The sequence below is a fragment of the Rhodococcus gordoniae genome (assembly GCF_001646655.1).
In the GTDB taxonomy this organism is placed as follows: Bacteria; Actinomycetota; Actinomycetes; order Mycobacteriales; family Mycobacteriaceae; genus Rhodococcus; species Rhodococcus gordoniae.
On the sequence record NZ_LPZN01000034.1, the window covers coordinates 1 to 49,615 of the forward strand.

Annotated in this window: 52 protein-coding genes and 1 tRNA gene; 33 read left to right on the forward strand and 20 right to left on the reverse strand. The window is 68.0% G+C overall.

Annotation, left to right across the window (positions count from 1 at the left end):
• Window positions 1-792, reverse strand: a 792-nt coding sequence (locus A8G18_RS13910; protein WP_064064373.1) for a TIGR03557 family F420-dependent LLM class oxidoreductase, incomplete at its 3' end; no start/stop codon positions are given.
• 466 nt (window positions 793-1,258) lie between these two features.
• On the opposite strand from A8G18_RS13910, the gene A8G18_RS13915 reads away from it, so the two are divergent.
• The 10 genes from A8G18_RS13915 (at window position 1,259) to A8G18_RS13960 (ending at window position 12,151) form a co-directional block, all read left to right on the forward strand.
• Window positions 1,259-2,902: a Na+/H+ antiporter gene (locus A8G18_RS13915; protein ID WP_064064346.1), complete on the forward strand. Its 1,644-nt coding sequence runs from the start codon at window positions 1,259-1,261 to the stop codon at window positions 2,900-2,902.
• Between the two features lie 55 nt (window positions 2,903-2,957).
• Entirely contained in the window at window positions 2,958-4,172 is a 1,215-nt protein-coding gene (locus tag A8G18_RS13920) for a sensor histidine kinase (protein ID WP_064064347.1), read from the forward strand.
• Window positions 4,173-4,203: 31 nt separating this feature from the next.
• Window positions 4,204-4,986 (forward strand): LytR/AlgR family response regulator transcription factor, encoded by a 783-nt coding sequence (locus tag A8G18_RS13925; protein WP_064064348.1) that lies wholly within the window; start codon window positions 4,204-4,206, stop codon window positions 4,984-4,986.
• Complete coding sequence (locus A8G18_RS13930; protein WP_037224178.1) at window positions 4,983-5,357, forward strand: hypothetical protein; 375 nt, start codon at window positions 4,983-4,985, stop codon at window positions 5,355-5,357. The genes A8G18_RS13925 and A8G18_RS13930 overlap by 4 nt, the downstream gene beginning before the upstream one ends.
• A 7-nt stretch (window positions 5,358-5,364) precedes the next feature.
• The gene (locus tag A8G18_RS13935) at window positions 5,365-7,161 is read left to right on the forward strand and encodes a sodium/solute symporter (RefSeq protein WP_064064349.1); all 1,797 of its coding nucleotides are present in this window, start codon (window positions 5,365-5,367) and stop codon (window positions 7,159-7,161) included.
• A 124-nt stretch (window positions 7,162-7,285) separates the two neighbouring features.
• Complete coding sequence (locus tag A8G18_RS13940; RefSeq protein ID WP_064064350.1) at window positions 7,286-7,651, forward strand: DUF485 domain-containing protein; 366 nt, start codon at window positions 7,286-7,288, stop codon at window positions 7,649-7,651.
• Complete coding sequence (locus tag A8G18_RS13945) at window positions 7,648-9,282, forward strand: solute symporter family protein (protein ID WP_064064351.1); 1,635 nt, start codon at window positions 7,648-7,650, stop codon at window positions 9,280-9,282. Before A8G18_RS13940 ends, A8G18_RS13945 begins: the two co-directional genes overlap by 4 nt.
• Window positions 9,283-9,378: 96 nt before the next feature.
• Window positions 9,379-9,816, forward strand: a complete 438-nt coding sequence (locus tag A8G18_RS13950; protein ID WP_016933958.1) for a type II toxin-antitoxin system Rv0910 family toxin — start codon at window positions 9,379-9,381, stop codon at window positions 9,814-9,816.
• A gap of 115 nt (window positions 9,817-9,931) precedes the next feature.
• Entirely contained in the window at window positions 9,932-11,254 is a 1,323-nt protein-coding gene (locus A8G18_RS13955; RefSeq protein ID WP_016933959.1) for a diacylglycerol/lipid kinase family protein, read from the forward strand.
• Window positions 11,255-11,341: 87 nt separating this feature from the next.
• On the forward strand, window positions 11,342-12,151 hold the full coding sequence (locus tag A8G18_RS13960) for a class II glutamine amidotransferase (RefSeq protein ID WP_016933960.1): 810 nt from the start codon (window positions 11,342-11,344) through the stop codon (window positions 12,149-12,151).
• 26 nt (window positions 12,152-12,177) lie between these two features.
• Here A8G18_RS13960 and A8G18_RS13965 read toward each other — a convergent pair whose 3' ends face one another.
• On the reverse strand, window positions 12,178-12,984 hold the full coding sequence (locus tag A8G18_RS13965) for an MBL fold metallo-hydrolase (RefSeq protein ID WP_064064352.1): 807 nt from the start codon (window positions 12,982-12,984) through the stop codon (window positions 12,178-12,180).
• 36 nt (window positions 12,985-13,020) lie between these two features.
• Here A8G18_RS13965 and A8G18_RS13970 point away from each other — a divergent pair, with 36 nt between their 5' ends.
• A complete protein-coding gene (locus tag A8G18_RS13970; protein WP_064064353.1) occupies window positions 13,021-15,018 on the forward strand; it encodes a phage holin family protein in 1,998 nt (665 codons plus the stop codon).
• Between the two features lie 236 nt (window positions 15,019-15,254).
• On the opposite strand, the gene A8G18_RS23670 is transcribed toward A8G18_RS13970, so the two are convergent.
• Entirely contained in the window at window positions 15,255-15,401 is a 147-nt protein-coding gene (locus A8G18_RS23670; RefSeq protein ID WP_425337700.1) for a hypothetical protein, read from the reverse strand.
• Between the two features lie 260 nt (window positions 15,402-15,661).
• Here A8G18_RS23670 and A8G18_RS13980 point away from each other — a divergent pair, with 260 nt between their 5' ends.
• Window positions 15,662-17,377, forward strand: coding sequence for a SulP family inorganic anion transporter (locus A8G18_RS13980; protein ID WP_064064374.1), 1,716 nt, complete (start codon window positions 15,662-15,664; stop codon window positions 17,375-17,377).
• On the opposite strand, the gene A8G18_RS13985 is transcribed toward A8G18_RS13980, so the two are convergent.
• Entirely contained in the window at window positions 17,362-18,771 is a 1,410-nt protein-coding gene (locus A8G18_RS13985; RefSeq protein WP_064064355.1) for a hypothetical protein, read from the reverse strand. The two genes, A8G18_RS13980 and A8G18_RS13985, sit on opposite strands and share 16 nt — an antisense overlap.
• Before the next feature lie 196 nt (window positions 18,772-18,967).
• Here A8G18_RS13985 and A8G18_RS13990 point away from each other — a divergent pair, with 196 nt between their 5' ends.
• From A8G18_RS13990 to A8G18_RS14025, 9 genes are all read left to right on the forward strand, one after another.
• Window positions 18,968-19,417 (forward strand): DUF6325 family protein, encoded by a 450-nt coding sequence (locus tag A8G18_RS13990; RefSeq protein WP_006551605.1) that lies wholly within the window; start codon window positions 18,968-18,970, stop codon window positions 19,415-19,417.
• A 32-nt stretch (window positions 19,418-19,449) separates the two neighbouring features.
• Window positions 19,450-19,740 carry an SHOCT domain-containing protein gene (locus A8G18_RS13995; RefSeq protein ID WP_064064375.1) on the forward strand — a complete coding sequence of 97 codons (291 nt, stop codon included), beginning with the start codon at window positions 19,450-19,452 and terminating at the stop codon, window positions 19,738-19,740.
• A 126-nt stretch (window positions 19,741-19,866) separates the two neighbouring features.
• A complete protein-coding gene (locus A8G18_RS14000) occupies window positions 19,867-20,031 on the forward strand; it encodes a hypothetical protein (RefSeq protein WP_245207880.1) in 165 nt (54 codons plus the stop codon).
• 586 nt (window positions 20,032-20,617) lie between these two features.
• Window positions 20,618-20,818, forward strand: a complete 201-nt coding sequence (locus A8G18_RS14005; protein WP_064064357.1) for a cold-shock protein — start codon at window positions 20,618-20,620, stop codon at window positions 20,816-20,818.
• 32 nt (window positions 20,819-20,850) lie between these two features.
• Window positions 20,851-21,444, forward strand: coding sequence for a helix-turn-helix domain-containing protein (locus A8G18_RS14010; RefSeq protein WP_084421802.1), 594 nt, complete (start codon window positions 20,851-20,853; stop codon window positions 21,442-21,444).
• A 448-nt stretch (window positions 21,445-21,892) separates the two neighbouring features.
• Window positions 21,893-24,208 (forward strand): ATP-dependent DNA ligase, encoded by a 2,316-nt coding sequence (locus tag A8G18_RS14015; protein ID WP_064064359.1) that lies wholly within the window; start codon window positions 21,893-21,895, stop codon window positions 24,206-24,208.
• A 197-nt stretch (window positions 24,209-24,405) separates the two neighbouring features.
• Complete coding sequence (locus A8G18_RS14020) at window positions 24,406-24,678, forward strand: LuxR C-terminal-related transcriptional regulator (protein WP_016933095.1); 273 nt, start codon at window positions 24,406-24,408, stop codon at window positions 24,676-24,678.
• Window positions 24,675-24,836 carry a UDP-N-acetylglucosamine--N-acetylmuramyl-(pentapeptide) pyrophosphoryl-undecaprenol N-acetylglucosamine transferase gene (locus tag A8G18_RS22835; RefSeq protein ID WP_147290708.1) on the forward strand — a complete coding sequence of 54 codons (162 nt, stop codon included), beginning with the start codon at window positions 24,675-24,677 and terminating at the stop codon, window positions 24,834-24,836. Before A8G18_RS14020 ends, A8G18_RS22835 begins: the two co-directional genes overlap by 4 nt.
• A 10-nt stretch (window positions 24,837-24,846) precedes the next feature.
• Window positions 24,847-25,176, forward strand: coding sequence for a YnfA family protein (locus A8G18_RS14025; RefSeq protein ID WP_064064360.1), 330 nt, complete (start codon window positions 24,847-24,849; stop codon window positions 25,174-25,176).
• 42 nt (window positions 25,177-25,218) lie between these two features.
• On the opposite strand, the gene A8G18_RS14030 is transcribed toward A8G18_RS14025, so the two are convergent.
• The 3 genes from A8G18_RS14030 to A8G18_RS14040 all read right to left on the reverse strand — a co-directional run bounded on the left by A8G18_RS14030 (window position 25,219) and on the right by A8G18_RS14040 (window position 27,578).
• A complete protein-coding gene (locus tag A8G18_RS14030; RefSeq protein WP_064064361.1) occupies window positions 25,219-25,671 on the reverse strand; it encodes a hypothetical protein in 453 nt (150 codons plus the stop codon).
• A gap of 94 nt (window positions 25,672-25,765) precedes the next feature.
• The gene (locus A8G18_RS14035; protein WP_064064362.1) at window positions 25,766-26,587 is read right to left on the reverse strand and encodes an amidohydrolase family protein; all 822 of its coding nucleotides are present in this window, start codon (window positions 26,585-26,587) and stop codon (window positions 25,766-25,768) included.
• Between the two features lie 7 nt (window positions 26,588-26,594).
• Window positions 26,595-27,578, reverse strand: coding sequence for a helix-turn-helix transcriptional regulator (locus tag A8G18_RS14040; RefSeq protein WP_064064363.1), 984 nt, complete (start codon window positions 27,576-27,578; stop codon window positions 26,595-26,597).
• Between the two features lie 99 nt (window positions 27,579-27,677).
• On the opposite strand from A8G18_RS14040, the gene A8G18_RS14045 reads away from it, so the two are divergent.
• Window positions 27,678-28,049 (forward strand): VOC family protein, encoded by a 372-nt coding sequence (locus tag A8G18_RS14045; RefSeq protein WP_245207881.1) that lies wholly within the window; start codon window positions 27,678-27,680, stop codon window positions 28,047-28,049.
• A 19-nt stretch (window positions 28,050-28,068) separates the two neighbouring features.
• Here A8G18_RS14045 and A8G18_RS14050 read toward each other — a convergent pair whose 3' ends face one another.
• Window positions 28,069-28,884 carry a DUF5602 domain-containing protein gene (locus A8G18_RS14050; RefSeq protein ID WP_064064364.1) on the reverse strand — a complete coding sequence of 272 codons (816 nt, stop codon included), beginning with the start codon at window positions 28,882-28,884 and terminating at the stop codon, window positions 28,069-28,071.
• Window positions 28,885-29,108: 224 nt separating this feature from the next.
• Window positions 29,109-29,184 (reverse strand) — tRNA-Arg (locus A8G18_RS14055).
• Window positions 29,185-29,419: 235 nt separating this feature from the next.
• Here A8G18_RS14055 and A8G18_RS14060 point away from each other — a divergent pair.
• Complete coding sequence (locus A8G18_RS14060; protein WP_064064365.1) at window positions 29,420-30,235, forward strand: M23 family metallopeptidase; 816 nt, start codon at window positions 29,420-29,422, stop codon at window positions 30,233-30,235.
• A gap of 110 nt (window positions 30,236-30,345) precedes the next feature.
• Complete coding sequence (locus tag A8G18_RS14065) at window positions 30,346-31,854, forward strand: glutamate-cysteine ligase family protein (RefSeq protein WP_157100854.1); 1,509 nt, start codon at window positions 30,346-30,348, stop codon at window positions 31,852-31,854.
• Between the two features lie 6 nt (window positions 31,855-31,860).
• On the opposite strand, the gene A8G18_RS14070 is transcribed toward A8G18_RS14065, so the two are convergent.
• From A8G18_RS14070 to A8G18_RS14080, 3 genes are all read right to left on the reverse strand, one after another.
• Window positions 31,861-34,152, reverse strand: coding sequence for a M28 family peptidase (locus tag A8G18_RS14070; protein WP_064064367.1), 2,292 nt, complete (start codon window positions 34,150-34,152; stop codon window positions 31,861-31,863).
• A 73-nt stretch (window positions 34,153-34,225) separates the two neighbouring features.
• A complete protein-coding gene (locus tag A8G18_RS14075) occupies window positions 34,226-35,449 on the reverse strand; it encodes a globin domain-containing protein (protein ID WP_064064368.1) in 1,224 nt (407 codons plus the stop codon).
• A gap of 54 nt (window positions 35,450-35,503) precedes the next feature.
• Window positions 35,504-35,947 (reverse strand): RrF2 family transcriptional regulator, encoded by a 444-nt coding sequence (locus tag A8G18_RS14080; RefSeq protein WP_064064369.1) that lies wholly within the window; start codon window positions 35,945-35,947, stop codon window positions 35,504-35,506.
• A gap of 146 nt (window positions 35,948-36,093) precedes the next feature.
• Between A8G18_RS14080 and A8G18_RS14085 the strand changes: the two genes are divergently transcribed.
• The 3 genes from A8G18_RS14085 (at window position 36,094) to A8G18_RS14095 (ending at window position 39,053) form a co-directional block, all read left to right on the forward strand.
• Window positions 36,094-37,002, forward strand: coding sequence for a universal stress protein (locus A8G18_RS14085; protein WP_064064370.1), 909 nt, complete (start codon window positions 36,094-36,096; stop codon window positions 37,000-37,002).
• A 73-nt stretch (window positions 37,003-37,075) separates the two neighbouring features.
• Window positions 37,076-38,116, forward strand: a complete 1,041-nt coding sequence (locus tag A8G18_RS14090) for an LLM class F420-dependent oxidoreductase (RefSeq protein ID WP_016933393.1) — start codon at window positions 37,076-37,078, stop codon at window positions 38,114-38,116.
• Between the two features lie 25 nt (window positions 38,117-38,141).
• Window positions 38,142-39,053, forward strand: a complete 912-nt coding sequence (locus tag A8G18_RS14095) for a universal stress protein (RefSeq protein ID WP_026003122.1) — start codon at window positions 38,142-38,144, stop codon at window positions 39,051-39,053.
• Window positions 39,054-39,100: 47 nt separating this feature from the next.
• Here A8G18_RS14095 and A8G18_RS14100 read toward each other — a convergent pair whose 3' ends face one another.
• Together A8G18_RS14100 and A8G18_RS14105 are read right to left on the reverse strand one after the other, a co-directional pair.
• Window positions 39,101-39,364: a hypothetical protein gene (locus A8G18_RS14100; RefSeq protein ID WP_016933391.1), complete on the reverse strand. Its 264-nt coding sequence runs from the start codon at window positions 39,362-39,364 to the stop codon at window positions 39,101-39,103.
• A gap of 23 nt (window positions 39,365-39,387) precedes the next feature.
• On the reverse strand, window positions 39,388-40,311 hold the full coding sequence (locus tag A8G18_RS14105) for a nitroreductase family protein (RefSeq protein WP_026003121.1): 924 nt from the start codon (window positions 40,309-40,311) through the stop codon (window positions 39,388-39,390).
• Between the two features lie 182 nt (window positions 40,312-40,493).
• On the opposite strand from A8G18_RS14105, the gene A8G18_RS14110 reads away from it, so the two are divergent.
• Window positions 40,494-41,141, forward strand: a complete 648-nt coding sequence (locus A8G18_RS14110) for a response regulator transcription factor (protein WP_037222806.1) — start codon at window positions 40,494-40,496, stop codon at window positions 41,139-41,141.
• Between the two features lie 25 nt (window positions 41,142-41,166).
• Here A8G18_RS14110 and A8G18_RS14115 read toward each other — a convergent pair whose 3' ends face one another.
• The 3 genes from A8G18_RS14115 to A8G18_RS14125 form a co-directional block, all read right to left on the reverse strand.
• Window positions 41,167-42,825: a sensor histidine kinase gene (locus A8G18_RS14115; protein ID WP_016933387.1), complete on the reverse strand. Its 1,659-nt coding sequence runs from the start codon at window positions 42,823-42,825 to the stop codon at window positions 41,167-41,169.
• Complete coding sequence (locus A8G18_RS14120) at window positions 42,822-43,466, reverse strand: alpha/beta hydrolase family protein (protein WP_016933386.1); 645 nt, start codon at window positions 43,464-43,466, stop codon at window positions 42,822-42,824. The genes A8G18_RS14115 and A8G18_RS14120 overlap by 4 nt, the downstream gene beginning before the upstream one ends.
• A gap of 64 nt (window positions 43,467-43,530) precedes the next feature.
• Window positions 43,531-44,079, reverse strand: coding sequence for a hypothetical protein (locus tag A8G18_RS14125; protein WP_016933385.1), 549 nt, complete (start codon window positions 44,077-44,079; stop codon window positions 43,531-43,533).
• An 82-nt stretch (window positions 44,080-44,161) separates the two neighbouring features.
• Here A8G18_RS14125 and A8G18_RS14130 point away from each other — a divergent pair, with 82 nt between their 5' ends.
• Window positions 44,162-44,656, forward strand: coding sequence for a DUF2243 domain-containing protein (locus A8G18_RS14130; RefSeq protein WP_037222805.1), 495 nt, complete (start codon window positions 44,162-44,164; stop codon window positions 44,654-44,656).
• Between the two features lie 9 nt (window positions 44,657-44,665).
• Window positions 44,666-45,475, forward strand: a complete 810-nt coding sequence (locus A8G18_RS14135) for a cytochrome c oxidase assembly protein (protein ID WP_064064371.1) — start codon at window positions 44,666-44,668, stop codon at window positions 45,473-45,475.
• 152 nt (window positions 45,476-45,627) lie between these two features.
• On the opposite strand, the gene A8G18_RS14140 is transcribed toward A8G18_RS14135, so the two are convergent.
• Window positions 45,628-46,365 carry an AAA family ATPase gene (locus A8G18_RS14140; protein WP_064064372.1) on the reverse strand — a complete coding sequence of 246 codons (738 nt, stop codon included), beginning with the start codon at window positions 46,363-46,365 and terminating at the stop codon, window positions 45,628-45,630.
• 151 nt (window positions 46,366-46,516) lie between these two features.
• Complete coding sequence (locus tag A8G18_RS14145; RefSeq protein ID WP_016933256.1) at window positions 46,517-47,383, reverse strand: Fpg/Nei family DNA glycosylase; 867 nt, start codon at window positions 47,381-47,383, stop codon at window positions 46,517-46,519.
• Window positions 47,384-47,456: 73 nt separating this feature from the next.
• Here A8G18_RS14145 and A8G18_RS14150 point away from each other — a divergent pair, with 73 nt between their 5' ends.
• Genes A8G18_RS14150 through A8G18_RS14160 form a run of 3 tightly spaced genes read left to right on the forward strand, consistent with a single transcriptional unit; the run spans window position 47,457 to window position 49,104 of the window.
• On the forward strand, window positions 47,457-48,257 hold the full coding sequence (locus A8G18_RS14150) for a thymidylate synthase (RefSeq protein WP_016933257.1): 801 nt from the start codon (window positions 47,457-47,459) through the stop codon (window positions 48,255-48,257).
• Window positions 48,257-48,742 carry a dihydrofolate reductase gene (locus tag A8G18_RS14155; protein WP_016933258.1) on the forward strand — a complete coding sequence of 162 codons (486 nt, stop codon included), beginning with the start codon at window positions 48,257-48,259 and terminating at the stop codon, window positions 48,740-48,742. The genes A8G18_RS14150 and A8G18_RS14155 overlap by 1 nt, the downstream gene beginning before the upstream one ends.
• A gap of 35 nt (window positions 48,743-48,777) precedes the next feature.
• Entirely contained in the window at window positions 48,778-49,104 is a 327-nt protein-coding gene (locus A8G18_RS14160; RefSeq protein WP_016933259.1) for a cupin domain-containing protein, read from the forward strand.
• Between the two features lie 6 nt (window positions 49,105-49,110).
• Here the strand turns inward: A8G18_RS14160 and A8G18_RS14165 are convergent.
• Window positions 49,111-49,615, reverse strand: a 505-nt coding sequence (locus A8G18_RS14165) for a carboxylesterase family protein (RefSeq protein ID WP_157100855.1), incomplete at its 5' end; no start/stop codon positions are given.

The window sequence follows — 49,615 nt, forward strand, 5'->3', positions numbered from 1 at the left end:
GTCGTGGTCTCCGACTTCGACTGCGTGCGACTCGAATTCCTCCGGTGTCGCGAGATCGGCCATCAGCTCCGGCGGTAGGGCGTTGGTCGACCACTGCTCGCGGGCGATCGCCTCGGCCCGATCACGGGTGCTCGCCCAACTCAGATGCACCTGCAGCACGGTCCGTCCGGTTCCACCGCCGTCGCGGTAGGCGTCGAGGATGCGGCGCAGGTCGTCGAGCGGGGCGTTCACGGTGACGAGGCCGTCGACCCGGCCGGCGAATCGGCGGGCCGTCTCGGGAGTCAGTGCGGGGAGCAGGATTTCGGGAGGGACCGGTGGTCGGTCCCAGACGCGTCCGCGGTCGACCTTCACAGCGCCGTCGTGGTCGACGATCTCGCCCGCGTGCAGACGCCGGACGATGTCGAGGTTCTCGCCCAGGATCTGCTGACGTTCTTCCTTGGACGGCCAGGGAGTCCCGGACATGCGTTCGTTGCAATGCTCACCGCTGCCGAGCGCGAACCAGAAACGGTGCGGGAACATCGATGCCAGAGTCGCGGTGGCCTGAGCGGTGACGACGGGATGGTAGCGGAAGCCCGTCGCGGTGACGACGCCGAAACGCAGTTCGGTGGTGGCCAGGGCCGCACCGAGCCACGACCACGCGAAACCCGAGTGTCCCTGCCGGCGCGACCAGGGTTCGATGTGGTCCGAGCACATGGCCGCCCGGAAACCGGCTGCTTCCGCGAGCCGGACGTCCTCGAGCAGGCGGGATGGAGACACCTGTTCGTGTGAGGCGTGGAAACCTATCAGTGTCATCACTGTCCGCTCCTCCGGTCGATCGGGGATCAGTACTTCTCGATGAGTGTCAGTGCAGCGGTCATGAGTACGGGGTGACTCGGTCCCCGGGGAAGATTGCCGAGGCGGGCAGGGCGTCGCAGGTGGCCTGCATGCGCGGACCCCGGTCGTATCCGCCGACGGTTCCGGGCAATACGGAGGCGTCCGGCCGATCGGTGCCCGGACAAGCGGTGTGGCAACCCGATTCGTCCGGCCGGCAGGTCTCCCCGGCTCATCGCGCCCGGTGCGGCACAGGTGCGCAGGTCCGCACAACCGTCGTCGTCGCGGGCTGGGATCACACGCACTCCTCGCAGGGCCGGGTACACGGCGGTCGCTCGGTTGCATACCCGCGCCGTGTCGAGACAAACGATCGGCAGGTTCCTCCGGGCGAGTGGCTCCTGTGCCACGATCACACCGTGAACCGGACGCCTGGCACGGTACTGCCGCGATGAACGGAGCCTGGATCCTGCTGGTCGTCATCGCCGGAATCGCGGTGACCACCGTCGCGTCGCGCCGCGACCTCCAGGCTCCGCTCGTGCTCGTCACCGTCGGAGCGCTCGTATCGTTCGTGCCCGGTCTGCCACGGCTCGAACTGCATCCGGACGTCATCCTCGGGGTCGTTCTGCCACCGCTGCTGTATTCGTCGGCCCTGAGGTTCTCGGTCCCCACCTTCCGTCGGTACCTGCCGTCGATCCTGCGGCTCGGAATCTTCACCGTGCTCGTCACGGCGTTCGTCGTGGCATGGACCGCATCCGCGATGGTGACGGCGCTGAGCTTCGGCGCGGCGCTCGCTCTCGGCGCGGTCGTCGCACCGACCGACGCGGTCAGCGCCGTCGCGGTGGGTCAGCGACTCGGACTGCCGAAACGGGTCCTCGCGGTGCTGACCGGGGAAGGGCTGGTCAACGACGCCACGGCCCTGACCTTGTTCACCGTGGCGATCTCGGCCGTCACGGGAACGCACATCCTCGCCGATTCGCCGGTCCTGTTCTTCCTCTACGAGGTCGCGGGTGGGGTCGCCGTCGGTCTGGTGCTCGCGTACATCGTGCACCTGATCCGCGCCCGGATGTACGACTCGCCGCTCGAGACCGTCCTGGGGCTGGTTCTGCCGTTCGCGGCCTACCTCGCGGCCGAGGAGGTCCACGCCTCGGGAGTGCTCGCCGTCGTCGCTGCCGGACTGTTCCTCGGGCACCGCGCCACCGAGGTCTCGGTGAGCACGCGGCTGCAGGAACGCGCGGTGTGGAAAAGCGTCGACGTGGTGCTCGAGACCTTCGTCTTCGCCTACATGGGCCTGCAATTCCGGTTCGTCCTCGACGACGTCCGCGGCAGCGGCACCGATCTGCATGTCGCGTTGCTCGGCGCGGTGGCGATCCTGCTCGTCGTCATGCTCGTGCGACCCGCGTGGGGCCTGCTGCACTGGGGGCGGCGCGCACTCGTGCGCCGCGCCGGATCCGAGCGCCTCGGCCGCGACCAGCTGCGCTTCCGGGAACACGTCGTGGTGTCCTGGGCGGGCATGCGGGGAGTCGTCACTCTCGCCGCCGCCGGCGGGGTGCCTGTCGTGATCGCGTCGGGTGCCGACTTCCCCGGTCGGGAGATGATCCAGATCTCCGCGCTCGTCGTCGCCATCGGCACACTGCTCATCCAGGGAGCGACCATGCCGTGGCTCATCCGCAGGCTCGATGTCACCGACCCCTACGAGCGTCTGCGGACCGAGGAACAGATGGCGGTGGCCCGCCGGATCTCGGCGGAGTCGAGCGACCGTGTGCTCGGCGAACTCGCCGTGGACCCCCCCGACGGTGTGAACCCGGAGATCTACGAGACACTGCTGAACAGGGCACGCACGTCGCTCCGATCCCGGCAGGAGGCGGAGACCGCCGAGGACGCGGCGGAGGATGCGGGACCGCAACCGGCCGCGCTGTTCGACGACATCCGGCGCGCGACGTTGCAGGCGCGGCGCCAGGCGCTCATCGACGCACGCGATCGCGGGGAACTCGACGACGAGATCCTTCGCGACGTGCTGGAGAGTCTCGATGTCGACGAGGCAGCCGTGGAGGAACGTATCCGTCGCCGCCGCGACAGCGGTGCACAACGGTAGGACGACAGGCCGGGCGTTCCCGGATCGCCCGGCCGATCCGACGTAACGTGGGCGCATGATCGCGATCGAGCTCGCAGTGGCCGTGCTGCTCCTGGTGCTGGTCGTGATCTCGGTGGTGCTGTGGACCCGGCGGGTGGTCACCACACCCGCCGAACGCGCGGTCCACGCGACGTTGCACACGGCGTCGCTCGCGGCCCGTCCGCTCCGGGCCGGACTCGACGCGTCGTCCGCGAAGGAAGCGGCTCCGCACCTGCGGATGCTGCTGGCCGAAGCTCGCGCGGTGGCACTGCTGGACGAGGACGGCGCACTGCTCGCATGGGACGGTCCGTTCGAGGAACTGACGGACGAGATGCTCGCCGCCGCCGCCCGTGCCGCAGCCGACAAGCGACGTGTCCTCGTCGGTCACCACGATCTGCGCCGGACCAACGGCGATCTCGCGGCCCGCGCACTGATCGCGCAGCCGCTCGTCGTGGAGGACGTGGGTGTCGCGGGGGTGCTCGGAGTCGTGACGACCGTCGAACCCGGCCCGGCGCTGCTCGGTGCGATCACCGAGGTGGCGCGTTATGCGTGCAGTCAGATCGAACTGGCCGAACTCGATGCCTCCCGCGCCCGGCTCGACCGCGCCGAGGTCCGTGCGCTCCGCGCCCAGATCAGTCCGCACTTCATCTACAACGCGCTCAACACGGTGGCGTCGTTCGTCCGCACCGACCCCGATCGGGCCCGCGAACTGTTGCTGGATTTCGCGGACTTCACCCGGTACTCGTTCCGCGCGGCGGGCGAGTACACCCTGCTGGCCGACGAACTGCGCAACATCGACCGGTACCTGACGCTCGAACGCGCCCGCTTCGGCAATGCCCTCGAGGTGCGTCTGCAGATCGCGCCCGAGGTGCTCAACGTGACGCTGCCCTTCCTCGCCCTGCAGCCGCTCGTCGAGAACGCCGTGCGGCACGGGATCGCGGGCAAGGACACCCGCACGGGGACGATCATCATCACGGCGGCCGACGAAGGCACCGACTGTGTCATCAGCGTCGAGGACGACGGCATCGGCATGGATCCGGAACTGCTGCGCTCGGGGACGCTCGACGCGATCGCCGAGAGCGAGCACGGCAGCGGTGTCCGGGAGTCGGCGCACGTGGGTCTCGCCAACGTCGACGACCGGTTACGTGCCGCCTTCGGCAACGATTACGGTCTCGTCATCGAGACCGCGCCGGGTGCCGGCACCCGGGTCAGCATGCGCGTGCCGAAGTTCCGGGCGGGTATCCGGCCGTGAGGAAGACCCGACATGGCACGATGGACTCGCCGTGAACGAGATCACACACAACCTGACCGTGCTGGCGGTCGACGACGAACCGCCGGCCCTCGACGAGCTCGCCTACCTGCTGCGGGCGCAGGAGGAGATCGGCGTCGTGCACACCGCGGGAGACGCGACGACCGCTCTGCGCGTGCTGCGCGACGGCGGTATCGACGCGGTCTTCCTCGACATCAACATGCCCGGACTCGACGGTCTGGAGCTTGCGGGCATCCTCCGCAATTTCGCCGTGTCCCCGGCCGTGGTGTTCGTGACCGCGCACGACGACCGCGCGGTCTCGGCATTCGACCTCGGTGCCGTCGACTACGTCCTCAAACCGCTCCGTGAGGAACGGCTCGCCGAAGCGGTCCGGCGGATCGCCGAGCGCAGCCGGCCCGCCGCGCAGACGACATCCGACACCGGTCCGGGCGACGACGTGATTCCCGTCGAGCTCGGCGGCGTCACCACGCTCGTGCCGCGCTCGTCGGTCCACTGGGTCGAAGCCGAGGGCGACTACGCGCGACTGCACACCGCGACCGGTTCGCACCTGGTCCGCATCCCGATATCGACGCTCGAGAACCGCTGGGCCGAGGCCGGCTTCCTCCGCGTGCACCGCTCCTATCTGGTGGCGCTGCCACTCGTGACCGGTATCCGCAGCGTCGGTTCGGGCCTCGTCGTCTGCCTGCGCGGCGACAGCAATTCCCCGCCCGTCGAACTACCGGTCAGCCGCCGGCATACGCGCGAGCTCAAGGACCGGCTCATCCGCGGACCCATGCAGTCGTGGACGTCGCGATGAGCAGCACCGGTGGCCCGCCTCCGCAGCGACAGAAGGTCGTTCTCGCCGAGCGGCGCGGGGCGCGCATGGTCCGGACCCGCGTGGAGGTGCAACAGCAGACCGAGGTCGGCGACGCGATGGTCCGCGGGTTGGTCCGTGCGCAACTCGGGCTCGCCCTTCGGGTCGCGTTGTTCACGGTGTGCCTGCTCGGCGCGATTCCGGTGCTGTTCCACGCCTTTCCCGGTCTCGCGGAGATGACGGTGCTGGGCATCCGCCTGCCGTGGGTGTTGCTCGGGGTGGTCGGTTATCCGATCCTGCTCGGTATCGCGTGGGTGTACCTGCGTCTCGCCGAACGCAACGAGCAGGATTTCACCGACCTCACCGACGATTGACGCCCCCGTGAGCGGATCGATTCCCGTCGCCACCGTCGTCGGTCTCGTCGCCGCGGCGATCGCCACCGTCGCGATCGGCGTGTACGGCGTGCGGATGGCGCGCACCACCTCGGATTTCCTCGTCGCCTCGCGCAGTGTGGGCCCTCGCTGGAACGCCGCGGCGATCTCCGGTGAGTACCTCTCCGCGGCATCCTTTCTCGGTGTCGCCGGACTCGTCGCGAAGTTCGGCGCCGACGCACTGTGGTATCCCGTCGGTTTCACGGCGGGCTATCTGGGTCTGCTGCTGTTCGTCGCTGCGCCGCTGCGACGTTCGGGTGCCTACACCGTCCCCGACTTCGCGGAGTTCCGGCTGGGGGAGAAGTGGTTGCGCACCCTGTCGATGATGGTCGTGGCCATCATCTGCATCCTCTACCTGGTCCCGCAGTTCCAAGGAGCAGGGCTCACCCTCAACATCCTTCTGGGAGTACCCGACTGGGTGGGGGTCGCGGTGGTCGGCGTGATCGTCGTGGCCAACGTCGTCGGCGGCGGGATGCGCTCGATCACGTTCGTGCAGGCATTCCAGTACTGGCTCAAACTCACCGCCGTCGCGTTGCCCGCGCTGGTGCTGACGTTGCACTTCGTCGGCGACCACCGGGCCGTCGACGAGCCCGTGCCGCCCACCGTCACGGAGACCACGACCGTCGACGTGACGATCGACGTGGTCGTGCAGGTCGCCGAGCCGCTGCCGGTCGTGGTGACCGGGGAGGTCGACGGCCGACCGGTCGCAGGTGAATTCGAACTCGAGCCGGGAGAGCACGTCCTCGGGGCCGGCACCGAACTCGTCCTCGACGCCGGGTCTCCGGTGCCGGTGGTGGCCGGTGCGCCGACCGACAACGACAGCTGGGCGTCGCCGGGGGCCGGATTGGGGGCGAGCAGCGAACATCCGCTGTTCCAGGTCTACTCGCTGATGCTCGCGACCTTCCTCGGAACCATGGGCCTGCCGCATGTGCTGGTGCGCTTCTACACGAACCCGGACGGACGCGCGGCGCGCATGACGTCCTTCGCCGTGATCGGGCTGCTCGGGCTGTTCTATCTGTTCCCGACGCTGCTCGGGGTGTTCGCGCGCCTGTACGTCCCGCAGTTGCTCATCACGGGACGGTCGGACGCCGCGGTGCTGCTGTTGCCGGGATCGGTGTTGTCCGGTTGGGGTGGGCAGCTGCTCGCCGCCCTCGTGGCCTCGGGCGCGATCGCGGCCTTCCTGTCGACCTCCTCCGGGTTGCTGGTCAGTGTCGCGGGCGTGCTGTCCACGGACGTGCTGCGCGGACGGGTGCGCGACTTCCGGATCGCGGCGGTACTCGCGGGCGTGGTGCCGCTCGTGCTGGCGCTGTCGGTGACCTCCCTCGACCTGTCGCGGTCGGTGGGGCAGGTCTTCGCGATCGCCGCCTCGACGCTGTGTCCGCTGCTGGTCCTGGGGATCTGGTGGCGCGGTCTCACCGCGATCGGTGCCGCGGCGGGGATGGTCGTCGGTGGTCTCGTCGCGGGGGCCGCCGCTCTGGCGACCGTGCTGCTGCCGATCGATCCGTCGGTGGCCGCAGGGTGGCCGACGGTGCTCTCCGCCTATCCGGCGGCATTGAGTGTGCCGCTGGCGTTCCTCACGATGATCACGGTGAGTGTGCTGACGCGCCGGCGGATCCCTCGTGACCTGGGCCGGACGTTCTCCCGCATGCACGTCCCCGAGCGGCTCGGCATGGGACGCGACCGCGAACTCGGTGCGTTCGGCGACCGGGGGCGGGGACCCGGGGAGGAGCGCCGTTCGTCGCGGTGACGTGACCGTTCGTCGCACGAGCGCACCCCTCGTCGTTCCGCCCGTACCCGTCTCTGTTCGTGTGACTGCCGTCTCATTAATCTTGTGATCATCCTCACTTCACACGACTACCAAGGAGTCGGCAGTGACCACAGCACCACTCAGCGAGAGTGGCGTACCCCAGCAGCGTCGGATACCGACGCCGCAGGAGTTCGTCACGATGCAGGAGAGCCCGGAGTTCCAGGAACTGCGCAGCCGCCTGCGCCGTTTCGTGTTCCCGGTGACGGCGTTCTTCCTGGCCTGGTACGCCCTGTACGTCCTGCTGGCCACGTATGCGGACGAGTTCATGGCGACGAAGGTCCTCGGCAACATCAACGTCGGTCTGATCCTGGGTCTGGGTCAGTTCGTCACGACCTTCGTGATCACCGCCGTGTACGTGAAGTTCGCCGGCCGTGAGCTGGATCCGCGTTCCGCGGCGATCCGCGAGGAACTGGAAGGACCGCAGCAGTGACCGTTCTCGCCCAGGGTGGGACCGACGTCGGTAACCCGATCCTCAACATCGCCATCTTCGTCGCGTTCGTCGTCGTCACGATGGCACTGGTCATCAAGGCCAGCCGCACGACGAAGAAGGCTTCCGACTTCTACACCGGCGGCGGCCAGTTCTCCGGCCCGCAGAACGGTTTCGCCATCGCAGGCGACTATCTGTCGGCCGCGTCGTTCCTCGGTATCGCGGGTGCGATCGCCGTCTACGGTTACGACGGCTTCCTGTACTCGATCGGCTTCCTGGTGGCATGGCTCGTCGCCTTGCTGCTCGTCGCCGAACTGCTCCGCAACACGGGCCGGTTCACGATGGCGGACGTGCTGAGCTTCCGCCTCAAGGAACGCCCCGTGCGTATGGCGGCGGCGCTCTCGACCCTCGCGGTGTCGCTGTTCTACCTGCTTGCGCAGATGGCCGGCGCCGGCGGACTCGTGGCGCTGTTGCTCGACATCGAGGGCAAGGTCGGCCAGGCCATCGTCGTCGCGGTCGTCGGTGTGCTCATGATCGTGTACGTGCTCATCGGCGGTATGAAGGGCACGACCTACGTGCAGATGGTCAAGGCCGTGCTGCTCATCGCCGGTGCGGGCCTGATGTTCGTGCTCGTCCTGTTCGCGGTGCGGGGCAACTTCTCGCAGCTGCTCGCCGACGCTCAGGCGATGGTGTCGAGCTCGTCGAACGAGGCCGTCGCGCAGCGTGACGTGCTCGCTCCCGGTGCCAAGTACGGCATCAGCAACATGACGCAGATCGACTTCCTCTCCCTCGGCCTCGCGCTGGTCCTCGGTACCGCGGGTCTGCCGCACGTGCTGATGCGCTTCTACACCGTGCCCACCGCCAAGGAAGCCCGTCGCTCGGTCACCTGGGCCATCGCGCTCATCGGTGCCTTCTACCTGTTCACCCTGGTCCTCGGTTACGGTGCCGCGAAGATGGTCGGCCCCGACGCGATCCTCGGTGCTCCCGGCAAGGAGAACGCGGCGGCACCGCTGCTGGCCTTCGAACTCGGCGGAACGCTGTTCCTCGCGATCATCTCGGCGGTCGCCTTCGCGACGATCCTCGCGGTCGTCGCCGGCCTGGCCATCACCGCCTCGGCGTCCTTCGCGCACGACATCTACGCCAGCGTCATCAAGCGTGGCAACGCCACGGAGGACGAACAGGTGCGGGTCTCGCGGATCACGGTCGTCGTGATCGGTCTGGTGTCGATCGTCCTCGGCATCCTCGCCATGGGACAGAACATCGCCTTCCTCGTGGCGCTCGCCTTCGCGGTCGCGGCCTCGGCGAACCTGCCCACGCTGCTGTACTCGCTGTTCTGGCGGAAGTTCAACACGACCGGCGCCCTGTTCAGCATCTACGGTGGTCTGATCAGCTGCCTCGTCCTCATCGTGTTCTCCCCGGCGGTATCCGGTGCCCCGTCGGCGATGTTCCCGGAGGTGGACTTCTCGTGGTTCCCGTTGTCGAACCCGGGCATCGTGTCGATCCCGCTCGCGTTCGTCCTCGGGATCGTCGGCACCTTCGTCGGACGCCGCAAGCAGGAGGACCGGTACAAGCAGGCGGAGATGGAGGTTCGCTCGCTCACCGGTGTCGGTGTGGAGAAGGCCGTCTCCCACTGACCCTCCGTGCCGCGGTGGCCCGCTCCCGATCGGGGGCGGGCCACCGCCGCGTCTCGGGTCTCCGTCCCCGGAACCGAGCGTCTACTGTTGCGGACCATGGCGAAACTCGAAGTGTCGACCGATCTTCCGCTCGACCCACACGCTGCCTGGGAGCACGCTTCCCGTCTGGAGTCGTTCGGTGAGTGGCTGAGCATCCACGACGGCTGGCGCAGCGACCTTCCCGATGCCCTGTCCGAGGGCATCACGCTGCAGTCGGTGGTGTCGGTCAAGGGCATGCGCAACCGGGTCACGTGGACCATCGTCGAACTGGACGCGCCGCACCACGTGGTGTTGAAGGGAACGGGCAAGGGCGGCACGAAATTCTCCATGCGACTCGCCGTCACAGCCCGCGGCGACGGTTCGGCGCTGACCATGAAGATCGAACTCGGCGGAGCGCCGTTGTTCGGCCCGATCGGGTCGGGGGTGGCGCGCGCCCTGCACGGCGACCTGCAGTCGTCGCTCGGCACCTTCGCGCGCCGCTACGGCCGGAACTGACGCCTCTGGACACTTCTTCCGGAAAGGCGTAGACCCGTAGGAACGACCGCGGCCCGCTGCGGATCGATCCGTCCCCGAGTGCTCGGTACTCGACGCGAATGCGAGGTCGACGCCCATGTCCGAGGATCATCACCCGAGTACCGACGAGAACGTCGCCGAATCGCGCTGGTGGGCATGGGCGGCCTGTATCGCCGTGATCGCGGCGATCGTGGTGCCACTCGCGGAGGCGGGTCTGCGCGGCGTCGTCGCGCTGCTGCTGGTCGCGGTGGCCGGCGGCGCCCTGGCCGTTGCCGGGGCCTACTGGTTTCTCACGCACCACGGTGTGATCCGCGGGGCTGCGCTGGCCGTGACCGTGCTCGCGCCGGTCGTCGTGGTGGTCGTCTTCGCGGCGGCGGGTCACCTGTGGGCCGCCCTCGCATCGGTGCTGCTCGTCGCCGTGGCGGTCGCGTGTGGACGCCGCGCTCTACGACATGCCCGGGTGACTCCGCAGCCCGAATTTCCGGCCGTACCCGTTCGGCATCCCTTCTTCGTCATGAATCCACGCTCGGGCGGCGGCAAGGTCGTCCGTTTCGACCTGCAGCGCAAGGCCGAAGAACTCGGGGCGGAAGTGGTGTTGTTGAGCGGACCGCAGCAACTCGACGTCACCGAACTTGCGGAGAAGGCAGTCGAGCGCGGGGCCGACCTGCTCGGCGTGGCGGGTGGCGACGGAACCCAGGCCCTGGTCGCGGCGGTCGCAGCGGAACATCGACTTCCGTTCGTGGTGATCAGCGCCGGAACCCGGAACCATTTCGCCCTCGATCTCGGGCTGGACCGGGACGATCCCGCTGCGGGCCTGGGCGCTCTCGGCGACGGTGTCGAACTGCGCGTCGATCTCGGCCGGATCAACGGTCGCCCGTTCGTCAACAACGCGTCCTTCGGTGTCTACGCGGAGGTGGTCCGGAGCCCGCAGTACCGCGCAGACAAGACGGCGACGGTACTGCAGATGCTGCCGGATCTGCTCGGTGAGCAGGGTAGGCCGACATTGCGGGCGGGAATCGATACCGAGACCGTCGACGGACCGCAGGCCGTCCTGGTCAGCAACGGCCCGTACACCTTCGACGACCTGGCGGGACTCGGGCGACGAGCCCGTCTGGACAGTGGGCGGCTCGGTGTCGTCGCGATCTCGGTCTCGAACGCCCGCCAGGCCATCGGCCTGTTCCGTCGCACTCACGACCGAGGACTGTTGCAGCGCACCGCGACAGAGGTGGTCGTCGAAGCGGACGTACCGGAGATTCCGGTCGGAGTCGACGGCGAGTCGGTGATGTTGTCGACACCCGTTCGATGCACGATCTCCACCGGAGCGCTACGCGTTCGTGTTCCCCGCGACCGTCCGGGAGTGCGATTGCCGTCTCCACGCCTCGATTACGCAGGGTTGCGGAAGATATTGTGGCCGAAATGAAGTCTCACGACGTCACCCCACGAGGGGCCGGGCGACTTCAATGTATGTGTGTGCAGATGGATGGTGTATACCGGTGACCCGGTCCTGATGGACGACGTGCTCTTCCGGCCGGTCCATTCCTTGATCGATCAGAGCCTGCATTCCAGGATGGGGGCGACCACCACGAACGGAGACGGATTCGGGATCGGCTGGTACGGAGAAGGTCCGAGACCCGCGTTGTTCAAGTGCATCGAACCTGCGTGGAACGAGAGCAACCTGCGGGAGATCGCAACGCAGATCCGGACGCCGTTGATGTTCGCGCATGTCCGTGCCTCGACGGGGACTCCGGTGCAGCGCACCAATTGTCATCCCTTCCGGTACGAGAACAGGTTGTGGATGCACAACGGGGCCGTGCACGGATTCCACGCGATGAAACGCGATCTGGCGATGGCCGTCGATCCGAGTCTCTACGACGGGATCCGGGGATCGACCGATTCCGAGATGTTGTTCTACCTCGCGCTCACCTTCGGCCTCGCCGACGACCCGTTCACCGGTGTGGCGAAGGCCGTCGGCTTCGTGGAGGATGTCGCTGCCCGTCAGGGTATCGAGAACCCCATGCAGGGAACGATTGCCACCACCGACGGCGACAGTGTCTGGGTGTTCCGGTACTCGACGGAACGAAAGACACGTTCGCTGTTCTACTCGGCCGACATCACGGCTGTACGGGCGCAGCATCCCGAAGTGGAGGTGCTGTACAAGCTGGGCGACGACACCCGATTCGTGGTGTCCGAGCCCCTTCGGGATCTCGAAGGGGCCTGGCTGGAGGTACCGGAGTCGAGCGCAGGCGTCGTTCGGGGGAGCGACCAGGAGTTCCGGCCGTTCGAGCCGATCTCGCCGGTCCACTCGATCCCGTCGTGACGAATTCTTCGCTACCGGATCCGATTTCACCGTTCGCCCCGGCCGGCACCCGGTGTGTCGATCGAGTCACCCGGGGACAGCTCCACGGCGGCGATCCCCGCACGATGGGCCCGGCCGACGAACTCGGTGCCGGGCTCGAAGAACAACCGGGGGCGGACGGCGCCGAATCCGATCGGCCACAGCGTGCCGTAGTGGATCGGTACGGCCAGGCCTGCCTGCACGAGATGGGCGACGACAGCGGCCCGGCCGGGATCGAGGTGGCCGTCGCCGAGGGTGGGCCCCCAACCTCCGACCGGTAGCAACGCAAGATCCACCGGCCCCACATGGTCGGCGAGACCCGGGTACAGATCCGTGTCGCCGGCGAAATAGGTGCGCCGGTCTCCTTCGACGACGTACCCGACCGCCGGTGCGAGTTCCGGTCCACGACGCCAACGGCGGCCATCGTGCCGGGCGGGCACGGCGCGCACGGTGACCGTGCCGATCCGTGTTTCCTCGCCGGGACGCAACGGCACCAGCCGGTCGGCGAATCGACGCAGTGCCGGCAATCCGTCGACAGCTCCCCAGGGGATCACGATCGGAACGTCCGTATCGAGCAACCGCAACGACCTCAGGTGGGTGTGGTCCGCGTGCAGGTGTGAGAGCAGGACGGCATCCGGATCGCGTACACGCGGTCCGGCAGGGGTGGGTCCCCGGCGGCGGTGCAGATGTGCGACGCGGTCGGTGAGCACCGGATCAGTCAGGACGACCGTCCCGTGGTCCTCGATCAGCGTGGTGGCATGCCCGAGCCAGCGCAGACCGGATACAGGGGCATTCGGACGCGGCGGCGTACGCATGAACCTTACGATTCCAGACGTGGGAAGGGGCCCGCGATGCGTACGGTGGGCGGCTTGTTACGGATACTCGTCGAGTTCCTCGTGTTGTGGGGATCGTCGGCGCTCGTGCTCGTCGTGCTCGACCGGGTCCTCGGCGGCATCACCCTCGACCGGTCCGGCTTCGCTCCGATACCGACACTGCCTGCCGCGCTGGTACTCGCGCTGGTGTTCGGTCTGCTGAACGCGGCGTTGTGGCCGGTGATGATGCGGTTGATGTCGTGGATCGGCCCGGTATTGCTGTTCGCCGGAGTCTTCCTGGCCGGCGGTGTGATCATGCTGCTGACGCTGTACCTGGTACCGGTCGCCGGAGTGGACCGCCCGGGCGATGCGATCGTGCTCGCCGCGCTGGTCTCGCTGGTCACTTCCGTCGTCTCGGGCGCGATCGCCTCCCGTTCCGACACCGCCTACCGGTTGATGCAGGTGCGGCGGAACCGGTTCCGATTGCGGCGCAACGCGACGCTCGTGGGTGCGCCTCCGGGGTTGCTGTGCATCCAGATCGACGGGCTCGGGTACGACGTCCTGCGGCGGGCGATCGCCGACGGTGTCACGCCCGGCCTGGCGAAGCTGGTGCGTGAAACCCACCGGCTGGTGCCGTGGCACACCGATTGGAGCAGCCAGACCGGAGCGACCCAACTGGGCGTGCTGCACGGCTCCAACCACAACGTGCCCGCATTCCGCTGGTACGACAAGACCACCGGGCGTATCTCCGTGTTCAGCAACCCGGCCGACAACGAGCAGCGCGAACTCGAACGAGCAGAGCGGCCCGGGCTGCTCGCCCACGACGGTGCGAGCCGGGGCAACCTGTTCACCGGTGGTGCGCAGGACAACGTACTGGTCGTCAGTCGTATGCGCGGCGCCCGGCTCGGTGGGGGCGCCGGCTACAGCGCCTATTTCGCCGATCCTGCGAGTGCGCTGCGCACCTTCATCCGGATGATCGCGGAACTGCAACGGGAACTTCGTCAGTCGCTGCGGCAGAAACGGAAGGACATCCGGCCACGGGTACCGCGTGGCGGAATGTATCCCTTCGTCCGCGCCTTCGCGACCGTACTCGCCACCGACGTCACCGCCGCCGCGGTGGTCGGTGATCTGATCAAGGGACGTACTGTCGTCTACCTCGATCTGATCGGCTACGACGAGGTCTCGCACCACTCCGGGATCTCTCGGCCCGAAACGCTGTCCGTGCTCGCGAAGGTCGACGACATCATCGCGATGCTGCTCGCGGTCGCGGAACAGTCCGACCGGTCCTATCGCGTCGTCGTGCTGTCCGATCACGGGCAGAGTCAGGGCGCGACGTTTCTTCAACGCTACGGAGAGAGCCTGAAACAACTGGTGATCCGGTCGGCCACACGGGACGAGCCGGCCGATCGTCACCGGCACGAGCGCAGAGCGGAGCCCTCGACCCGGCCCGGAGGGGAAGGACGCGCGTATGCCGCAGCCAGCATGCACGCCGCGCCGGTCGGCGAGCAGGCGCACACCGTCGCCGGTGAACCGATCGTGCTCGGCTCGGGCAACCTCGGCCTGATCTACTTCCCTCATCTGCCCGGCCGCGCCGACGTCGATACCATCGAGGCCGCGCATCCAGGACTTCTCACTGCTCTCCGGGAGCATCCCGGCATCGGCTTCCTGCTCGTCGCCACCCCTGGCGGATCCGTCGTGCTCGGAGCCCACGGCCGGGTGGACGTGACGACCGGTGAGGTCACCGGCCGCAACCCTCTCGAGGTGATGGGTCCCGATGCGCTGGCGAAGATCCGGCGCACCGACACCTTCGACAACGTCGCCGACATCATGGTCGGCGGTGCCTACTGGCCCGAGACCGACGAGGTTGCGGCGTTCGAGGAGCAGGTCGGCTCGCACGGCGGTATGGGTGGCCCGCAGAGCACCCCGTTCCTCCTCTATCCCGCCGTGCTGCACGAGGTGCTCGCCGGGTGGCGGGATCTCTCGGCGGGACCGACCACGGCCACGACCGATCACGACGCAACGGTCGGGGACGGGTGACCCGGCTCGGAACGAATGGAACCTGTTCGGGAGAGGCTGTTCTCGTCGACGTGCGCGTGTTCCGTTCGTCGGCCGGCCTGGCCGAGCAGTGCTCCCACCGTCGTTCCGCCGGTCGTGGTGCCGACGAGCCCGATACCCACGGGCGGGAAGAGTGCGGCCACCGGCCCCGCGCCCGGACCTCAGCCGAGACCGACCTCCGCTCCGTGACGGGTGGGGTGCTCGTGCTGGCTCACGTCCTACCCTCCGATATCCGGAATCGCAGGCGGAAGAACGGAATCGAAAATCGGAGGTTCGGAGAGTCCGTGCTCCACCGCCTTCTCCACGAAGAACGGAACGAAGTCTCGGACCCTGCTCGTGACACATCGGCGGTAGACGCCGTGCACCGCGTTCGATGTCGTCCGAGGGAACGTGGGGACAGCGAACGATGCGACGTTCGATCACCTGTCGGACCTGACGCATCTCGTCGTCGCCGGTTATCGTTCGATCGTCGTCCTCGCGTCGGATACTCGTCAAGGCTCGAAGTGGTCTCCGAATCCGGACGAAGGCGCAGAATGGATGTCGTGCGGAGGTGGATCGTGGAACACGAAACGGGACACGGGAACAGTCGTGAGCGCTCGTTCCCGGTGTGCAGGAACTTCGGGCCGTGTCCCGATTGACGGGGCTCTCCGCGCTTCCCGGAATCGCAACGGCTCGTGGCTACCGTCGCGAGTGGTTGCGTCCGGACATCACCGCCGGCCTCGTGCTCACCGCACTGCTCATCCCTGCCGGAATGGGGTACGCGGAAGCGGCCGGACTGCCTGCCTATGCCGGCCTCTATGCAACCATCGTGCCGCTCCTGGCCTATGCCGTGGTCGGCCCGTCGAAGATCCTCGTCCTGGGCCCGGACTCGTCGCTCGCCCCGCTCATCGCAGCGGCCGTCCTCCCACTCGCCGTCGCAGACGACCCGGAGAGCGCCCTGGTCTTCGCCGGGATACTCGGTGTGCTCGTCGGCGTGATCCTGCTCGTCGGGGGGTTCCTCCGTCTCGGCTTCGTCACCGAACTGTTGTCCAAACCGATCCGGCTGGGTTACCTGAATGCGATCGCACTCGTCGTGATCGTCGGGCAACTGCCGAAGCTGCTCGGCTTCTCGGTCGACGCGCCCGGCCTCCTGGGGGAGATCCGGGAGATCGGGGAAGCCGTGGCGGGCGGCGGGATCGACCCGGTCGCAGCCGGTATCGGGCTGGCCTCGCTCGCGGTCATCGTGGGTTTCCGATTGTGGTTGCCGCGGATACCGGGAGTCCTGGTCGCGGTCGTCGGAGCGATCGTGACCTCCGCCGCGCTGGATCTCACCGACGACATCGGGATGGTCGGTGCGCTGCCCGAGGGGCTCCCGCTCCCGTCGTTCGGCGGGGTCGGATGGGGAGACGTGGCCCGGCTCGTCGGACCGGCGGCCGGTATCGCGCTGATCGCCTTCGCCGACACCGGGGTGCTCTCCCGCACGTTCGCTGCGCGCCGAGGCGAGAACGTGAACGGGAGTACGGAGATGAAGGCGGTGGGTGTCGCCAACATCGCGGGGGGACTCTTCGGGGGGTTCCCGATCTCGGCGAGCGGATCGCGGACGCCGGTTGCCGAGCAGAGCGGCGCGCGTACACAGTTCGCCTGTGTCGTAGGCGCGGTCGCCGTCCTCGTCTTCATACTCGTCGCTCCGGGTCTGACCACCTACCTGCCCGATGCGACTCTCGGTGCCGTGGTGGTCGTCGCCGCCACGGCCCTGGTCGACATCCGGGGCATGGTCCGGATGTGGAGGATGAGCACGGTCGAGTTCGGGCTGGCTGCCGCGGCCTTCCTCGGTGTCGCTCTGGTGGGCGTGCTGCAGGGCATCCTCGTCGCGATCGGTCTGTCCTTCGTCTCGGTGGTTGCGCACGCGTGGCAGCCGTACCGCACCGAACTCGTACGGACCGCCGACCGTCCGGGATTTCACGACGTCGAGCGTCATCCCGACGGGACTCGTATCCCGGGGCTGGTGCTCGTCCGGTTCGACGCTCCGCTCTTCTTCGCCAACGGTGAGATCTTCGATCGGTACGTGCGCTCGGTGGTCGCCGGAAGCGAGGTGCCGGTCGAGTGGGTGATCATCGCGGCCGAACCGATCACAGGACTCGACACCACTGCCGTGGACGAACTCGTCGACCTCGACACCTATCTGGAAGGCAACGGAATCCGGCTCGTATTCGCCGAGATGAAGGGACCGATCAAGGATCGGCTCGTCAGATTCGGGGTGGGAGACAGATTCGACCCGACTCGCTTCCACCCGACCGTCGACGATGCGGTGAACGCCTTCATCGGCAGGACCGGTCGTAGCGGCGATCAGGTCGTCGGCTGATCCTCGATCGCCGGATGCTCCTCGACGGTGCGGGCCGGCCTGATCACCAGTTCCAGGACCAGCAGCGCCAGGACCGCACCCAGCACGATGAGCGCGACCACGAGTCCGGTGGGGTAGCGCCAGAACATCACGAGCAGCGCGGCCACTCCGATGATGACCGACCGGATCACGATGCGGGCACGGAAAGCTGCTTCCTCGAAGGGATTCGGCGGGCGCGGCCGGCGCAGTCGTTGCACGGCGTCGAGGCTGCGGCCGAACCCGCGCCGGACGGTCTCGGCGGAGGACGAACCACCGGTGAGGTAGGCGCCGAGAGCGATCACCAACCCGAGGACCGCGACCGCCCGGAGAGTGGTTCGCAGCGGTACCAGCACGGCATCGATGATGGCGGCAGCCGCATCCGGCGACAGGACGTCGGGTGGAACACCGTCGAGATACAGCGATCGAGCGATGATAAGGGCGACCGCCAGAACGAACATGCCTACGACCAGCGCGAGGCCGACGAACGCGAGTGCGCGTAGGTGCCGTCCCGCCGGCGCGACCGCGACTGCGGCGGCAGCAGCGGCGAGCGTGATCCAGGGCAGTACATCGGACACGTTGTCGAGGGTGTTCACGGCTCGTTGTGCCCGGACCAGTTCCGGTGATCGGAACAGGACCAATTGTTTGTCGACACTCGGGATCTTCTCGGCGAACGTGAAACCACGGTCGAGGAGGCGAGCCTTCACGTTGTCGATCACCGTGCCGAGCGAGATGCTCACCGTACCCGCGTCGTCGACCGTTACGGACGACGGACCGAGATTCCCGGTCACCACCGCGACCACGCCCTCGTGGGCGGCGCGATTGGCCTGGATCCACAGATCCTCGAATCGGTCGCTCTGCACGAAGGACAGCACCGTCTGGTTGACGAAGCTCCGCGCCTGCCCCGTGATCACCGGCGCCAGTCCCTCCACCGCGCGGTCGACACGGGGCGCGTTCTCCGTGGCCGGAACGGCATCGGTGAGGGCAACCAGTGCGTCGGTCGTCAGGCCTTCGATGTCCACGCGCGTGAAGATCTCGTCGGTGACGGAGTTCGCGATCTGTGTCTGGATGGCAGGGTTCGAACCCAGAGGGGCGACGGTGGTCACGTACCGGTCGGTGTCGAGGATCTCGCTGCGCACGAACCGTGCCGTCACCGACAGGACAGCCAGAACCGCGACCAGTACGGTGAGCAGCGCAACCGCAGCCCAGCGCCATCCGTGTCTCGGGGGGCGCGGTTCGCGAACGGGCTTCGTCCCGGGAGCGGCTCGTTCCCGAAGCGTGGCGACCTCCGCGCGCAACCGGTCGAGTTCGGCGCGTTCGTCGTCGTCCAGTCGACCCGGTCGGGGATCTTCACCGCCCGCGTCGGTGTTCGTGGTCATCCCTGCATCGCCCCCTTCCGGGGCCGGACTCAGTATGCGCCGCCGAGGATCTCTCCGTAGGAAATATGGACTCTATTCGCTTCGGAAACAGCCGCCGGGCGGTCATACTCGACAAGAGGGGATCTGTTCTCGACGACACCGGCGGAAGTCGGCTCCCGGCTTCCGCGAACGATCTTTCATCGAAACGAGGCTCCAGGTGACCGATTCGGATATCGACGAGATGGGCCCGGTCGACTATCTCGTCATCGAATTCCCCGCCGACCGACCGCCGAACGGCTCTGCTCTACCGCTGCTGCTCGATCTCGTCGAACGAGGCATCATCCGGGTGCTCGATCTCGCGTTCGTCCGCAAGGACACCGACGGTTCGGTGGCCGGGATCGACATCTCCGAGGTCGGACTCGAAGGAGAGGTCGACGTGACGCTGTTCGCGGAGGCCTCCTCGGGCCTGCTCGGCGACACCGACTTCGATGAAGCGGGGGCCGCGCTCGAACCGGGCTGCTCGGCCGCCGTCCTCGTCTACGAGAACACCTGGGCTGCTCCGCTGGCGCGGGCACTGCGCCGAAACGGCGCCGAACTCGTCGCATCCGGGCGTATCCCGGTGCAGAGCATCCTGGCTTCGCTGGAGAAGCTCGATGTCGAAATGTGATTCGAGCGAACGAGATACGTGAGGAGAGCATCATGCCGGGACTGCTTCGTGGGGTGGCTCGTACCGCAGTCGTAGCGGGGACTGCGACAGCCGTCTCCAATCGGGTCTCCCGCCGTCAGGGGGCACGGTGGAGTGCGCAGGAACAAGCACAGTACGGTCGGCCCGAACAGTACGCACCCGAGCCCGCGCCGACCCCGGCGAGCCCGCCTCCGGGCGGGACGGACCGCATCGCGGCGTTGAAGGACCTCGCCGAATTGAAGGCACAGGGCGTGCTCACCGAGGCCGAATTCGAGAGGGAGAAGGCGAGGATCCTCGCGTCCTGAGCGCGAGTCCGACCTCCGCGTCGGGCGGGCGCGCCCCCGCTCCGACGCGACGACGGGTTCGACGGGACGAGCCTCATGGGCGACTGGAGGTGTACGGTACACCGGATCGACGAGCCGACCGAGTGCGTGGCAAGGCTGTCGCTGGTACTGGCGGACGAGCTCACCTCGGCAGAGGTGCAGGACCGCGCTCGTGTGCTGGCCCGCCAGTTCTTCGGACACGACGTCGATGTCGCTGACGTCGAACCGGAATACTGGTCGACGGGCATTCCCCGCCGGCCACCGTCGGCGTGAACGGGCACCGTTTCATCGAGGTTCACAACCGTTGGCGGGAAAGGTGTTTCGTTCTGAAGGCATCAAATATCCACGCCGGAGGCGCGGTGCGGTCAGCGTGTTGTGGACGTGGCGCGTGAGGTGGCCGGGGGAAGGTGGGGCGACAGGGGGCAACTTCCCTCAGGTCTTCGGTCACCTCACCCTCGTCGATGCGGCCTGCGCGATCACCGCTGCGGAACGGACCGGAGGGGCCGATGCGGCGAACGAAGGGCCTGGCACCCGACCCGCCCTCGGGCGGATTGTCGAGACGATCCGAATGGCAAGTGCCCCTTCGGTATACATCGACAGACATGCGGTGTGTAGGTACACCGGCGGAGGCATCGGGTGCGACTCTCTACTTCCGGAAGTCCGGACTCGAACCAACTCCGTTGGTACGCAGATGAATCGGAAGAAATGGTACGAATGTCACCGATTCGGCGCGGGCGCTTCCCCCGGCCCCCCGAACAGGATTCAATGACAGGTGCAGAGGGACTGCCGGGAGCGCAGGGGATACGCTTCCGCATCGCTGCTCCGTCGGGAAATTCGCGAACGGTGGCAGGGGACGACAATGGAGCACGGAGTTGTGCTGTGGTTCGATGCCGATCTGGGACACGGATTCATCCGTGACGACGACGGCACCGAAATCCTGGTGCATTATTCACAGATCGACGGGAGCGGTTACCGCTTCCTGACAAGTGGTCAGCGGGTCCGGTTCGACGTGGGCTACGGAATCTTCGGCCGGCAGGCGGTCGACGTGCACGTATGCTGACATAGGGGCCGTCCGGACGGTGGGAACGGATCATGGATACACGTGCGAACGAGCGGGTGGGGGAGATCCACCTTTCTCCCTCGGAGGAGCAGGTGTGGGCCTCGCGGGCTGCAATCGAACGGGCGACGGGCGTGCTGATGGAACGATACGGCCTCGATGCCGGACAGGCGAAGGAATCGCTGCTTCGGGCCTCCCGCCGTACCGCCGTATCGACGGTGCAATTGGCGGAGGAGGTGCTCGTCTCCGGCCGGACGCATGAGCCGTCCTCGATCCGGGAAGTGCTGGACGCCGCACCCACGCCTGCGGCCCTGCAGAAGGCCGTCGCCTTCATCGAGGCCGAAGCGGCTCGCCCGATCAGACTGGCCGATATCGCCGCTGCCGCCGGCGTCGGAGGGCGCGCCCTGCAATACGATTTCGTACGCCACCATCACACGACGCCCGTGCGGTACCTGCGTTCGGTACGACTCGAGCGGGCCCACCGTGATCTGCAGACCGCCGACCCGAACCGTGAGACGGTGGCCTCGATAGCGGCGCGGTGGGGCTTCTCGTCGCCCGGGCGGTTCGCGGCGCAATACCGGTCCGTCTACGGTCGATCCCCTCGCGTGACCGGCGCGGGACGGTTGTGATCCGATCGGATTACCGACGAATCTCCGAAAAACGAATAGACTGCACCGGAAGCGAACAATGCGTCGCTGTCGAGACTGCCGACGGGGCGTGAGACTTCCGGCGCAGGGGGTCGGATGCGTCCACCTGCCCCGTCGGCAGTAACTCGAACATGCACATTCGATCCCGGCCGGGGCCATTCGGCGTATTCTCGGGATATCGATGATCGCCTGTCACCCCCCTGCGCGGACGATCACCGCCGCCGGGTGGATCCGATGTCGGCCACTCAGGCGATGCCGGACCCTGCCCGCCCCATTCCCCTGCTCGGGCGACAGGGTTTCGGCGCTGTACAGCGTGCCTCACGCTGCTTCGAATCCGTCCGCCCGAAGCTTCGGCGTTCACGGACGTGCCGCCCCGATCACCCTCTTCGACACCGCACCCGAACGCGCCCGAATTGGCAGAATCCGAAGTATGCCGACCCGGACGATCGACGGTCACCGCATCACCCTGACCAACCTCGACAAGGTGCTGTATCCGAGCACCGGGACGACGAAGGGTGAGGTCGTCGAGTACTACGAAGCGATCGCCGAGGCGATGCTGCCCCACATCGCCGGCCGGGCCACGACCCGCAACCGGTGGCCGAACGGCGTCGGTGGACAGTCCTTCTTCGAGAAGAACCTTCCGGACCACGCACCGGCATGGATCGAGCGTCGCACTCTGCACCACAAGGACCGGCGGGTCACCTACCCGCTGTTCGATTCGGTCGCCGGACTGGTCTGGCTCGCACAACAGGCAGCCCTCGAACTCCACGTCCACCAGTGGCGTTTCGACGGAGAGAAGGCCGGACCCGCGACCCGCATCGTCTTCGATCTCGACCCCGGGCCCGGGGTGGGCCTGGCCGAGTGCGCGGAGGTCGCCCGCCACGTGCGCGACACCGTCGCAGAACTCGGGTGGAACGCCTATCCCGTGACCAGTGGCAGCAAGGGGATCCACCTGTACGTTCCGCTCGACCGGGTGTTGTCCTCGGCGGGGGCGTCGAAGGTGGCGAAGCAGGTCGCGCGCAATCTCGAGACCACCCTTCCCGGCCTGGTGACCGCGACGATGGCGAAATCCGCGCGCGACGGCAAGGTCTTCGTCGACTGGAGTCAGAACAACAGTTCCAAGACGACGGTGGCTCCGTACTCGCTGCGCGGTCGCGACGAGCCGTGGGTTGCGGCCCCGCGTAGCTGGGACGAACTCGACGATCCGGACCTCACGCAACTGCATTTCCGCGACGTGCTCGCTCGTATCGACGAACTCGGGGACCTACTCGCCGGATTGGATCCGCCGCTCGGCGGCGGCACCGTGTCCGGCGGCGACGCTCTGGACACCTACCGCGGCAAGCGCGACGCGGCGCGCACCCCCGAACCCGTGCCCGATCGCGTCCCGGACGACGGTCCCGGCAACAGGTTCGTCATCCAGGAACACCGTGCGCGTCGCCTGCACTACGACCTGCGGCTCGAACGCGACGGTGTGCTGGCCTCCTGGGCGGTGCCGAAGAACCTGCCGGAGACCTCCGGGCGCAACAATCTGGCGGTACGGACCGAGGATCATCCCATCGAGTACCTGACCTTCCACGGGACGATCCCGAAGGGCGAATACGGTGCCGGCAGCATGACCGTGTGGGACACCGGCACCTACGACACCGAGAAGTGGCGGGACGACGAGGTGATCGTCCGTTTCCACGGCGAGCGGATCGAGGGACGGTACGCGCTGATCCGCACCGAGAAGAACCAGTGGCTGGCGCATCGCATGAAAGACCAGGCGGAACCGATCCCCGAGCCTTCGTCCGACGGCGGGCCGTCGAAGGTCTTCCCGCACGACCTGGCGCCGATGCTCGCGACCCCCGGTGACGTCTCGGATCTCGACGCCGAACACTGGGCGTTCGAAGGCAAATGGGACGGATACCGCGCGATCGCGGAGATCGAGGACGGCACGGTGAGGCTCCGCAGCAGATCCGGACGCGATGTCACCGGCGACTATCCGAAGCTCGTCGAACTCGCGACGATCCTCGACGGTCACCGGGCGGTGCTCGACGGGGAGATCGTCGCGGTGGACCGTTCCGGCGTGACGAGTTTCTCGATGCTGCAGCGCGGCGTGAACTACGAGTACCGCGTGTTCGATGTGCTGTATCTCGACGGGGTTTCGCTGCTGCGCAAGACCTACGACGATCGCCGCCGGGTCCTCGAGGCGCTCGCCGCCGCAACGGACGGACTGATCGTCCCCGACCTGCTCCCGGGTGGCGGACCCGACGCTCTCGACCGCAGCCGGGCGAAGAACTGGGAGGGCGTGGTCGCGAAGCGCCGTGACTCCGTATACCTGCCGGGCAAACGCGGAGCGGGGTGGATCAAGTCCAAGAACTGGCTGACCCAGACCGTCGTGCTCGGGGGGTATCGGCGCGGCCGCGGCAATCGCGCCTCCACCTTCGGATCCCTGTTGCTCGGCGTCTACGACGACGGCGAGTTCGTCTACGTCGGCAAGGTGGGTACCGGTTTCGACGCCGAGACCCTCCTGTCGGTGGCGAAGACCATGAAGGGACACACGAGTCGTTCGAACCCGTTCGCGAACGAGGTGCCGGCCGCCGAACGCCGCGATGCGGTGTGGCTGCGGCCCGAACTCGTGGGGGAAGTGCGGTTCGGGGGATGGACGGAAGGAGACCGTGTGCGGCACGCGAGCTGGCGCGGTCTGCGCGACGACGTCGACGCGTCGAGCGTGGTGCGAGAAGAGGAAGCAGGCGCTGACTCCTGACGTCGACGTATCGAGCTCGGGCGCGACGGCCGGCGGATCGGTTGAGCGGTCGAAGTACCGATGCCCGTATTCTGTCGGGCAGAAAGAGATCGGTATGGGTGATTGTCGCCTCCAACCGTTACGTTGTATCCACTCGAAACGGTGTTCGTCGGGGGACCCGGCTCGATCCCATGTATCCATCTCGGTAGGGACGCGCTATGACGACGATGCTCGGACATTCCCCGGCTCAGGAGCCTGCACCACAGAAGCCCGCACTCTCGGCTCGCGAGATCGAGATCCTACGGGCCTGGTTGCTCTGCGAGTCCAAGGCAGAGGCGGCTGCGAGCCTGTTCGTCACCGCAGCCACGGTCAGCACCCACATCGTCCGCATTCGCGAGAAGTATGCCCGGGTCGGGCGTAGGGCGACCACGAAGACCGCACTGCTCGCCCGCGCCCTGCAGGACGGTGTGATCTCCATCGACGAACTGTGACCCGTCGGCTTCTCACCGGGCAGGGTGGACACACGACGGAAGCCACGAGTGCGGCGGACGCCGCGCGTCGACGAGGCGTGGACGTGGTGATGCTCGACGATCACGGCATGGACGAGAGCGCGCGCGGCATCGAGTCGGGTGTGGTGTCGCAGGACTAGAGTTCCTCGTGTGACCGTGCTGAAGTCGTTGCTGCTGTTCGCCGTTGCAGCCCTGTTCGAGATCGGTGGTGCGTGGCTGGTGTGGCAGGGCGTGCGCGAGCACCGCGGCTGGATCTGGATGGGGATGGGCGTGATCGCGCTCGGCGCTTACGGTTTCGTCGCCACGCTCCAGCCCGACGCGAACTTCGGGCGCATCCTCGCCGCGTACGGCGGTGTGTTCGTGGCCGGTTCGTTGGCGTGGGGCATGGTGATGGACGGCTTCCGGCCCGATCGATGGGATGTCGCGGGCGCGCTCGTCTGCCTCGTGGGCGTCGCCATCATCATGTATTCACCTCGGTGACGAGGCATCCGGTGCGGGCGGCGCCGGATGTCTCTCCCGATGTCACGGCACTACGACGCCTCCGGTTGCGGGGGTCGAGTTGCACAGCGGTCCACTGCCGAGATTCACCGAGCCGAACACCGTGGCCACGACTTCACCCGGTCCGGTGTCGACCAGCGCCGACAGGTTCGGGTACGCACCGCCCAGATCGACGATGCCGGTACGGCCGGTGGTGCGATTGAGCCATGCGACGCTGACCTGGCCTGCTGCCGGGACCGGCCACAGCGCTTCCCGCGTGGAGAACAACACGTGTCCGCCGGGAATACCGGCGTCCGGTCCGGGTTGCGCCGCGACCGAGGTCAACGACGCGAGGCTGCCCTGATTGATGCAGCCGATGGTGATCGCCGTGCCCAGCGGCTGAGGGGGTGCAGCGGTTGCCGCACCGGTGAATGCGATTGCGGCAGCGATGGGAGCCGCCAGGGCGAGAACTCGACGTGCACTTCGCAGTGCAGGCATGGTGCTGCTCCTCGGAAAAGGGACGTCACGTCCGGGAGCCGACCGCGGCGAGGAATACCGCGGCGCGTCCCGCGCACCGATGACGAGCGTGAGTCTATCGAGACACCGAAGTTCCTGGAGCGGTTTCGGTCTCGATCCGGTACAGCCCGGAAGCATTGCGGCGCAATACCGCGTCGGCGAGGTCGTCGCCGAGCGCGTCCTCGACGAGGGTGATGTCGGTGTCCCGGAACGGTCGTGGTGCCCGCGTCGACGGCAGGTCGGTGCCGAACACGAGGGCGGCGGGATTCGCCTCGGCAAGGGCCCGCAGCGCGTCGGCCACCGGGAAGTCGAGGCGCCCGAACCCCGTGGCCTTCACGTGGACACCACTGTCCACCAGGCGCAACAGTGACGGCAGGCCGTCCCGCGACAATCCCAGATGATCGATCGACACCGCGGGTAGCGCCGCGATCGTCGAGTGCACATCGGCCAGATCGCGGGCATCGATGTACAACTCGGCGTGCCAGCCGACGAGGTCGTGGACCCGGCGGGCCAGCCGGTCGAGTTCGGAGAGGGTCGCCGACCCGCCGCGGCGGACGTTGAATCGCACCGCCCGCACGCCCGCCGCGTCGAGCCGCACGATCTCGTGGTCCGAAGCGGTGACCGGCAGATGCACGACACCCACGAAGGACGGACCGAGCCGGTCGAGCGCGTCGAGGAGGTAACTGTGATCGAAGGCCTGGAACGACGCCGACACCACCGCTCCTCCGGTGACCCCGAGATGCGCGACCCGCGCGAGATAGTCGTCGACGGTGAACGGTTCGGGTAGATACCCGTCGTTCTCGACGAGGGGGAAGCGCGGATCGATGATGTGCAGGTGCGCGTCGAACATCTCCTCACGATAGGAATCGCGCCGCAGCAGGGACAGCTTTCGGATCATCGGGAGTTCACGGACGGCGACGATGCGCGGTATGGCGGCGGAGGAGCGACTCGGCCAGTCCTGCCACGAGGTCCCGTGCCTCGGGTGGCCCGACGATCTCGATGTGCTCGCCGAACTGCAGCAGTTGCCGCACACCGTCGATCGAGTCGTAGGCCACCGTGATCCGCGAGACGTCCGGTCGCGGCCCTGCGGTGCTCCCGCGCAGGCGGGCACCGAGGATGCGCCGCGCGAGGTCGAGACGGCTCGTCGCGAGATCGGCGGTGACGACGACGTCCTCGCGTCGTTCGAGCGCGTCGCCGAGTTCGCGTGCCAGGGCGGGCAGGGTCCGGCCGGGGGACAGGAGGCGCGGCCGGTCGAGCACTTTCCACGCCCTGAGGCGGGTGAGTGCGAACAGTCGTGGTCGCCCCTGATCGTCGGCCACGAGATACCAACGGCCGGCGCGGGAGAGCACACCGTACGGATCGACGACGATCTCGCGTTCGTCGCGGTGCCCGCTCGAGCGGTAGGTGATCGCGAGTCGCCGTCCGCGTCGCAGGTCGCGGGTGAGCGCAGCGACGTCGGCCCGGTCCTCGGCGGCGAACCATCCCCGGTTGTCGACGGTGACCACCTCGGTCAGCGGCAGCAGGTCGTTCTCGCGTGCGCTGGACGGCGTGCGCCGGCCGCGCGCGGTGAGCTTGTTGACGGCGTCGCGTGCGGTGGCGTCGACACCGAGTTGCCGGGCCCGGCCCATGTCGAGACCCAGGGCGCGCAGGACGTCCACCTCGGACGCGGTGAGCCGGTTCAGGTCGGTCTGCCGACCGGGGAGCATCACGATGCCGCCGTACCTACCGCGTTCGGCGACCACCGGAAGATCCGCAGCAGCAAGCGTTTCCACATCGCGCAACACGGTGCGCCCGGAGACGCCGAATTCCTCCGCGAGTTCGGCGGCCGTGACCCGTCTGCGGGCCTGCAGGACGACCAGCATGCTCAGCAACCGCTGCGGCCGGTTCACGGACTGTTCGCTCTCCTTTCGAAAACACGACAGGAACTGTCGGGTTTCGGTGCCACGGTAGTCCCCGAAGCCTTCACCGCCTACCGGAAGGAGATGTCGATGACCGTGTCGTCGCCCAACCTGTTCCTGATCTACGTGACCGACGTCGAACGCGCGACCCGCTTCTACAGCGACCTGTTCGGCATGACCCCGCAGATGACGACCCCGCGCTACGTCTGCTTCGAAGTGGCGCCGGGAGTGCTGTTCGCACTGTGGTCGGGTCGCGCCGAGACCGCGGATGCGAATGCGCCGCGGTTCTCGGAGGTGGGCCTGATGGTGCCGGGCTCGGCCGCCGCCGTCGACGCGATCCACGACGAGTGGGCCGGCAAGGGGGTGACGGTCGTGGAGGCACCTCACGACGAGGTGTTCGGGCGGACATTCGTGGTGTCGGACCCGGACGGCAACCTCATCCGCGTCTCCCCGCTGGACTGAGCCCGCTCGACCGGCCGATCTACGACGCCTCGCGCATCGTGAGCCCGCCGAGTTCGACCGTGTACGTCTGCGACGCCTCGTCCCACCACACGGAGTAGGTGGTGGGGTACAGACCCGCGCGCTGGTAGGCCTCGGGCTGGGGAAGGGGCTCGTGGATCGCAGGCCGGGACGCGAGCCACTCCCGGCTCATCATGGGCTCGATGAACGCCTGCCGGCCGTCCCACGAGCCGTAGAGCACCGTCTCGGTGAAGTGGTGTTCCGCAGCGGAATCGTGCCCGGTCTCGGTGGTGTCCACCCAGTGCAGTCCCATACCTGCGACCGTCGAGGTCAGCGGATCCCCGGACGGTGCGTACCCCTTCGGGAGGTAGCGCGGGTCGGGCACGCGGGCAGCAGCGGGGACGTAACCGGGGGCGAAGGGATGGATCGACTCCACCGTCGGCCTGTCCAGCAGATAGAAGTGGACATCGAAATGCGGGACGTCGAAGCCGTGCTGGGGGTCGTGGCCGTGCGAGTTCCAGTCGATCGTGACGTGGTCGAAGGCCGTGGCGGCCGCCTCCTCGGGCAGGCCGAGCACGTAGGCCTCGGTGACCGGCAGCAGAGAGCTGGGCAGGTCGTCGAGTGCGGCCGCGTCGAGTCGGACCCCGATGGCGGCCGGCGTGCCCTCCTCGTCGACGGTGACGTACGTGCGGGCGTTGCCCGCGCCGACCGGATGGGCCGGACCTTCGACGAGACCGGAGACGCCTCCGGCCCCTGCGGGGGCGGGAGTGACGAACAATCCGAGGACCACCGCCGAGACGATCACGGCGAGGTGTGAGGCACGAGGCCGAATGTCCATGCGGGGTCCTCGATTTCCGTCTCCAGCGGCATCGTTCTGGATGCTAACCGTCGTGCGGACGGCGGAGGACGGACTAGATCGAACCGTGATGCGGGGGCTTCGGGCGGTCGGCGGTGATCCCGGAAGGTCGCGAACCCGGCGGTGCCCGATGCTCGGGACCCGGGTGGTGTCGGATGCTCGGGACCCGAGTGGTGCCCGATGCTCGGGACCTGGGTGGTGTCGGATGGTGCCCCCGGCAGGATTCGAACCTGCGACACCCGCTTTAGGAGAGCGGTGCTCTATCCCCTGAGCTACGGAGGCGTCCGGCCGGGCGGAGCCGACCTTTGCGCGTTGTGAGTGTAGCCGCCGGGCCGCTGCCGTAACCAAGCGCCCGCTCCCGGGCCTCGCCGGAGGGAGCATACGACCTGCAGGTTCCCGCCGATTGAGATCAAGGAAAGGTAACTCTGGCCTTTCCCTATATCGTTTTGTTACCTTGGGTCGCCAGGAACGGCCGGGGGATACCCGGTCGAAGTCGGGACGAAACAAGGGACACACTGTGGGACGCCATCAGCGCACACGCGAAGACGTAGCATTCGACCTCGAACCGATTCGCGTGCCGTCCTCCGGCAAGGGTCGCCACCGTGTCGAGCCCACCGGGACGTCCGCGCCGGTCAAGGCCGCCACCGTCGCCGCAGCCACGGGTGCATTCTTCGCCGTGGGCTCGCAGATCGGCGCCGGCACCGCCGCCGCGCATCCCGGCCACGACCACGTCCAGGCCGAGGCTCCCGCTCTTCCCTTCGAGCTTCCTGCGGGTCTGCTGCCCGAGGGTGTCGAGATCCCGGCGATTCCCGGTGTCACCACCCCGGCCGAGCAGGGTGCGCCCGAGCTCCCCGCCGAGGTCACCGATTTCCTCGATCAGTTCTCGGGTCCCGGCTGGCTCGACCAGCTCAACCCGGCTGCGCCTTCCGCTGTCCAGCCCGTCTCCGGCACCCTCACCTCCGACTGGGGTCCGCGCTGGGGTACGCACCACGGCGGCATCGACATCGCGGCGCCGATCGGCACGCCCATCAAGTCCGCCGCCGACGGCACGGTTCTCGACGCCGGGCCGGCTTCCGGCTTCGGCCAGTGGGTTCGCGTCCTCAACGACGACGGCACCACCGCCGTCTACGGTCACGTGAGCACCTACCAGGTTTCCGCCGGGCAGCGGGTCAACGCCGGCCAGCAGATCGCGACCGTCGGCAACGAGGGCTGGTCCACCGGCCCGCACCTGCACTTCGAGGTGTGGGACACCGCCGGCACCAAGATCAACCCCAATGCGTGGCTGAGCGATCGCGGTGTGGTCACCGACTGGGGCGGATACCGCGCCGTCTGATCTCACCGGGTCGTCCGATCCGACCCGACGGCGAGTCGTCCGATCCCACCCGACCGAGAGTCGCGCGCTAGGCTTGGCTCGACCGACTGCACGCCGACCCGGGGGTTCCATTGGGAGCTGAGATATCTGCTCGTTCGTTCACCGGGGAAGACCGGCGGATGTTCCGCAGCAAGGTTCGCGACTGCATGAAGGCGCTCGAGCGGATGCTCAGGGAGGACGTCTTCGTCGATGTGCACTCGTCGCCCGAACCTCATCTCGGCATGGAGATCGAGTTCAACCTCGTCCGCGACGACATGTCGCCCGCGATGTCGAACCTCGAGGTACTGCAGGCGATCGACGACCATGCGGTCTTCCAGACCGAACTCGGCCAGTTCAACGTCGAGATGAACGTCGAACCGCGGCGCCTCACCGGCGACGAACCGTTCGAACTCGAGGATTCGCTGCGTTCGTCGCTGCGCCGTGCCGACGATCGGATGCACCGGCACGACGCGCAGTTGGTGATGATCGGCATGCTGCCGACGCTCGAACTCGACGATCTCGAACTGGGTCGCATCACTGCCAATCCCCGCTACGAAGCGCTCAACGACCAGATTTTCGCGGCACGCGGTGAGGACATCGAACTCGATCTCGACGGTGTGCCCCTCCCCGGCAGCGACGTCGTGGAAACCCTTCGCGCGGATATGAACTCGGTGGTTCCCGAAGCCGCCTGCACGTCCTTGCAGTTGCATCTGCGGGTCGCGCCGGAGGATTTCGCGACCCATTGGAACGCTGCCCAGTGCCTGGCGGGAGCCCAGGTCGCGCTCGCGGCGAACTCACCCTTCCTCGCCGGTAAGGCGCTGTGGCACGAAAGTCGGATCCCGCTGTTCGCGCAGGCCACCGATACACGTCCGCTCGAACTGCGGAATCAGGGTGTCCGTCCCCGGGTGTGGTTCGGCGAGCGGTGGATCGACTCCGCCCTCGACCTGTTCGAGGAGAATTCCCGCTACTTCACGGCGCTCCTTCCGGAGATCTCGGACGTCGATCCGATGGCCGAACTCGACGCCGGCCGGGTTCCCGAGCTGCGCGAACTGCAGATGCACAACGGCACCATCTACCGGTGGAACCGCCCCGTCTACGACATCAGCGACGGCCATCCACACCTGCGTGTCGAGAACCGTGTGCTCCCGGCGGGTCCGACCGTTCTCGACACGATGGCCAATGCCGCCTTCTACTACGGGACGCTGCGCGCTCTGGCCGACGCCGACGAGCCGCTCTGGCGCGACCTCAGCTTCGACGCCGCGGAACGCAATCTCGTCCTGGGCGCGAAGTTCGGGCTCGACGCGAAGCTGTACTGGCCGCGGACCGGATGGGTCGGCGCCGACGAACTCGTTCTGCGGTGCCTGTTGCCGCTCGCGCACAAGGGTCTCGACGCCTACGGGTTGTCGGCGGCGGTCCGGGATCGTTACCTCGGGATCGTCGAACGGCGCGCCTCGAGTCGGCAGACCGGTGCGGCATGGCAACGCCGACAGGTGGCCCGGCGTGAAGCCGCCGGTGAGGATCGGCGCGTGGCGCTCCTGGGGATGATGCAGGACTACGTGCAGAACATGCGGACCGGCACGCCCGTTCACGAGTGGGAGTGACATTCCCTACAAGCGGAAGGTCCGTGTCACGGCCACCGTCGGTTGCACGATGACACGGTCGGTGGGCGGTACGAATCCGGGTACGACGCCGAGATCGTCACCGAGATCGACCACCCGGACACCGAGATGGTTCTCGCGCATGCTCAGCGTCAGATCCACCTCGATCCCGTCGGGGCCGGGAGCCCAGAACAGGAAACCGAACTTGTCGGAGGGTTCGGCGCGGTAACCGTCCACCGTCGCGCCGTGGACGTGGGCCGTCGTGCTGTCGATCCACAATCCGACGGCCTGGGCGTCCCGCGGTGAGGTCAGCCGCAGCCGGATCTCCCGCGCGCTCCCGCCGATCGTGTCCTCGAGGATCTCGACCTCGGGCGCTTCGAGATCGGCGACCGGGGCGGGCCCGCGATGCATCGGGCGGTCCTCCCGCCACGGGAATGCGGCGGGAAGCGGTTCTGGACCGCTGGTGAGCAGGTCTCGGCTCCAGTCGGAGCGCGGACCGTCGGGCGACCCCCACACTGCGGCGCCCCGGTCGGCGTCGAGCGAGTACCAGAGGTATTCCTGCCGGGGATCGGTCGCTCCGTCCCGGTTGAGGTGACCGGCCAGCAGCGTGCACACCGCGACGAGCACCACGGTGCCCGTCGCGCAGGTCACGAACCCCCGCGTGGTCGCCGGGAGCGGCTCGCACAGCGGGAGCACCGCGGCGAAGACGAATGCGACGAACAGACCGGCCACCGGTGCCCCGTACAGAAGGCCCGCGTCGAACGACACCAGCACGGCGGGCAGACCGAAGATCAGGGACCCGAGCGCGCCCAGCGTCGTCGCGACGAGCGGCCACACCGTGTCGCGCTGCGGGAGCAACAGCGCCACCAGCAGCCCCAGCGCCGACGGCAACGTGAGCACCGACAGTGTCAGCGGCACACCGGGGAAGGGGATACCGATCAGCGAAAGCATCGCGACGAGCACGAATGCTCCGCACGTGAGGGCGGCGACCGGACGGCCGCGGCCCCACCACGACCGGATGACGACCAGTACGCCGAGGGCCGCGACGACAGCGGCGAACTGGAAGACGCCGGGCCGGTAGGGCTCGTCGGCGACCGGTGCGGCCATGCCCGGATCGAGGACCTGCGCGACCCACCACGGCAACCATGCTGCCCCCGCGGCGAGCGCGGCCGCGAGCAGGGACACGACGACGGCGGTGCCGACCTGCGAGGCCGACGTCTCACCGCGGCGCACGCGCAGCACGACGAGCGCCGCCACGACGCCGCCGAGGACGACCGATCCGACGATCTCGGCCCAGCGCGGCATGTGGAGAAGTCCCCACGGCGCGGTGGTCACCACTTGGGCTCCGCCGTCGTCGACGACCGTCAGATCGGACGCGGCGAGTGCGCGGGCGGTCGCGAGGGAAGTCTCGCCCATGTGTTGCAGCGACGTCCGGCTGAGACGGTCGGGGGTGTCGAGAGGGCTGTGGTAGTACGCCGATCCCGCCGAGATCGCGGTGTCGAGGGCGTGATGGCCGCTCTCGGCGAAACGACGGAAATCGGTGTCGTTCGGCAGCGCTTCGAAGATCAGCTCGGTGAGGGAATCCGCATGCGCTCCGGGCGCTCCGGCCAGGTTGTCGATCAGGACGCCGTTGGGAGAGGTGATCCGGAAGGTGGTCGGCGTGCCCGCGTTCCCGCGGGCCTCGTGATTGAGGACGACGACGGGCCCCGCTCGCACGGACTGTGTGCCGACGAACCGGTGGGCGCCGAGCAGGCCGTTCTCCTCGCCGTCGGTGAGCAGCACGACGACGTCGTTCCGCGGGGGAGGACCGGCGTCGATCGCGCGTGCGGCCTCCAGGACCGTACCGACGCCGATCCCGTCGTCGCCGGCGCCGGGGGAGCCCCGGACCGTGTCGTAGTGCGCGACGAGCATGACGGTGCCGGTGGGATCGGTACCGTCCAGGGTCGCCGTGATGTTCTGCACACGGGCACCGCGCTGGGTCGCCTCCTCGGGCCGTGCCATCCATCCGACACCGGAGTCGACGCGGGTGGTCCAGCCGAGTTCGTCGAGGACGCCCACGAGATGATCGCGGGCAGTGGTGTGGGCGGTCGAGCCGAGCGGCCGTGGGGCCGTCGCGATCGCGTCGATGTGTTCGCCGGCGCGGGCGGCGCTGAAGACGTCGGCGGGGGCGTCGGTTCCGAGCGGTTCGTCGGAGCGGGGGACCAGGGCGACGAGGCCGGCCACGACGAGTACGCCGAGCAGTGCGAGTACGTGGCCGAAGCGGGACAGGGCCGGGTGGCGAACAACCGCGGCGGAGTCCATGTGTGCAGCCTAGTCGCGACTGCCGCGGTGCCCCGGCAGACTCGGCCGGGGCACCGCGATCGGATCGGCCGGATCAGGAGGCAGGCGCCCAGCTGTCGGGTCCGAACACCTCGTAGTGGATGTTCTCCGCCGGAACGTTGCGTTCGATCAGGGCTTCGCGCAGCGAGAGCATGAACGGCAGCGGGCCGCACAGGTAGGCCTGGGTCTTCGGATCGAGCGGCAGATCCGAGATGTCGGCGCGTCCGATGCGGATGGTCTCGAGCGGCTCGCGGTTGCCGAGATCCTCGTACCAGCGGTACAGCTGGGCCGAAGGAATCTTCTCGGCGAGGGTCTCGAGTTCGCGGCGGTGGGCGTGGCTCGCGACGGAGCGGTCGGCGTGGAGGACCGCGACGGGACGCTTGTCGCCGACGCCGGCGAGGTGATCGAGCATGCCGATCATCGGGGTGCAGCCGATGCCGGCCGACGCCAGCAGGATCGGGGTCTCGTCCTCGATGAGGACGAGATCGCCGAAGGGAGTGGTGACCTGAAGCTCGTCGCCTTCGAAGACGTTGTTGTACAGGAAGTTCGATACTTCGCCGGCGGGGAGCACGGTGCCGTCGGCTGTGGTGGTCTGCAGCACCCGCTTGACGGTGATCCGCCAGTCGCCCTTGGCAGGTGCGCTCGACAGGCTGTACTGACGGATCTGCCGGGCGCCGTCGGGGAGGTGGACGCCGACCGAGAGGTACTGGCCCGGGCGGAAGATGGGCAGCGGGGAGCCGTCGAGTGAGGTGAGGACGAACGAGACGGTGTCGGCGGACTGGTGCACGCGGTCGGCGACGCGGACGGTGCGCCAGACGTCGCCGGTCTCGACACCCGCGGCCCGGTACAGATCGGCCTCCATCGAGATGAGAGTGTCGGCCATCAGCCAGTACAGCTCGTCCCATGCCTTCGCGACCTCGGGCGTGACCGCGTCTCCGAGGATTTCGACGATCGCCTCGAAGAGGTGCTTGTGGACGATCCAGTATTCGTCGGGCTTGATGCCGAGCGAGGCGTGCTTGTGGGCGATGCGGGACAGGATCGCCTCGACACGTGCGGGATCGGGATCGAGCTGGAGCGTCGCGAAGGCCGCGATGGATCCGGCGAGGGCCTTCTGCTGCTCACCCTGCTTCTGGTTGCCGCGGTTGAACAGGTCGCGTTCGAGTTCGGGGTGGGCGGCGAACATCTTGCTGTAGAACAGCGGGGTGATGTCGCCGATGGCGGCTCCCACCGCCGGAAGGGTCGCGGCGATGACGTCCTTGGATTCGGGTGAGAGCGGCATGGTGTGTCTCCTCGTGTGTGTCGTGACGGGCTGCGCCGGCGGCCTCGCCGTGGGTCAGCGGTCGGTGGGTGGTTCGAGGGTGAGCGGGACCGGGCCGGCGTCAGGGGTCGCCAGGTCGGCGATCGTGACGTCGTCGAGGGCGGCGTAGAAGGCGTCCTGTGCGGCGCGCAGCTTCGAGCGCAGGTTGCAGCCGTGACGCATAGGGCACGGCTTCGCTCCTTCGCACTCGACGACTTCCTCTTCACCTTCGAGGGCTCGGGTGAGCCATCCGAGGCTCGCCGTGCGGCCGAGTTCGGTGATGGCCAGGCCTCCGCCGCGTCCGCGGCGGGTGGTGACCACTCCGAGCTCGCCGAGCCGGGCGACGACCTTCGTCGTATGTGCGTACGACAAGTCGAGCTGGTCTGCAATCGTTCTGGTACCGGGCATACTCCCCGCCGGGCCGGCGACGAGATGCATCACAACTCTCAGTCCGAGATCGGTGAACCGGGTGAGTTGCATGGCCCTACGCTAGTAAATTCGCATCCACGATGACAATTTTATGTGACGCAGATCGCTGTCGATGGAATGCATTGCAACCGAAGGAATCTCGACACGATGACCAAAGTCCGTATCCGGGCGTACCGGATCCGGCTAGCCTTACGGATGTGAAACCTCTCGGTGAAGCACCCCGCGACCACAACCACGTGACCGTCGGTGTGGACGGTTCCCCGGCCTCCGAGCGCGCGGTGAGGTGGGCTGCCGCCACCGCGGCCGGCCGGAAGATCCCACTGCATCTCGTCCACGCGGTGGACTTCGCGCCGTCGGGCTGGACGAAACTTCCCTTCTTCCGCCCCTCGCAGGTCTTCGAGTGGAGCGAGGCCGAGGCCCAGGCACTCCTGAAGGAGGCGGCAGAGACCGCCGAGGCGGTGGCGCCGGATCTCGAGATCACCGCCGAGCTCGCCCTCACCGGAAGCGCCAAGTGGCTCGTCGAATTGTCCCGCACGTCGCGCATGATCGTCCTCGGGGCCACCGGCGGCACCAAGCTGGGGGAGGCGTTCCTCGGTTCCACCCCGGTCTCCGTCGCAGGTCACGCCGAATGCCCCGTCGTCGTGGTGCGGGGACCGGAAGGGCCCGTCCCCGACGAGCGGCCCGTCGTCGTCGGCGTGGACGGCAGCCCCGCCAGTCGCCAGGCGGTCGATCTGGCGTTCGAGGAGGCATCCTGGCGCAGGGTCGACCTCGTCGCCGTCCACGTCTGGAGCGACCTGAAGGTCGGGGAGATCGACGAGTCACCCCTCGACTTCGATCCCCGCGCGTTCGAGGAGTACGAGCACTCCCTGCTGTCCGAGTGCCTCGCGGGCTACGGCGAGCGCTATCCGGACGTGACGGTCCACCGGAAGGTCTACGTCGACGGCCCCCGCGCCCATCTGCAGTCCTGGAGCGAGAAAGCCCAGCTCGTCGTGGTAGGGACCCGCGGCAGGGGCGGCTTCAAGGGGATGGTGCTCGGTTCTACCGGAAACGCGCTCATGCGCGAGGCGCGCTGCCCCGTGATGGTGGTGCGACCGGTCACCTCCTGACGGCGGTAGTGTTCGGGGCACGTGGACGATCGCGCCCCCGAACGGGGGTGTGCAGCAGGGACGAAGGTGGCGCATGCGCATCGGGATGGGACTGAACTACAGCGGAGGTTTCGCGGAGACCGCGGCGGAGGTGGCCGACCTGGAGAAGGCCGGCCTCGACATCGTGTTCGTGCCCGAGGCCTATTCGTTCGACGCGGTGAGCCAGCTCGGCTATCTGGCGGCGAAGACCTCCCGCGTCGAACTCGCCTCCGGCATCCTCCAGTTGTTCACCCGGACACCCACGCTCACCGCCATGACGGCGGCCGGTCTGGACTTCGTCTCCGACGGCCGATTCGTGCTCGGTATCGGCGCGTCGGGCCCTCAGGTCATCGAAGGTTTCCACGGCGTTCCCTACAACGCGCCGCTGGGTCGCACCCGCGAGATCGTCGACATCTGCCGGCAGGTGTGGCGCCGCGAGAAGGTGGACCACCAGGGCAAGTACTACCAGATCCCGCTGCCCGAAGACCGCGGCACCGGACTCGGCAAGCCGCTGAAGATCATCAACAAGCCTGTGCGCGAACGTATCCCGATCATCATCGCGTCGCTCGGCCCGAAGAACGTCGAGATGACCGCCGAGATCGCCGAGGGCTGGCAGCCGTTGTTCTACTACCCGGAGAAGGCCGCCGACGTGTGGGGCGAGTCGATCGCGAAGGGCAAGGCCAAGCGCGATCCCGCACTCGGCGACCTGCAGATCTACGCGCAGACCCCGCTCGCCATCGGCGACGACGTCGACCACATGCTCGACTGGGTCCGGCCCATGGTCGCGCTGTACGTCGGCGGCATGGGAGCCAAGGGCAAGAACTTCTACAACGACCTCGCCATCCGGTACGGCTACGCGAAGGAAGCCGAGACCATTCAGGAGCTGTACCTGGCCGGCAAGAAGGACGAGGCGGCCGCAGCGGTGCCCCTCGAACTGCTCCGCTCGATCTCCCTGATCGGCCCGGAGGGCTTCGTGCGCGAACGCATCGCGGCCTTCGCGGAAGCCGGGGTCACCACCCTCAACGTCACCCCGTTCGCGGCCGATACCGCCGGGCGTGTGCGACTGATCGAGCAGCTGCGGCAGATCTGCGGCTGACCCACCGAGAAAGGTTCCGCGTGCGATGACCGAGAACAAGCCGATCGTCGTGGCCGTCGACGGATCCGACGCGTCCACCACCGCGGTGAGCTGGGCGGCACGGGCGGCGGCGATCCGTGGCCTGCCGTTGCGCATCGTCACCGTCGTGCACATCCCCGCCTTCTACTACTCCGAGCCCTACCTCGCGCAGAGCTTCCACGAGGAGATGAAGGCAACCGCCCGCGACCGCCTCGACAGCGCGGCCGCGCTCGCCCGGCAGATCATCGACGAGAACCGCCACGGGAACGTCGAGGTCACCACCGCGCAGCTCGAAGGCAAGGTCGTTCCCACGCTCATCGCCGAGGCCGACCACGCGGATCGGCTCGTCGTCGGCTCACGCGGCCTCGGTGAGGTGAAGGGTCTGCTCGCTGGGTCGGTCTCCACGGCGGTCGTCTCGCACGCGAAGGCGCCCGTCGTGGTGGTGCGGGGTCGTACGCTCGACGGCGCTCCGCCGGCGGAAGGGCCCGTCGTGGTCGGTGTCGACGGATCGGTCTCGTGCCGCGACGCGGTGGAGGTCGCGTTCGAGGAGGCATCCGCGCGCGGTGCGACGCTCGTTGCGGTGAACGTGTGGAGCGACGTGAGTGTGCAACCGTCGCTCGGGGCCGTCCCCGACGACCCGCACTGGAGCCGGATCCAGACCGGTGAGGAGGTCGTGCTCGCCGAGCGTCTCGCCGGTTATCAGGAGCGGTATCCGGACGTCGCCGTCGAGCGTGTCGTCGCGCGCGACCGGCCGGTGCGGGTGCTCAGCGAATATGCCGAAGCGGCACAGCTTCTCGTGGTCGGAACCCGCGGCCGCGGCGGATTCAAGGGACTGCTGCTGGGGTCCACCAGCAACGCGCTGATCCAGACCGCCGACTGCCCGGTCCTCGTCGTACGTTCGACCGAGACCGAGGACTGATCCGGGTGGGGCGTCGGCCGAAGTCGTCGACGCCCCCGACCGAGGCGTCAGCCGAAGTCGTCGACGCCACCTTCGCGCAGTTCCCGCCATGCGTCGGCCGGGTGTACGCCGCGGCTGACCGCCCCGTTCTCGATGAGCACTCCGAGCATCTGCGAGAGCAGGAACGCGACGTCCTCGAGGCGTCCGCTCTCGTAGCGGGCGGTCAGCCAGCCCGAGACATTGCCGACCTTGGCGGCCTGCGCCATGTCCAGGGCTGTGCGGAACAACTCGCGGGTCGGATCGTCGATCGGCTGCTCGGTCGGTGCACTCATCGTCGCTTCACTCTCCCGTTTCTTCAGAAACCCACACGCAGGACGACCAGCGGAACGACCGTCAGGTCGAGCATCTCGGCCAGGCGCGACCCGGCGTCCTCCACCCGCAGGGGATGCGTCAGTACCGATGCCGACAATCGCGCGTCGATCGCCGCCAGCCAGCACCGTTCGACGGCCGCGCCCACCCGGATCAGATCGGCCGGTGAGGTCGACGGTGCGGAGAACAGCAGCACCGACTCGCGCGCGATCGCCGATGCCAGCGCATCGACGTCCGGGATCCCCGTCGTGACCAGGGCGTCGCCCGCTGCGCCCTTCCCGTCGAGGGTCGCACTCCACGTGGTGACCACCTCGGAGTTGCCGCGCGGCTGCCAATGGGAGGTCCACGAGAACATCTCGCGCTGATAGTGCGGATGACGGCGGCAGGCCTCCGCCGCATACGCGAGCACCTGGGCCAGGGCGACGGCCTCGTCGTCCGCGAGCAGGCGCACGTCCACATCTGCGATCTCGCCGGCCACGGCGATCATGTCGGCGAGCGTCTCCGTCGGCACCGAGATGTCGGTGAACGATGTGCGGTGGCTGCGCCGGTGCGAGATCGCCGCATACAACCGCAGGTCGCGACCGGCCGGGGTGCCCGGTCCGAGCGTCTCGATGCGCGCGACGAGCTCCGGACGCTGCGGATCGGGCAGCACAGTGGTGCGCGATCTGTTTCCGAGGACCCGGATCGCGAGTTCGAGGTTGGTGAGGGCCGCGCCGCACGAGATCAACCGGTCGACACGCAGCGGGTCCGGGCCCGGCTCGGCGAATTCGAGGCGTTCCTCGAGTTCGGCGCTGTGATCGGGCAGGCGCAGATTCCATGGTTGCGTGTCGTGCACGGAGGGTGCTTCCACCACCGCACGTGCGATGATCTCGGTGTCACCGAGCGACCAGGTTCCGGCATCGACTGTCACGACATCCTCCTCGTCGGCTCGTTCGTCCCACATGTTCGCCTCTACGTTCAGCGTCTCCCGAGCAGCGTCCGCGGGGGAGGGGGAGAAGGTCCTGATATGGATGTCGAACGGCCCCGCGGACGTGGGTATCGCGGTACAGCTGGGACAATGACCGGAAAGCCTGCCAACGAAAGGTGCCCGAGATGACCCGCGTGTTCCTCGTCGACGATCACGAAATCGTGCGGCGCGGCCTGGTGGATCTGCTGAGCAGCGTGCCGGACTTCACCGTCGTCGGTGAGGCCGCCTCGGTGGGTGAGGCCCTGGCTCGCGTACCCGACAGCGGCGCCGACGTCGTGGTGCTCGACGTGCGGCTTCCCGACGGCAACGGTGTCGAACTGTGCCGCGAGCTGCGTACCCGCATGCCGGATCTGCGCGCTCTGATGCTCACCTCGTACGCCGACGACGAGGCACTCTTCGACGCGATCATGGCAGGCGCCTCCGGGTTCGTGCTCAAGCAGATCCTGGGAACCGACCTCGTCTCGGCGATCCGCACCGTCGGAGAAGGCGGCTCGCTGCTGGACAGCCGTGCCACCGCCGCGCTCATGGACCGGATCCGGGCGTCGCGGACGGCCGATCCGCTCGCCGAACTGTCGGAGCAGGAGCGCGCCGTCTTCGAGCTCATCGGTGAGGGCCTGACCAACCGGGAGATCGCCGAGCGGTTGTTCCTCGCGGAGAAGACCGTGAAGAACTACGTCTCGAGGCTCCTGGCGAAGCTCGGCATGCAGCGACGCACCCAGGCGGCGGTGCTCGCCACCGAACTGCGCAACGAGCGCGGCAAGCCGTCGTCCTAGCGCGAGTGATACCGAGCTCGTCCCGTCAGAGCGGGACGGTCCACAGCACCCGCGTGCCGCGCGGATCGGCCGGACCGATCTCGCACGACCCGCCGCACTGCACGGCGCGCCGCTCGAGGTTCGCCAGGCCGCTGCGGCGAGGTGTGTCGGGAAGGCCTGTGCCGTCGTCGAGGATCTCGATCCGGAAGTCGTCCTGAACCGAGACCGACACCGAGATGTTGTCGGACTGCGAGTGGCGCAGCGCGTTGCTCAGCCCTTCGCGGAGGACGGCCTCGGCGTGCGGGTGGATGCGCATCGGGACCAGGGTGTCGATGGGGCCGACGAACTGGACGTTGGGCGCCACCGCGGAGTGGATGCTCAGATCGCCCACGACGTCCAGCAGTCTCCGGCGCAGACTGTTCGATGCCGCTGCGCCGGTGGTGTGCAGATCGAAGATGGTGGTGCGGATCTCGCGCACCGTCCGGTCGAGCTGCTCGATCGCGTGACGGATGACTTCCACGGCGCGTTCGGTGCCCGCACCTTCCGCGGTCGCGCTCTGGAGGCTCATGCCGGTGGCGAACAGACGTTGGATGACGTTGTCGTGCAGGTCCTGTGCGATGCGGTCGCGGTCGGCGAGCACATCGAGCAGACGCTTCTTGCGCTGCTGTTCGGCGAATTCGAGGGCCACGGCGGCAAGGTTCGCCATGGATTCGAAGCGGGCGACGTCCTCGTCGTCCCACGGTTCGGTGCCGGCCTCACGTGTCGCGATGAGTACGCCCGTGACGGTCGACGTCGCCGACAGAGGCAGCACCACCGCGTGTCCGTCGTCGCCCAGCTCCGTCGGTGGCAGCCCGGGGAGGCTGTCGAGATGCATCACCTGGCGGCTTTTGAGAGCTTGCAGCACAGGTGATCCGGTGATGTCGAAGCGCTTGTCCTTCCCGCACGGGAGCGCGGGTGCTGCGGCCTGCAGGCTGCCGTGGTGGCCGTCGACGAGCACGACATAGACCCCCGCGCACCGGGCGAGTTCGCGGACCTGGCCGGTGAGCATCGACAGCGTCTCGTCCACCGATCCGCCCATCAGCAACCGGGAGTTGATGGACGCCATTGCGGTGAGCCATCTCTCGCGAGCGAGGGAGCCCTCGAACAGGCGGGCGTTCTCGACGGCCACGCCCGCGGACATCGCGAGTACCTTGAGGATCACCTCGTCCTCTTCGGTGAACTCGGGGGCGCCCAGCTTCTCGGTGAGGTAGATACTTCCGAAGACCTTGCCGCGCACCATGATCGGGGTTCCGAGGAAACTCTTCATGGGTGGATGGTTCGGCGGGAAGCCGATCGAGGCGGAGTGCTTCGACAGGTCGCCGAGGCGGACCGGCCGGGGATCGTTGATGAGCAGACCGAGGATGCCCCGGCCTTCGGGCAGGTGACCCATCACCTCGCGCTGCGCCGGATCGATCCCGACGTACACGAACTCCGACAGGCCTCCGTCGGCGGCGCGCACACCGAGTGCTCCGTACCGGGCGTCGAGCAGCGAGGTCGCCGCGGAGACGATGCGCTGGAGCATGGAGTCGAGTTCGAGACCCGATCCCACGACGAGCACCGCCTCGAGCAGACCACGCAGGGTGGTCGGGGCGTCGACGGAGTCGCCGAGCCGGTCGCGGAGCTCGGCGAGCAGCGTGTCGATGGCGACGTCGGTGGGTTCGATCATGACTTCTCTTCCAGCAGGTGCAGCGCAGCAAGGACGGCGGCCTCCGACGGATCCGTCTTCGCGCGGCTCAGGTCGTGTGCGGCCCCGGTGACCTCCACGAGAGTCGTGGCCGCGGGCAGGAGAGCGAGTGCCTCCCGCAGTTCGCCGAAGGTACCGAAGGGATCGCGGTCGCCGTGGACGAACACCGTGGGCATCGCGATCCTCGGCAGGTGCTCGGTGCGCGGCTTCTCCGGTTTCCCCGGGGGATGAAGGGGATAGGACAGCAGGACGAGCGCGTCGGCGATGCCGGGTTCGTCGGCCGCGAGCATCGACGTCTGCCGGCCGCCGTAGGAGACACCGCCCAGCAGCAGGGGTCCGGACACCCGTCCACGCAGCTCAGCGGCCGCGGCGGCGACACCCTCACGGTCCTCCGCCGCCCGGGACGACTGCGGGGGTCCCTTGGGTGTGCGCCGGCGGAACGGCAGGTCGTAGCGCAGGGCGAGGAAGCCGGAGTCGGCGAACCGGGCGCACATCAGTTGCAGGATCCGGGCGTCGCAGTTGCCGCCTGCCCCGTGCGTCAGCGCGACCGCCCCCCGGGGACTCCCGTCGGGACGATGCAGGTGCCCGGCCACGGGGCCGGTGTCCAGCAGTTCGACGCTCACACCGATACGGTAACCGCCGCATCGGCGGCGCTCTCGTACCCCTCCGCGCTCTGCCCCAGGTGGCCTACGCTCCGCGCGGCAGCCGTCCCGCTGCCATGCCGCGAGGCACAGGGCCGATGCCGGAGTGGCGGCCGGGGACGAGCGCGGCGTGCCGCCCACCCGGGCCGGGACCCCGGCGAGCGGCCAGCGCGTCGGCGACCGCCCCGGTGACGAAGCCGTAGACGCTCTTGTGGAGGACGTCGACGGCCAGTTCCGAGCGGGGCCACGTCTGCGGCGGTGCGCCGACGCCGGTCGCGTTCTCGAGGATCTGGTCGTTGGTCAGCCGCACGACGGTGAACTTCATCGATGCGAGTGGGCCCCGCAGCCCCACCTCGGCCATGACCGACCGCACCACACCCAGGGCGATGCCCTGACCGAAGTGCATCGCCCAGTTCAGTGCGGTCGAATTCTGCCCGTCGGACTCGGACGCACCCGTCAACCGGGCGAGGACGCGGCCGGGGACGTGCGAGTTCGGCCGCCCGGTGACGGCCTGCTCGATCTTCTCTCCGACAGTCATGGCCGCGACCCCGGCGGCACCGGCGACCAGGCCTTCCCACAGTGCGTTTCTCAGCATGATCGCTCGGGTACCCCTCGCGGGATCGGAACAATCGGCAATCCCGATACGGCAGGTCCCGGGACGATACGGTGAGGAAGCGATGACCGGCGCGATGCGACCCGGGGGTACGCGCGACGGAATGTCGGTGCGGCACTCCGCGATCAGTGGTGCTCTGCTCGGTGTGGCGCTCATGGCGGCGATCGACGAGATCGTCTTCCACCAGATCCTCGGCTGGCACCACTTCTACGATCGCTCCACGCCCGCGGTGGGTCTCGCCTCCGACGGCCTGCTGCACACTGCCGAGTTGCTCGTTCTCGTAGCGGGATTCGCGTTGCTCGCGGACGTGCGTCGCAGACATGCCCTTGCAGTACGGCACTTCTGGGCGGCCCTGCTCATGGGTGCCGGGGGATTCCAGTTGTTCGACGGACTGGTCGACCACAAGGTGCTCCGCATCCACCAGATCCGGTACGACGTCGACGTGTGGCCCTACGACCTGGCGTGGATCGGAGCGGCTCTCGTGTTCCTGATCGCCGGTGCTGCGCTGTGGTGGTCGGCGCGGCGGAACGTCCGCACCGTCGGGCTCCCGGACGGATAGGAGCCGTCGGTGCACGACCATCCGACGTACACGGGGCCGGGTGTGCTCGCCCTCGTCGTCCTGATCGCCGCAGGGGTGGGGGTCGCGCTGTACACCGGTGCGGCCGTGCGGCTGCGCCGGCGTGGCGACGCGTGGCCGCGGTGGCGTGACGCGAGCGTCGTCGCGGGCGCCGGTGCCGTCGCCGCCGCGGCGGTGCTGCCCTTGCCCGGTGGTCCGTTCACCTCCCACATGACCGGCCATCTGCTGGTCGGCATGGTCGGACCGCTTCTGATCGTGCTGGGCAGGCCGATGACGCTGCTGTTGAGGAACGTCCCGGGAGGACGCACACGCACCGGTCTGCTCACCGTGCTGCATTCACGTCCGGCCGGTCTGCTGACGGTGCCGGTCGTCGCGGCAGTCCTGGACATGGGTGGGTTGTGGGTGCTCTACCGGACACCACTGTTCGCGGCAATGCACGACGACGTGCTCGTCGCGACTGCCGTCCACCTGCACGTCTTCGCTGCGGGGATGCTGTTCACCGTCGCGATCTGCCGCCTCGATCCGCTCCGGCGCAGGTACGGTCTCCCGCACCTCGCGGTGGTGTTGCTCGTGGCCGGCGCCGCCCATTCGGTACTGGCGAAGACGCTGTATGCGCAGTCACCGCCCGGTACTACCTTCGATGTGCCCGATCTGCAGACCGGTGCCCAGGTGATGTACTACGGCGGCGACGCGGTCGGAGTCGCCTTGGCCGTCGTGCTCGCCGTCCGCTGGTACGGCGAGGTGGGGCGGGCTCGCACGCGTGCAGTCACGGCCGGTCGCGCTCGTCGACCGGCCGCATGAGCCGCATCCGCGCTACCGCGTACATGCCGAGCGGGAAGACGATCGACCACAGGGGCGAGTCGAGGTGTTCAGCAAGACGAGCAAGTGCCTGCCCGCATCAGGGATCGAACAGAATCGAACGAGCTGCGATTTCCTGTGAGGGACACACCGGTTCAGTCGCCCAGTCTGCCGCCGGCAGTCAGGTGGCGGAGATACCGGCCAGGCGCATCAAGAAATGAACGCCAACTCTGCACCATGTCGAGTTCGTCGTATTCACGGTCTCGTAGCCCCCATTCGCCTATCTCGAAGAGTTTCGCTTCGGGAAGTGACGCAAGGATCGGCGAATGGGTGGACATGATCACCTGCGACCCGCTCGCCAGGAGTTCACGGATGTGCGCCAGTAACGCGAGGCATCCGTTGAATGACAGAGCAGACTCGGCCTCGTCGAACACCCACAGACCACCGATCCCGGACCGAGTGGCGAAGAACTCGACAAAGGACTCGCCGTGGCTTTGATAGTTGTGTACCCCGGAGACACCGACGTCATCGAGATATGAGAAGTGACCGTGCATCGTCTCTGCTCGCAGGAATACTCCCTGTCGGGAGCTTCCTGCACCCCGTACGAGTTGCAGATGCTCGGCAAGTCCTGATTCTGTGCGCTGGGTTCGATGGAGCGAGTTCCTGGTGCCGCCTTCGACTCCCAGCCCGTACGCCTCGGCGACCGCTTCGACTATCGTTGATTTGCCGGCGCCGTTCTCGCCCACGAACACCGTGAGGGGCGAGAAATCGAGTCCCTCATCGAGAATCTGGCGTACAGCGGGGAGGCCGGCAGGCCACGTGTCTCGTGAAATCGGGGCAAGACGATGCTCCTCGATGCGACGCACTGGAAGACTCGAGAACAGATCACTCATATCACGGCCAGACTACCGGCCCCTATCGGCTCGAGCGGGAGAGCTTCACACGCGGCGGACCGCCACACCGACTGGGCTACGAGCGTCACGTAGCCGGCAGCGGTCACGACTCCTTTCGCGAACCCGGGACCGGATCTGCACGGCGCGTACGTCACTTCAGCAGGCGGGACATCCGCCGGTCGGCGAGGATCTTCCCGTCGGTCTGGCAGGTGGGGCAGTACTGGAACGAACGGTCGGTGTAGGAGACCTCGCGGACGGTGTCGCCGCACACCGGGCACGGCTCGCCGGTGCGGCCGTGCACGCGCAGCCCCGACCGTTTCTCGCCCTTGAGGCGCACCGCGTCCTGCCCGACCGAGCGGGTGGCGGCGGCGGTGAGCACCGATCGCATCGCCCCGTACAGCGCGGTCACCTCGTCGTCGGTCAGCCGTCCGGCGGTCGCGAACGGTGACTGCTGCGCGACGTGCAGGATCTCGTCGGAGTAGGCGTTGCCGATGCCCGCGAGAATCTTCTGGTCGATCAGCAACGTCTTGAGGCGTGAGGTGCTGTCGGTCAGGAGCGCGGCGAACTCGTCGCGCGTGAGGGCGAGCGCGTCGGGGCCGAGGCGGGCGATGCCGGGTACCTTCTGCGGATCGTCGACGACCCAGACCGCCAGTCGCTTCTTCGTACCCGCCTCGGTGAGGTCGAAGGCCGGTGTCGTCGCGTCGGGGGCGAACAGGTGGACGCGGAGGGCGAGCGGACCGCGGCCGAGTTTCGGGGGAGTCTGCGACGGCTCGTCGAGCCAGCGCAACCAGCCGCCGCGCGACAGGTGCGTGATCAGGTGCAGGCCCGAGCAGTCGATCGCGAGGAACTTGCCGAAGCGCGAGGTGCCGGTGATGTCGCGTCCCTGCAGAGCCGTGATCGGCGGGTCGGCGGTCTGCAGCACGCTCAGCGCTGCGACGTCGATGCGTCCGACGACGCTGCCGACGGCATGCTCGCGCAGGAATACCGCAAGTGCTTCCACCTCGGGGAGCTCGGGCATGGGACCAGGCTACGGTCGCAGGCGCCGTCTCGGGTGCCGACGGGCACGATTCGGTCACGGATAGACTGCCCTCGTGACTGTGCCGACGCCCTACGAAGATCTCCTGCGCCTGATTCTCGACACCGGAGCCGAGAAGAACGACCGCACCGGCACCGGAACCCGAAGCCTGTTCGGCCACCAGATGCGCTTCGATCTGTCCGAGGGCTTCCCGCTGATCACCACGAAGAAGGTGCATCTGAAGTCCATCGTCTACGAGCTGCTGTGGTTCCTGCGCGGCGACTCCAACGTCGAGTGGCTGCGGCAGCACGGCGTGACCATCTGGGACGAATGGGCGGCGCCCGACGGCGACCTCGGACCGGTCTACGGTGTGCAGTGGCGCTCCTGGCCGACGCCGGACGGACAGCACATCGACCAGATCGGCCAGGTCCTCGAGACGCTGCGCACCGACCCCGACTCGCGTCGCATCCTCGTCTCCGCATGGAACGTGGCCGAGCTCGACAAGATGGCGCTCATGCCGTGCCACGCCTTCTTCCAGTTCTACGTGGCCGACGGCAAGCTCAGCTGCCAGCTCTACCAGCGCAGCGCCGACATGTTCCTCGGTGTGCCGTTCAACATTGCGAGCTACGCGCTGCTCACTCACATGGTCGCGCAGCAGACCGGCCTCGAACCCGGCGAGTTCATCTGGACCGGCGGCGACTGCCATATCTACTCCAACCACCTCGAACAGGTCACCGAACAGCTCACTCGTGAGCCGTATCCCTACCCGACGTTGAAGCTGCACCCGCGCGACTCGATCTTCGACTACCGCTACGAGGACGTCGAGGTCGTCGGCTACCGGCACCACCCGGCGATCAAGGCGCCGGTGGCCGTCTGATGGGAGATGTCACCCTCGTCTGGGCGCAGGCACGTGGTGGTGTGATCGGCCGGGAGAACACCATCCCGTGGCACATCCCCGAGGACATGGCGTTCTTCAAGGACGCGACGATGGGAAAGCCGGTGATCATGGGCCGGCTCACCTGGGATTCGCTGCCGCCGAGGTTCCGGCCGCTACCGGGACGCCGGAACATCGTCGTCACCCGCAACGTCGAGTGGTCGGCCCAGGGCGCCGAGACCGCGACGAGCCTCGAGGACGCACTGACACTCGCCCGTGAGGACGAGGTCGTCGTCATGGGTGGGGGCCAGATCTACGCGCAGGCGATGCCGTTCGCGACGCAGCTGCTCGTGACCGAGGTCGACCTCGACGTCGCAGGAGATGCGACCGCACCTCCGATCGGCGCCGAGTGGGTGGCGGATCCCGGAGAATGGCTGACGTCCACCAAGGGAATCAGGTTCCGCTGGATCCGGTACGCCCGAAGCTGAGTTCTCGCGGCGGCATCTGAGCGATACTGCGGTACATGGACAAGCTCTCCTTGACCGCCATGGCACGGCAGCAGCTCAAACTCGCAGCGACGTCCAGCAGCGGACGCAGCTCCCAGACGGTTTTCGGTGGGCATACCAAGCACCTGCGGCAGACCGTCGTCGCGTTGCTGGCGGGGCACGAACTCGGCGAGCACGACAGCCCGGGCGAGGCGACCCTGCAGGTGCTGTCGGGTCAGCTCCAGCTCGTCGCCGGCAACGACGTGTGGAAGGGTTCGGCGGGCGATCTGATCATCATCCCGGCCGTGCGGCACAGCGTCAGCGCCATCGAGGACGTCGCCTTCCTGCTCACCGTGGCGAAATAGCGGCGCTCACCGGACGGGTGCCGGAGCGGTGTACCCGCGGTAGCCCTCCCACGCGAGTCGCCGGTCGCGGCGCGGATCGCGCTCGACACGCGTGACCTCGTCGAAAATGACTGTCGCACGGTCGTTCTCGTCGTAGCGCGGCCACGACGGCAACGGTTCGCCGTGCCGGACCACGTTCAGCCACTGGCGCTGCATCGCCGCGGAGACCGTACGCAGACCGCGTCGGCCCCCCAGCGCCGTGAGGGCGCGGCCGAGCGGTTCGCCGCTCTGGTCGAAGACCGCGAGCAACTCCACGGCGTGGGTCGCGTCGAAGCCCATCCACCGCAACAGTCGCGGGGCGAGGTCGAACCGGTACATGAAGGTCGGCGCGAAACGCGAATGCGCCTGCGCGATCTGCACGGACGGATACCAGAAGGTGAGATCGCCGCCGAGATCGATCGCGGCACGCTCGTCCGGATATCCCGGATAGACCGCCGTGATGCGATCCTTCGCCTCCGGGTCGGTCGCGGCG

What these genes read in the sequence shown, in the direction of transcription:
- A8G18_RS13955 (WP_016933959.1), top strand. Translation starts at nt 9,932, where the DNA reads ATGTCCGAGGATCATCACCCGAGTACCGACGAGAACGTCGCCGAATCG.
- A8G18_RS13930 (WP_037224178.1), top strand. Translation starts at nt 4,983, where the DNA reads ATGAGCAGCACCGGTGGCCCGCCTCCGCAGCGACAGAAGGTCGTTCTC.
- A8G18_RS13965 (WP_064064352.1), bottom strand. Translation starts at nt 12,984, where the DNA reads ATGCGTACGCCGCCGCGTCCGAATGCCCCTGTATCCGGTCTGCGCTGG.
- A8G18_RS14115 (WP_016933387.1), bottom strand. Translation starts at nt 42,825, where the DNA reads ATGATCGAACCCACCGACGTCGCCATCGACACGCTGCTCGCCGAGCTC.
- A8G18_RS14160 (WP_016933259.1), top strand. Translation starts at nt 48,778, where the DNA reads ATGGACAAGCTCTCCTTGACCGCCATGGCACGGCAGCAGCTCAAACTC.
- A8G18_RS14155 (WP_016933258.1), top strand. Translation starts at nt 48,257, where the DNA reads ATGGGAGATGTCACCCTCGTCTGGGCGCAGGCACGTGGTGGTGTGATC.
- A8G18_RS14005 (WP_064064357.1), top strand. Translation starts at nt 20,618, where the DNA reads ATGGAGCACGGAGTTGTGCTGTGGTTCGATGCCGATCTGGGACACGGA.
- A8G18_RS14130 (WP_037222805.1), top strand. Translation starts at nt 44,162, where the DNA reads ATGACCGGCGCGATGCGACCCGGGGGTACGCGCGACGGAATGTCGGTG.
- A8G18_RS14075 (WP_064064368.1), bottom strand. Translation starts at nt 35,449, where the DNA reads ATGCCGCTCTCACCCGAATCCAAGGACGTCATCGCCGCGACCCTTCCG.
- A8G18_RS14140 (WP_064064372.1), bottom strand. Translation starts at nt 46,365, where the DNA reads ATGAGTGATCTGTTCTCGAGTCTTCCAGTGCGTCGCATCGAGGAGCAT.
- A8G18_RS13970 (WP_064064353.1), top strand. Translation starts at nt 13,021, where the DNA reads ATGCGTACGGTGGGCGGCTTGTTACGGATACTCGTCGAGTTCCTCGTG.
- A8G18_RS14030 (WP_064064361.1), bottom strand. Translation starts at nt 25,671, where the DNA reads ATGCCTGCACTGCGAAGTGCACGTCGAGTTCTCGCCCTGGCGGCTCCC.
- A8G18_RS14080 (WP_064064369.1), bottom strand. Translation starts at nt 35,947, where the DNA reads ATGCAACTCACCCGGTTCACCGATCTCGGACTGAGAGTTGTGATGCAT.
- A8G18_RS13920 (WP_064064347.1), top strand. Translation starts at nt 2,958, where the DNA reads ATGATCGCGATCGAGCTCGCAGTGGCCGTGCTGCTCCTGGTGCTGGTC.
- A8G18_RS14050 (WP_064064364.1), bottom strand. Translation starts at nt 28,884, where the DNA reads ATGGACATTCGGCCTCGTGCCTCACACCTCGCCGTGATCGTCTCGGCG.
- A8G18_RS14010 (WP_084421802.1), top strand. Translation starts at nt 20,851, where the DNA reads ATGGATACACGTGCGAACGAGCGGGTGGGGGAGATCCACCTTTCTCCC.
- A8G18_RS14100 (WP_016933391.1), bottom strand. Translation starts at nt 39,364, where the DNA reads ATGAGTGCACCGACCGAGCAGCCGATCGACGATCCGACCCGCGAGTTG.
- A8G18_RS13985 (WP_064064355.1), bottom strand. Translation starts at nt 18,771, where the DNA reads ATGACCACGAACACCGACGCGGGCGGTGAAGATCCCCGACCGGGTCGA.
- A8G18_RS13995 (WP_064064375.1), top strand. Translation starts at nt 19,450, where the DNA reads ATGCCGGGACTGCTTCGTGGGGTGGCTCGTACCGCAGTCGTAGCGGGG.
- A8G18_RS14070 (WP_064064367.1), bottom strand. Translation starts at nt 34,152, where the DNA reads ATGGACTCCGCCGCGGTTGTTCGCCACCCGGCCCTGTCCCGCTTCGGC.
- A8G18_RS14015 (WP_064064359.1), top strand. Translation starts at nt 21,893, where the DNA reads ATGCCGACCCGGACGATCGACGGTCACCGCATCACCCTGACCAACCTC.
- A8G18_RS14045 (WP_245207881.1), top strand. Translation starts at nt 27,678, where the DNA reads ATGACCGTGTCGTCGCCCAACCTGTTCCTGATCTACGTGACCGACGTC.
- A8G18_RS14110 (WP_037222806.1), top strand. Translation starts at nt 40,494, where the DNA reads ATGACCCGCGTGTTCCTCGTCGACGATCACGAAATCGTGCGGCGCGGC.
- A8G18_RS14020 (WP_016933095.1), top strand. Translation starts at nt 24,406, where the DNA reads ATGACGACGATGCTCGGACATTCCCCGGCTCAGGAGCCTGCACCACAG.
- A8G18_RS14125 (WP_016933385.1), bottom strand. Translation starts at nt 44,079, where the DNA reads ATGCTGAGAAACGCACTGTGGGAAGGCCTGGTCGCCGGTGCCGCCGGG.
- A8G18_RS14090 (WP_016933393.1), top strand. Translation starts at nt 37,076, where the DNA reads ATGCGCATCGGGATGGGACTGAACTACAGCGGAGGTTTCGCGGAGACC.
- A8G18_RS13915 (WP_064064346.1), top strand. Translation starts at nt 1,259, where the DNA reads ATGAACGGAGCCTGGATCCTGCTGGTCGTCATCGCCGGAATCGCGGTG.
- A8G18_RS14145 (WP_016933256.1), bottom strand. Translation starts at nt 47,383, where the DNA reads ATGCCCGAGCTCCCCGAGGTGGAAGCACTTGCGGTATTCCTGCGCGAG.
- A8G18_RS13950 (WP_016933958.1), top strand. Translation starts at nt 9,379, where the DNA reads ATGGCGAAACTCGAAGTGTCGACCGATCTTCCGCTCGACCCACACGCT.
- A8G18_RS14095 (WP_026003122.1), top strand. Translation starts at nt 38,142, where the DNA reads ATGACCGAGAACAAGCCGATCGTCGTGGCCGTCGACGGATCCGACGCG.
- A8G18_RS13960 (WP_016933960.1), top strand. Translation starts at nt 11,342, where the DNA reads ATGGACGACGTGCTCTTCCGGCCGGTCCATTCCTTGATCGATCAGAGC.
- A8G18_RS14035 (WP_064064362.1), bottom strand. Translation starts at nt 26,587, where the DNA reads ATGATCCGAAAGCTGTCCCTGCTGCGGCGCGATTCCTATCGTGAGGAG.